The organism is Apilactobacillus nanyangensis (assembly GCF_016861915.1).
Lineage (GTDB): Bacteria > Bacillota > Bacilli > Lactobacillales > Lactobacillaceae > Apilactobacillus > Apilactobacillus nanyangensis.
Genome location: NZ_BOLX01000002.1, coordinates 57672 through 115342, shown reverse-complemented (window position 1 = coordinate 115342; position 57671 = coordinate 57672). Strand labels below are relative to the sequence as shown.

The 57671-nt window shown below is 35.4% G+C and carries 60 protein-coding genes and 1 other annotated feature (2 of these 61 cut by a window edge); of the genes, 7 read left to right on the top strand and 53 right to left on the bottom strand.

Translation table 11 applies throughout. The annotated features are described in order from the left end of the window. From JUD45_RS00910 to racE, 6 genes are all read right to left on the bottom strand, one after another. Positions 1-470, bottom strand: partial view of a YebC/PmpR family DNA-binding transcriptional regulator gene (locus tag JUD45_RS00910; RefSeq protein ID WP_034532182.1) — the 5' portion only. 265 nt of this gene lie to the left of the window's left edge; only the first 470 of its 735 coding nucleotides appear in the window; its start codon is at positions 468-470; the stop codon falls past the left edge of the window. 95 nt (positions 471-565) lie between these two features. Further along, the gene (gene ccpA / locus JUD45_RS00905; RefSeq protein WP_187155743.1) at positions 566-1567 is read right to left on the bottom strand and encodes a catabolite control protein A; all 1002 of its coding nucleotides are present in this window, start codon (positions 1565-1567) and stop codon (positions 566-568) included. Between the two features lie 155 nt (positions 1568-1722). After that, positions 1723-2145, bottom strand: a complete 423-nt coding sequence (locus tag JUD45_RS00900) for a YtxH domain-containing protein (RefSeq protein ID WP_138726924.1) — start codon at positions 2143-2145, stop codon at positions 1723-1725. 15 nt (positions 2146-2160) lie between these two features. Then, the gene (locus JUD45_RS00895) at positions 2161-2538 is read right to left on the bottom strand and encodes a DUF948 domain-containing protein (protein WP_187155742.1); all 378 of its coding nucleotides are present in this window, start codon (positions 2536-2538) and stop codon (positions 2161-2163) included. Between the two features lie 69 nt (positions 2539-2607). Then, positions 2608-3198: an XTP/dITP diphosphatase gene (locus JUD45_RS00890; protein WP_138726926.1), complete on the bottom strand. Its 591-nt coding sequence runs from the start codon at positions 3196-3198 to the stop codon at positions 2608-2610. 2 nt (positions 3199-3200) lie between these two features. Beyond that, entirely contained in the window at positions 3201-4016 is an 816-nt protein-coding gene (gene racE / locus JUD45_RS00885) for a glutamate racemase (RefSeq protein ID WP_225424292.1), read from the bottom strand. A 164-nt stretch (positions 4017-4180) separates the two neighbouring features. Between racE and JUD45_RS00880 the strand changes: the two genes are divergently transcribed. Further along, the gene (locus JUD45_RS00880; protein WP_138726928.1) at positions 4181-4672 is read left to right on the top strand and encodes a YslB family protein; all 492 of its coding nucleotides are present in this window, start codon (positions 4181-4183) and stop codon (positions 4670-4672) included. A gap of 46 nt (positions 4673-4718) precedes the next feature. On the opposite strand, the gene trxA is transcribed toward JUD45_RS00880, so the two are convergent. The 37 genes from trxA to JUD45_RS00695 form a co-directional block, all read right to left on the bottom strand. Continuing rightward, a complete protein-coding gene (trxA, locus tag JUD45_RS00875; protein WP_272946541.1) occupies positions 4719-5036 on the bottom strand; it encodes a thioredoxin in 318 nt (105 codons plus the stop codon). Positions 5037-5120: 84 nt separating this feature from the next. Continuing rightward, positions 5121-7478, bottom strand: a complete 2358-nt coding sequence (locus JUD45_RS00870) for an endonuclease MutS2 (protein WP_138726929.1) — start codon at positions 7476-7478, stop codon at positions 5121-5123. Positions 7479-7491: 13 nt separating this feature from the next. Continuing rightward, positions 7492-7977, bottom strand: coding sequence for a CvpA family protein (locus JUD45_RS00865; RefSeq protein WP_187155739.1), 486 nt, complete (start codon positions 7975-7977; stop codon positions 7492-7494). Next, positions 7977-8240, bottom strand: coding sequence for a cell division protein ZapA (gene zapA / locus JUD45_RS00860; protein WP_187155738.1), 264 nt, complete (start codon positions 8238-8240; stop codon positions 7977-7979). The genes JUD45_RS00865 and zapA overlap by 1 nt, the downstream gene beginning before the upstream one ends. Positions 8241-8349: 109 nt before the next feature. Then, on the bottom strand, positions 8350-8661 hold the full coding sequence (locus tag JUD45_RS00855; RefSeq protein WP_138726931.1) for a DUF1292 domain-containing protein: 312 nt from the start codon (positions 8659-8661) through the stop codon (positions 8350-8352). 18 nt (positions 8662-8679) lie between these two features. Continuing rightward, entirely contained in the window at positions 8680-9111 is a 432-nt protein-coding gene (gene ruvX / locus JUD45_RS00850) for a Holliday junction resolvase RuvX (RefSeq protein ID WP_203619469.1), read from the bottom strand. 3 nt (positions 9112-9114) lie between these two features. After that, the gene (locus JUD45_RS00845) at positions 9115-9387 is read right to left on the bottom strand and encodes an IreB family regulatory phosphoprotein (RefSeq protein WP_034532160.1); all 273 of its coding nucleotides are present in this window, start codon (positions 9385-9387) and stop codon (positions 9115-9117) included. Between the two features lie 79 nt (positions 9388-9466). Continuing rightward, on the bottom strand, positions 9467-12109 hold the full coding sequence (gene alaS / locus JUD45_RS00840) for an alanine--tRNA ligase (protein WP_203619468.1): 2643 nt from the start codon (positions 12107-12109) through the stop codon (positions 9467-9469). A gap of 266 nt (positions 12110-12375) precedes the next feature. After that, entirely contained in the window at positions 12376-13737 is a 1362-nt protein-coding gene (locus JUD45_RS00835) for a DEAD/DEAH box helicase (RefSeq protein WP_203619467.1), read from the bottom strand. 3 nt (positions 13738-13740) lie between these two features. Next, the gene (locus tag JUD45_RS00830) at positions 13741-14718 is read right to left on the bottom strand and encodes a DHH family phosphoesterase (RefSeq protein ID WP_438800466.1); all 978 of its coding nucleotides are present in this window, start codon (positions 14716-14718) and stop codon (positions 13741-13743) included. A 127-nt stretch (positions 14719-14845) separates the two neighbouring features. Continuing rightward, a complete protein-coding gene (gene yajC / locus JUD45_RS00825; protein ID WP_138726933.1) occupies positions 14846-15160 on the bottom strand; it encodes a preprotein translocase subunit YajC in 315 nt (104 codons plus the stop codon). 67 nt (positions 15161-15227) lie between these two features. Then, positions 15228-16238: a Holliday junction branch migration DNA helicase RuvB gene (gene ruvB / locus JUD45_RS00820; protein WP_203619466.1), complete on the bottom strand. Its 1011-nt coding sequence runs from the start codon at positions 16236-16238 to the stop codon at positions 15228-15230. Positions 16239-16251: 13 nt separating this feature from the next. Beyond that, positions 16252-16869 carry a Holliday junction branch migration protein RuvA gene (ruvA, locus tag JUD45_RS00815; RefSeq protein ID WP_203619465.1) on the bottom strand — a complete coding sequence of 206 codons (618 nt, stop codon included), beginning with the start codon at positions 16867-16869 and terminating at the stop codon, positions 16252-16254. Between the two features lie 13 nt (positions 16870-16882). After that, complete coding sequence (gene mutL / locus JUD45_RS00810; protein ID WP_203619464.1) at positions 16883-18823, bottom strand: DNA mismatch repair endonuclease MutL; 1941 nt, start codon at positions 18821-18823, stop codon at positions 16883-16885. Positions 18824-18838: 15 nt separating this feature from the next. Then, positions 18839-21460 (bottom strand): DNA mismatch repair protein MutS, encoded by a 2622-nt coding sequence (gene mutS / locus JUD45_RS00805; protein ID WP_203619463.1) that lies wholly within the window; start codon positions 21458-21460, stop codon positions 18839-18841. Positions 21461-21483: 23 nt separating this feature from the next. Then, a complete protein-coding gene (locus JUD45_RS00800; RefSeq protein WP_138726938.1) occupies positions 21484-22284 on the bottom strand; it encodes a TIGR00282 family metallophosphoesterase in 801 nt (266 codons plus the stop codon). Between the two features lie 79 nt (positions 22285-22363). After that, complete coding sequence (gene rny, locus JUD45_RS00795; RefSeq protein WP_138726939.1) at positions 22364-23929, bottom strand: ribonuclease Y; 1566 nt, start codon at positions 23927-23929, stop codon at positions 22364-22366. Between the two features lie 193 nt (positions 23930-24122). Further along, positions 24123-25169, bottom strand: a complete 1047-nt coding sequence (gene recA, locus JUD45_RS00790; protein WP_034532137.1) for a recombinase RecA — start codon at positions 25167-25169, stop codon at positions 24123-24125. Between the two features lie 90 nt (positions 25170-25259). Then, positions 25260-25727, bottom strand: coding sequence for a CinA family protein (locus JUD45_RS00785; protein WP_138726940.1), 468 nt, complete (start codon positions 25725-25727; stop codon positions 25260-25262). A 46-nt stretch (positions 25728-25773) separates the two neighbouring features. Continuing rightward, on the bottom strand, positions 25774-26361 hold the full coding sequence (gene pgsA, locus JUD45_RS00780) for a CDP-diacylglycerol--glycerol-3-phosphate 3-phosphatidyltransferase (protein WP_138726941.1): 588 nt from the start codon (positions 26359-26361) through the stop codon (positions 25774-25776). Positions 26362-26408: 47 nt separating this feature from the next. After that, positions 26409-27266 carry a helix-turn-helix domain-containing protein gene (locus JUD45_RS00775; RefSeq protein ID WP_138726942.1) on the bottom strand — a complete coding sequence of 286 codons (858 nt, stop codon included), beginning with the start codon at positions 27264-27266 and terminating at the stop codon, positions 26409-26411. 69 nt (positions 27267-27335) lie between these two features. Next, on the bottom strand, positions 27336-28601 hold the full coding sequence (yfmH, locus tag JUD45_RS00770) for an EF-P 5-aminopentanol modification-associated protein YfmH (protein ID WP_187155734.1): 1266 nt from the start codon (positions 28599-28601) through the stop codon (positions 27336-27338). Further along, positions 28591-29865 (bottom strand): EF-P 5-aminopentanol modification-associated protein YfmF, encoded by a 1275-nt coding sequence (gene yfmF / locus JUD45_RS00765; protein ID WP_187155733.1) that lies wholly within the window; start codon positions 29863-29865, stop codon positions 28591-28593. Before yfmF ends, yfmH begins: the two co-directional genes overlap by 11 nt. 20 nt (positions 29866-29885) lie before the next feature. After that, complete coding sequence (locus JUD45_RS00760; RefSeq protein WP_187155732.1) at positions 29886-30749, bottom strand: amino acid ABC transporter substrate-binding protein; 864 nt, start codon at positions 30747-30749, stop codon at positions 29886-29888. Between the two features lie 3 nt (positions 30750-30752). Beyond that, entirely contained in the window at positions 30753-31391 is a 639-nt protein-coding gene (locus tag JUD45_RS00755; RefSeq protein WP_138726946.1) for an amino acid ABC transporter ATP-binding protein, read from the bottom strand. Between the two features lie 11 nt (positions 31392-31402). After that, a complete protein-coding gene (locus JUD45_RS00750; RefSeq protein ID WP_187155731.1) occupies positions 31403-32041 on the bottom strand; it encodes an amino acid ABC transporter permease in 639 nt (212 codons plus the stop codon). 318 nt (positions 32042-32359) lie between these two features. Continuing rightward, positions 32360-33163: a septum site-determining protein MinD gene (gene minD / locus JUD45_RS00745; RefSeq protein WP_034534331.1), complete on the bottom strand. Its 804-nt coding sequence runs from the start codon at positions 33161-33163 to the stop codon at positions 32360-32362. After that, positions 33163-33834: a septum site-determining protein MinC gene (locus JUD45_RS00740; protein ID WP_138726948.1), complete on the bottom strand. Its 672-nt coding sequence runs from the start codon at positions 33832-33834 to the stop codon at positions 33163-33165. The genes minD and JUD45_RS00740 overlap by 1 nt, the downstream gene beginning before the upstream one ends. Positions 33835-33866: 32 nt before the next feature. Continuing rightward, positions 33867-34385, bottom strand: coding sequence for a rod shape-determining protein MreD (gene mreD / locus JUD45_RS00735; RefSeq protein ID WP_138726949.1), 519 nt, complete (start codon positions 34383-34385; stop codon positions 33867-33869). Positions 34386-34396: 11 nt separating this feature from the next. Next, the gene (gene mreC / locus JUD45_RS00730; protein WP_138726950.1) at positions 34397-35248 is read right to left on the bottom strand and encodes a rod shape-determining protein MreC; all 852 of its coding nucleotides are present in this window, start codon (positions 35246-35248) and stop codon (positions 34397-34399) included. A gap of 57 nt (positions 35249-35305) precedes the next feature. Next, positions 35306-36310: a rod shape-determining protein gene (locus JUD45_RS00725; protein ID WP_034532118.1), complete on the bottom strand. Its 1005-nt coding sequence runs from the start codon at positions 36308-36310 to the stop codon at positions 35306-35308. A gap of 164 nt (positions 36311-36474) precedes the next feature. Continuing rightward, complete coding sequence (locus tag JUD45_RS00720; RefSeq protein ID WP_138726974.1) at positions 36475-37785, bottom strand: bifunctional folylpolyglutamate synthase/dihydrofolate synthase; 1311 nt, start codon at positions 37783-37785, stop codon at positions 36475-36477. Positions 37786-37846: 61 nt separating this feature from the next. Continuing rightward, positions 37847-40507, bottom strand: coding sequence for a valine--tRNA ligase (locus JUD45_RS00715; protein ID WP_203619462.1), 2661 nt, complete (start codon positions 40505-40507; stop codon positions 37847-37849). A gap of 37 nt (positions 40508-40544) precedes the next feature. After that, positions 40545-40760, bottom strand: a binding site (T-box leader). Between the two features lie 45 nt (positions 40761-40805). After that, on the bottom strand, positions 40806-41303 hold the full coding sequence (locus JUD45_RS00710) for a peroxiredoxin (protein WP_203619461.1): 498 nt from the start codon (positions 41301-41303) through the stop codon (positions 40806-40808). Positions 41304-41415: 112 nt separating this feature from the next. After that, positions 41416-42633: a tRNA uracil 4-sulfurtransferase ThiI gene (gene thiI, locus JUD45_RS00705; protein WP_138741751.1), complete on the bottom strand. Its 1218-nt coding sequence runs from the start codon at positions 42631-42633 to the stop codon at positions 41416-41418. Between the two features lie 15 nt (positions 42634-42648). Next, positions 42649-43797, bottom strand: coding sequence for a cysteine desulfurase family protein (locus tag JUD45_RS00700; RefSeq protein WP_203619460.1), 1149 nt, complete (start codon positions 43795-43797; stop codon positions 42649-42651). 103 nt (positions 43798-43900) lie between these two features. Continuing rightward, a complete protein-coding gene (locus JUD45_RS00695; RefSeq protein ID WP_203619459.1) occupies positions 43901-45610 on the bottom strand; it encodes a septation ring formation regulator EzrA in 1710 nt (569 codons plus the stop codon). A 167-nt stretch (positions 45611-45777) separates the two neighbouring features. Here JUD45_RS00695 and JUD45_RS00690 point away from each other — a divergent pair, with 167 nt between their 5' ends. The 6 genes from JUD45_RS00690 to JUD45_RS00665 all read left to right on the top strand — a co-directional run bounded on the left by JUD45_RS00690 (position 45778) and on the right by JUD45_RS00665 (position 49712). Then, positions 45778-46242 carry a GAF domain-containing protein gene (locus JUD45_RS00690; RefSeq protein WP_138726956.1) on the top strand — a complete coding sequence of 155 codons (465 nt, stop codon included), beginning with the start codon at positions 45778-45780 and terminating at the stop codon, positions 46240-46242. 198 nt (positions 46243-46440) lie between these two features. Then, complete coding sequence (rpsD, locus tag JUD45_RS00685) at positions 46441-47049, top strand: 30S ribosomal protein S4 (RefSeq protein ID WP_187155729.1); 609 nt, start codon at positions 46441-46443, stop codon at positions 47047-47049. 119 nt (positions 47050-47168) lie between these two features. Beyond that, positions 47169-47648, top strand: coding sequence for a YueI family protein (locus JUD45_RS00680; RefSeq protein ID WP_053792593.1), 480 nt, complete (start codon positions 47169-47171; stop codon positions 47646-47648). 34 nt (positions 47649-47682) lie between these two features. Continuing rightward, on the top strand, positions 47683-48936 hold the full coding sequence (locus JUD45_RS00675) for a replication-associated recombination protein A (protein WP_138726975.1): 1254 nt from the start codon (positions 47683-47685) through the stop codon (positions 48934-48936). Positions 48937-48945: 9 nt separating this feature from the next. Next, on the top strand, positions 48946-49230 hold the full coding sequence (locus tag JUD45_RS00670) for a hypothetical protein (RefSeq protein ID WP_138726959.1): 285 nt from the start codon (positions 48946-48948) through the stop codon (positions 49228-49230). A 20-nt stretch (positions 49231-49250) separates the two neighbouring features. Next, positions 49251-49712 (top strand): universal stress protein, encoded by a 462-nt coding sequence (locus JUD45_RS00665; RefSeq protein WP_203619458.1) that lies wholly within the window; start codon positions 49251-49253, stop codon positions 49710-49712. Positions 49713-49746: 34 nt separating this feature from the next. Here JUD45_RS00665 and JUD45_RS00660 read toward each other — a convergent pair whose 3' ends face one another. From JUD45_RS00660 to JUD45_RS00615, 10 genes are all read right to left on the bottom strand, one after another. After that, positions 49747-50565 carry a helix-turn-helix transcriptional regulator gene (locus JUD45_RS00660; protein WP_138726960.1) on the bottom strand — a complete coding sequence of 273 codons (819 nt, stop codon included), beginning with the start codon at positions 50563-50565 and terminating at the stop codon, positions 49747-49749. A gap of 14 nt (positions 50566-50579) precedes the next feature. Continuing rightward, complete coding sequence (locus JUD45_RS00655) at positions 50580-51140, bottom strand: DNA-3-methyladenine glycosylase I (protein WP_203619457.1); 561 nt, start codon at positions 51138-51140, stop codon at positions 50580-50582. A gap of 135 nt (positions 51141-51275) precedes the next feature. Next, positions 51276-52376 carry a D-alanine--D-alanine ligase family protein gene (locus JUD45_RS00650; protein ID WP_053791639.1) on the bottom strand — a complete coding sequence of 367 codons (1101 nt, stop codon included), beginning with the start codon at positions 52374-52376 and terminating at the stop codon, positions 51276-51278. A 71-nt stretch (positions 52377-52447) separates the two neighbouring features. Then, positions 52448-53206, bottom strand: a complete 759-nt coding sequence (locus tag JUD45_RS00645; protein ID WP_203619456.1) for a hypothetical protein — start codon at positions 53204-53206, stop codon at positions 52448-52450. Then, positions 53206-54072, bottom strand: coding sequence for an ATP-binding cassette domain-containing protein (locus JUD45_RS00640; RefSeq protein WP_203619455.1), 867 nt, complete (start codon positions 54070-54072; stop codon positions 53206-53208). Before JUD45_RS00640 ends, JUD45_RS00645 begins: the two co-directional genes overlap by 1 nt. After that, a complete protein-coding gene (locus JUD45_RS00635; RefSeq protein WP_203619454.1) occupies positions 54053-54436 on the bottom strand; it encodes a GntR family transcriptional regulator in 384 nt (127 codons plus the stop codon). Before JUD45_RS00635 ends, JUD45_RS00640 begins: the two co-directional genes overlap by 20 nt. Before the next feature lie 99 nt (positions 54437-54535). Beyond that, positions 54536-55360, bottom strand: a complete 825-nt coding sequence (locus tag JUD45_RS00630) for a MetQ/NlpA family ABC transporter substrate-binding protein (RefSeq protein ID WP_187155726.1) — start codon at positions 55358-55360, stop codon at positions 54536-54538. A 13-nt stretch (positions 55361-55373) separates the two neighbouring features. Next, positions 55374-56009, bottom strand: a complete 636-nt coding sequence (locus JUD45_RS00625; protein ID WP_155368161.1) for a methionine ABC transporter permease — start codon at positions 56007-56009, stop codon at positions 55374-55376. Between the two features lie 49 nt (positions 56010-56058). Continuing rightward, positions 56059-57093: a methionine ABC transporter ATP-binding protein gene (locus JUD45_RS00620; protein ID WP_138726967.1), complete on the bottom strand. Its 1035-nt coding sequence runs from the start codon at positions 57091-57093 to the stop codon at positions 56059-56061. 337 nt (positions 57094-57430) lie between these two features. Next, positions 57431-57671, bottom strand: the 3' portion of a protein-coding gene (locus JUD45_RS00615) for an FtsW/RodA/SpoVE family cell cycle protein (protein WP_138726968.1). 962 nt of this gene lie beyond the right edge of the window; 241 of the gene's 1203 nt are visible here — the last part of the coding sequence; its start codon lies beyond the right edge, outside the window; the stop codon is at positions 57431-57433.

The window sequence follows — 57671 nt, the reverse complement described above, 5'->3', positions numbered from 1 at the left end:
ACATCCATTAACATGCTGTCTTCATCAACATCTAAACCGTCACGTAGGATAACGATGTATCCTTTACGGTCAAACATGTATGAAACAGAACCATTTGATCCTAGTGAACCACCATGGTGACTGAATGCTGAACGTACGGCAGCAGCAGTACGGTTCTTGTTATCAGTTAAGCAAGAAACCATGATAGCTGTACCAGCAGGTCCATATCCTTCGTAAGTAATTTCTTCGTAGTTTGCTCCACCTTGACCAGAAGCCTTATCGATAGCACGTTGAATGTTATCCTTAGGCATGTTGGCAGCATGAGCTTTATCAATCACAAGACGTAATTGTGGGTTACCATCTGGTTCTGGACCACCAGCTTTAGCAGCTTGGTATAAATCACGAGACAATTTTTGGAAAATCTTACCACGTTTTTTATCTTGGGCACCTTTACGTCCTTGAATGTTATGCCATTTTGAATGTCCTGACATAATCACAGCACTCCTCTCGAATTCTATTGTTTCATTAGTTTACAAACATATCAATTATATCAATCAGTATATAATTAATCAAGTTACTATATCAGCTATTTAGTTGAGTCGCGTTCAACTATTTCATAGCCTAAAACCACATAACGGTTATCAATCTCTTCTTTATTCATAATCTTGGTCAATAATCTCATTGCTACCGCACCAATATCATATAAAGGTTGAGTGATTGAAGACAATTGTGGTCTCATCATCTTAGCTAATTTTGTATTATTACTTGTGAATAATTCAAAATCTTGTGGCACTGAAACACCTCTATCGGTCATTCCATTTAAAATTCCGGCAGCCAATTCATCATTAGTTGCTACAGCCGCAGTAATCTTATCATTGATAATTTTTTCAGCTAAGTCATAACCATCTTCATATGTTCCCTTTGTTTCGAAAACCAATTTGTCATCAAACTTGATGTTATTGTTTTCTAGAGCTGAAACATATCCTTTTAGTCGGTATTCCTTATTAACATCTTGTTTCATTGAACCAGATGCAAAGGCAATTCTAGAATTACCATTTTTGATTAAACGTTCTGTCTCATTCATAACAGCATCTGCATAATCGATGTTTACACTAGGTACAGAATTGTTAATATCAACTGAACCTGCAAGCACGATTGGACAGTCAGAACGCTTAAAATCAGCTCTTAAATCATCATTAATTTCATTACCCATAAAGATAATTCCATCAACTTGTTTACTTAACAATGTATTTAGTACTGATGCTTCCTTATCAGGATTATCATCCGAATTGGCTAAAATGATATTGTACTTGTACATAGTAGCAATATCATCAATTCCACGAGCTAGTGAAGAAAAGTATCCATCGGTTACATCGGGAATGATTACCCCAACCGTTGTTGTCTTCTTACTTGCTAGTCCCCTTGCAACAGCATTAGGGCGATAGTCCAGATCATCTATGACCTTCAACACTTTTTCTTTGGTTGCTTGTCGTACGTTACTGTTTCCATTCAAAACTCTAGAAACAGTAGCCATGGAAACACCAGATTCTCTAGCAACATCGTAAATAGTTACATTTTGCTTTTCCATTCTCTCAAACTCCTCTTTAAGTCCGCCTGGTTTGTTTTCATAGCGCTTTCAATATGTTTACAAATATATCAGATAAAAGACGATTTAACAAGACTACCACCTCTTTAAGAAATAAAAGAGACCAGACAAAGTCAGGCCTCTTTTACAATTTAAAATTATTTACTTAAATTATCTTCTTGTTTTAAAGCATCTGGATCGATGACAATATCTTGACTGTCATCAGCATTTTTTCTAACTTGATTTCTCAAGTTGTCAGCTGCTTTGTGGAATTGGGTACTACCTTCGTCATAGTAGTATTGTGCTTTGTTAACTACATTATCGTTAACCTTACCTGCAGCATCTTTAATCTTTGACTTTGCATCTGAGGTCTTGTATTGTAGTTGTTCTTTTACGTCATCAACAGAATCTAAAGCGTAAAAAGCATAGTCTAATGCACGATCTTTTAGGTCGTTGGCAGTCTTTACAGTACTGTTAACGAATTCCTTTGTCTTTTCATCATCCATTTTACGGTATGCAATGTATGCAGCAGCTGCTGCACCAGTAGTTAATCCTAATAAAAATAGTCCTGTCTTTTTCATAAAAAACACTCCCTTTTATTTTTTAAACATTCTAAAGCCAGCTCCTGCGGCTTTTTCCATAAATGATTTTTTCTTTCTGTTTTGGAACTTTTTGGCTAAGTTTTGAGTTGCGTTATTTAAATCGCTAACGCTTTGTCCAACATCTGCAGCAGCTTGATAAACTGGATCCAAGGTGTTGATTTTTTCATTAACATCCTTAACTAATGAATTTGAGCTAGCTAAAATATCTTCGGCTTGTTTTGATATTACATCAATATCTTGGGAAATAGAATTAATATTCTTATTTACCTCATCAACAGTCTTAGATAACTTGATTAGTAGAACTGCAGCACAAATTGCAACAATGAAAAATGCAACTGCAGCAATCAAACCAGCTAATCCTCCAATTGTCATGCAACCCCTCCTCATACGTTTATATGATTATAATAGCATTTACTATTTAATCTTACAATTAGTTTAATCTTAAGCCTTCCACCATTCGTCAAACTTACTATATAGTTGTTTAATTGCATTTCCACGATGGCTTATCTCATTTTTTTCATGATCAGACATTTCTGCCATGGTCTTCTTCTTACTTGGTACATAAAATAATGGGTCGTATCCAAAACCATTATTACCTCTTGGTGATTTTAAAATGGTTCCCTCTACGGTTCCATAAACGACGAATTTTTCACCATGTTGATTCAATAATACTAAGCAAGTCACAAATTTAGCGTCACGCTTGTCACTATCACCTAATTTTGCTAATAGCTTTTTATTGTTCGCGTCATCATCATGGTCTCCAGCATATCTAGCTGAATGAATTCCAGGTTCATTATTTAATGCAGGCACTTCCAAACCAGAATCATCAGCTAAAACGGCTAAGTTAGTTCGCTCGAAAATGGCTTGTGCTTTAATGGTGGCATTTTCTTCAAATGACTCACCATTTTCAATAATTTTACCTAATTCTGGAAAATCTGCAAGTGTTTTAAAGTCGATATTTTTATCGGCAAACATTTCGCGAAATTCGCGGGCCTTATTTTGATTGTTAGTCGCAATTACAATTGTTTCCATAATCATAGCTCCTCTAGTTTTTTAATTGGTAAATGCTTAGCGTGTACATCATAGTTAAGCCATTCGTTTGCAACCTGATTAAAATTATTAGCATCACCAGTGGTATAGAATGAATAAGTAGTATTTTCTTCTTCATCATTTTCAAGATGATGTTGTTGTAAAATTTTCTTGATTTGCTTAACTGTCTCATATCCTGGATCAATTAATTTAACAGAATCTCCAACTGATTTTTGAATTAATTCACGCATGATTGGAAAATGAGTACATCCAAGAATTAAGGTATCAACACTATCTGCATTGATAGTCGATAAATCATTATTGATTACCCCTTGGGTTCTTGAATCTTTATATTCTTGATTTTCCACCATTGGAACAAATCTTGGACATCCTTGGCTAAATACTTCAACATTATTATTAATTTTGTTAATTTCTTTTTCATAAGCACCACTCTTAACAGTCCCATTTGTGGCAATTAATCCAACACGATTGGTCTTTGTACTATTGACCGCAGCAATGCTTCCAGGGTTAACAACACCAATTACTGGGATTGAAAGATGTTCTTGTAAATATTCTAAAGCATATGAAGTTGCTGTATTACAAGCAATCACAAGCATTTTAATATCTTCTGTTTTAATTAAGAAGTTTGCTATTTGTAGAGAATATTGTTGAATTTCTTCTTTTGATTTTTCACCGTATGGTAAACGGGCTTCATCACCCAAATATGCAATATTTTCGTTTTGTAATTCCTTCATAGCCAGCTTAGCAACAGTTAAGCCACCTACTCCGGAATCCATAAAACCAATCGCTTTTTTGCTCAAAGTAGTAACCCTCTTTTCAGTTCCATTACTATTATATTACCATTTTTAGCACCATCTGACATTTATTAAGGATAAACATTTGCTTTAATTTCTACTGAGATATATAAATTATGATAAATTTATAATATAATGTATTTGTATATAAGGAATTGAGGTTAACAAGTATGGATAATAATAATCTTTACAATAAAATAATTGATAATGATTCTACTCGTCCTCTATGGGGCCAAGAATTGTTAAGAGACGTATTATTAAACGATTTATTGGGAAACGATACCCACAGCATCATGTACTGGGCTGGTAAAAAGATTGCCAGAAAGTTCCCACTAAAAGATGCTTTGGATACTGTTCTATTTTTCAAACAATCAGGTTTAGGTGACCTATCAGTTGCTTCTGAAAACAAGCATGAAATTAAATGGACTTTGAGCGGAGATATCGTTGCTAAAAGAATCGAAGCCAACCCAGATGCAGACTTCATGTTCGAATCTGGTTTCCTAGCCCAAATTGCTCAACAACAATTTGGCGTTATTTCTGAAGCTGAAATGAATCCGAAAGAAGAAAAAGATGGAACCGTCCTTATTAGAGTACATATGGATCCAAAACATCCTGCTCCAGTAATTGAAGATTCCGTTAAAGAATTTGATTTAAAGCAATAATAAAAAAAAGAACGCTTAGCAATGCTAAGCGTTCTTTTTTATTGTCTTATAGGTATTGGTTTAAGATTTTAGCAAGTTGTTCTTTGCTGTGGTAACCCACGATGCTATCTACAACTTCGCCATCCTTCTTTACTAATAAAGTTGGAATACTCATAATACCAAACTTTTGTGGTGTTTCTGGGTTTTGGTCAACATCCATCTTGTTGAATGTTACCTTGTCACCCATTTCTTCAGATAATTGATCTACAACTGGTGATTGCATACGGCAAGGACCACACCAAGTTGCCCAAAAATCAGTTAAAGTAACACCTTCGGCAGTATCTTTTTCAAATGTCTTATCTGTTGTTTCTGAAACCATATTAATAGCCTCCTTATTTTTCTTACTGAAAGTAAGTTTAGACTGTTTAGTAATTAAATGCAAAGAATAAGTCTTATACGATTTAATTTTCTATTTCAATTTTACCACTGTGGAACCGTCGCCTCCAGCATTTGCTGGTGAATAATTAAAGGATTCAACTCTTCTATCACTGGAAAGCATATCTGTGACACCTTGTCTAAGTGCTCCAGTCCCCTTTCCGTGAATAATTGTAACGGAAGGATATCCCGCAAGAACGGCAGAATCCAAGTATTGATCAACTTCATGCATTGCTTCTTCATAGCGATGACCACGTAAATCTAACTTAGCAGATACACGTTTGGAAGCAGTTCTCTTAACCTTGGTATTAAATCTTTGTTCATCATTATCAACTTTGATTTTTTCAAGGTCGCCTTCAGCAATTCTCATCTTAAGAATTCCCAATTGAACTTCCCATTCATTGTCATCTAACTTTTTAACCAATACACCACGTTGTCCGTATGATTTCACCATAACGTCGTCACCCTTATGGAAATCGTGTTTAGCTTTTGCCTTCTTCAACACACGATTATTAACCAGGTTAACGTCATGACGTAATGAGTTCAATTGACCTTGAGCGTCAATCAATTCATTTTCCTTGATGGTAACTTGACCAACCTTACGTTGCTTTTCATGAAGATCCTTGATAATTGCGTCAGCTTTCTTCTTAGCAGCTTCAGCAATTTCATTTGCTTGTTGCTTAGCAGCAGTCACCAAGCGATCCTTTTGGTTCTTGTACTTAGCGTATTCTTCACTCAAATCTTCGTGTAGTTTGGTTGCATCATCCAATTGAACTTTTAGTTCATCGGCCTCAACACGAGCACGCTTTGTTTGTTCAGTTAATTCAACAATCATCGTGTTTAAGTCTTGACTGTCTTGGTCAACAAGTGATCTGGCTTCAGTAATGATTGACTCATCCAAACCAAGTCTAGATGCAATATTCAAACCATTACTTTGACCAGGAACACCCATCATTAAATGATAAGTTGGTTGAAGGGTTTCACTATCGAACTCCATAGATGCATTAATCGTTTGAGGACGATTGTATGCATAAACTTTTAATTCAGGATAATGAGTCGTAGCAACAACATCACAATCTTTTTCAGCAATTTTGTCTAAAATAGCGATGGCCAATGCAGAACCTTCTTTAGGGTCAGTTCCAGCACCTAATTCATCAAGAATTACCAAACTCTTCTTAGTGATTCCATCTAAAATATCAACGATATTATCCATATGTGATGAGAATGTACTTAGGTTTTGTTCAATTGACTGTTCATCACCAATGTCAGCAAAGACATTGTCAAATACAGCAACGGATGAACCTTCATTGGCTGTCACAAACAATCCAGATTGAGCCATCAATTGAAGTAGTCCTAATGTCTTGATAGTAATGGTCTTACCACCGGTATTAGGACCAGTGATAATAATTGCCTTGTTATCTTTACCAATGTATAAATCATTAGCAACGACCTTATTCATATCAATTAAAGGATGTCTAGCTTGCTTTAAGTTAACATGATTTTCGCTTGATACAACTGGTCTGGTTGCCTTCAAATCTCTCGCATATTTAGCCTTGGCATTAATTAAATCCAAGTGTCCTAATATCTTAGAGTTATTAATAATTTCACTTTGGTAAGGACGAATTAAGTCAGATAATTCGATTAAGATACGTCTTTCTTCGTGGCGTTCTTCAATTTGTTTTTGACGAAGTTCTGTATTCAAACCAACTGTTGAAGCTGGTTCAATGTACAATGTTTGGCCTGAAGAACTACGATCATGGACAATCCCACCAAACTTATTTTTATTTTCAGCTTTAACTGGTAAAACCATTCTGTCTTCTCTGATTGTGACGATTGGTTCAGTTAAATCCTTACTGTGTTTTTGAGTGAATTGATTCATAATTGAACGCACTTCACCTTTGATAACATCCATTCGACGTCTAATTGAATTTAATTCCTTTGAAGCAGTATTCAATAATCTGCCATCATCGTCAATTGAATCAGATAGTCGTTGTGAGATGTTTGGAACGGCCTGAATTTCATTAATTAGTTTATATAAACGATTTAATGATACTTCATCGTCTCTTAAGTTATTAAAAAATCTAACTAGATAGTTAGATGTCTTTAAAATCTTATTTATCTTTGATAGTTCACTACCATTCAATGAAGCATCAATCTTTAAACGTTTCATGTATGGAGTAACGTCATCAAGTTTGGGAATAGAAATTTCTTTATCTAAACGTAAAATATGTGCTCCATCATCAGTTTCATCAAGCCACATATTAATAGTGTTAGGATTGTCTACCGGTGATAGTGCAGCTAGTTCCTTTTTCCCATTTCTTGTAGTTAAGTATTGCTCGATGGAGCTCTTAACCTTTTCATATTCTAAAGTTGATAGAACTTTTTCATTCATTTATTTAATCACCTTATCTTAGCCATTTTTCATATAAATCGTGTGAAATAATTGGTGTTTTATGAACAATAAACTCAGCAACTGATGACTGATGATATTGTTTTGTTATTTGATTGCTTGGTAGAACAGAAATAACATTTAAGATAAATAAAACTGATAAATAAGCAATTATCAATCCTATAATAGTTCCACCAATTGCATTAAGTTGGTGAATTACTGGAATATGGGTAATTTTGTCTATTAAAGAAATTACAATACGTACACAAATTCCAGAAATTAAAAATATAATAAAGAAGCTAATACTATTACATAAAATTTGATCATTAATCAAACTACTATTAGCAAAAATTGCCTGACTCAAATCTCTTGAAAAATATAATGACACAAGTAGGCTAAACAAAAAACCAACAACACGTAATATTTCTTGTGCTAAACCACGGTGATATCCATCGTATCCACCATAAACAAGCAATAAAACTATAATAATATTAAATAGCATTAGTTAATGTTTCCTTCTTCTTCATTATTTTCAGTTAATTCATTTAATTTTTCTTGCAACTTAATTTGTTCTGAAAATGCATTAAATGCTAACAAAATAGCCGCATCTTCATCATTAATATCAGGTGACATTTCCTTTAATTGAACCAATTGGCGATTCATTAACTCAGTCACTGTCTTCATGTGATCTGCAGAACTCTTCCCTACAAATGTATAATTCTTTTTTCCAATACTAGCTTTAAAGCGTTGATTCGTGTCGTTCATTTTCGATAAACCTCCATTAACTTCATCACTATTTTAGCATGAAAAGGCAGACTATAACCAGTAAAGAACACAAAAAAAGACGCCATTACGGCATCTTTTATGTTGTTACTTATTCTTCTTCATCGTCACCGTCATCGGTATCTAATAAAGTGTTTAGCACTGATTCAACCATTTCCCATTCTTCATCAGTTTCGATTAATTGTAAGTCTCCACCTTGTGGGTCCATTGGATCATCGCCTTCTGGTAAGGCATATGCTTCAATGTTAACTTCTTCATCATCTGCTTTACCGGCAGGGTAAAGTAGGATGTATGATTTGCCAAAATCATCAGATTCGAAAGTGAATAAAACGTCGTATAATTCTTCGTTTCCTTTTTCGTCAACTAATGAAATTTGCTGTTGTTCTTCTTCGTTGTTGTCCATTGCTAAGCCCTCTTTTCTTTATCTTGTTAGTTTACCTTTGCCATCTAAATATGTTTGTAAAATTAATTCAGAAGCAATTTTATCGATAACTTTTTTACGTTTTTCTCTAGAAGTGTCCGCTTTTTCAATCAACATTCTTTCGGCTTCAACTGTTGTTAAACGTTCGTCAACAAAATCAACTGGTAAGTTAAATTTTTCTTTTAACATTTCACCATATCGTTTTGAAGCTTCAACTCTAGGTCCTGAGGTATTATTCATGTTCTTAGGTAACCCTAGAACAAACCCCATAATTTCATATTTTTCGACTAATTCGGCTACCCGATCTAATCCAAATTGTTCTTCATCTTCATTAATCGGAATGATTTCAACACCTTGTGCTGTCCATCCCAATAAATCACTAACAGAAATCCCAACTGTCTTAGATCCGACATCCATCCCCATTAATCTCATATATTAGTTTTCCTCACGATCATTATTCTTGTCCAAGTAAAAACGAACCAACTCTTCAATAATCTCGTCTCTTTCATAGCGGCGAATTAAATTACGAGCATCATTAAATCGAGGAATATATGCAGGATCTCCTGAAATTAAATATCCGACAATTTGATTGTATGGATCGTATCCCTTTTCCTCCAATGCCTTAAATACGATTAAAAGCGTATCGTGAACATTCTTTGGAGTATTGTTGCTTAAATCAAAATACATTGTCTTATCTGAAGCACTCATTTATAACACCTCTAAATCTATGATGTAGGTTTATTATAATTCTACTTAGAACAAAATAAAACTTAAATATTAATTATTTTTAAAAGTTTTCTAACCAAGTAACTGCTGCTTCCATTGCCTTAGGTAATCCTTCAGGCTTTGAACCACCGGCTTGAGCCATGTTTGGACGGCCACCACCGCCACCATTAATTTCCTTAGAAATTGACTTAATGATGTCACCGGCCTTCATACCATCCTTAACCTTTTCATCACTTACAGCGACAATTAGGTTAGCCTTTTCACCACTTTGAGTTCCAAGAACTAATACGTCTGATAGATTCTTACTTCTCCAAGTATCAGCTAGTTGTCTTAGTTGATCCATTCCTGAAACATTTAAAATACCAGTGATAATCTTGTTTCCGTTAACTTCTTTAACGTCATCGAAAACTGAGTTAGCTTGTTGGCTGGCAATCTTTGATTCTAACTTATCTTGTTTTTGTTGTAAGTCCTTGATTTGTTCTTGTAATTGAGCAACCTTGTTAGGAACTTCCTTAACTTGAATAGTCTTAACTTGATCAGCAACTTGTTTTAGAAGTGCTTCTTCATTGTTTAGGTAATCAAAAGCAGCCTTTGAAGTTACGGCTTCAATTCTTCTAACACCGGCACCAACACCTGATTCTGAAACAATCTTAAATAGTCCAATTTGACTAGTGTTGCTTACATGGTTACCACCACAGAATTCAACTGAGTAATCACCAGCGCTAACAACTCTAACTTTATCACCGTACTTACTATCGAATAAGGCGATGGCACCCATCTTCTTACCTGTTTCTTGGTCTGTTTCAACAGTAGTAACAGGTTCTGCCTTGAAGATTTCTTCGTTAACTAAGTCTTCAACCTTTTGTAGGTCTTCCTTAGTTACTGAACCGAAGTGAGTAAAGTCAAATCTTAGGTAGTTTGGTTCAACTAATGAACCAGCTTGTTGAGTATGATCACCTAAAACATTTCTCAATGATTGGTCCAATAAGTGGGTTGCAGTATGGTTGTGTTCAACCAATGCGTGGAACTTACGATCAACACTTAGTTTGTATTGATGGTCTTTTGAAAGACTAGTAATTACTTCAACAGTGTGTAAGTTTTGACCATTTGGTGCGTGTTGTACGTCAGTAACCTTTGCACATAGGTTACCATCTTCATCAACAATAGTACCTTGGTCAGCAACTTGACCACCCATTTCAGCGTAGAATGGAGTCTTATCGAAGATAACTTCAGCTTCTCCAGCGCCAGCTTGGTCAACTAATTTTTCATCAACAATAATATCAAGTAGTTTAGCGTCAGCAACTTCTAGTTGTGAGTAACCAACATATTCACTTGGTGTCTTAATGTCGATTAATAGATCACGTTGAACACCCATTGACTTGTCGTTTCCGCGCGCATTTCTAGCACGTTCCTTTTGTTTTTGCATTTCTGCTTTAAAACCAGTTTCATCAACTGAGAATCCAGCATCTTCTAGGTATTCCTTAGTCATTTCTAATGGGAAACCGTAAGTATCATATAGCTTGAAGGCATCTTTTCCTTCAACAGTCTTTTGGTTTGTCTTCTTCAAGTTGTCCATTAATTCACCAAGAAGTTGTAAACCATCAGATAGTGTTTCATTGAAACGTTTTTCTTCAGAATGAATTACCTTTTCTAGGTAATCTTTTTGTTCCAATACTTCTGGGTAGTATGACTTCATGATTTCACCGACAACTGGAACTAATTGATATAAGAAATCATCCTTGATACCTAAACGGTGACCAGAAACAATGGCACGTCTGATTAAACGTCTGATAACGTATCCTCTACCAACGTTAGATGGAAGAGCACCATCACCAATAGCGAAAGTAATTGCACGAGCATGGTCAGCGATAATCTTAAAGTCGATATCATCTTGAGCATTTTCACCGTACTTCTTACCGTCACTTAGTGATTGAGTCTTTTCAATGATTGGCATGAACAAGTCGGTTTCAAAGTTAGTTGGTGCGTCTTCAAAAATTGAAACAACACGTTCTAATCCCATCCCCGTATCAATGTTCTTTCTTGGAAGTGGTTCGTAGGTATCATCTGGTTTGTGGTTAAATTGTGAGAACACAATGTTCCAAACTTCAAGATATCTTTCGTTTTCCCCACCAGGGTAGTTTTCTGGATCATCTGGAGCTAAGTTATCGTATTTTTCTCCACGGTCGTAGAAGATTTCAGTATCTGGACCTGAAGGACCTTGACCAATATCCCAGAAGTTATCATCCATATCGATTAAGTGGTCAGCAGCAACCCCTGCTTCTTGCCAGAATTTCTTAGCATCAGTATCTTCAGGATATACAGTCATGTATAGCTTTTCTTTGTTCCAACCAAACCATTCTGGTGAAGTTAGTAGTTCAAAAGCCCATGTAATGGCTTCTTTCTTGAAGTAATCACCAACTGAGAAGTTACCTAACATTTCGAATAATGTGTGGTGACGAGCTGTCTTACCAACATTTTCGATATCGTTAGTTCTAATACTCTTTTGTGAACTAGTTAAACGGTGGTTCTTTGGAACAACACTACCGTCAAAGTATTTCTTCATTGTGGCAACACCAGAGTTAATCCATAGAAGTGATGGATCATCCTTTGGTACTAATGAAGCACTTGGTTCAATTGTGTGACCATGTTGTTTGAAAAATTCCAAATACATAGCACGAATTTGACTACTATCTAATTTTTTCATAGAAATTCCCTCCAATAAGCACAAAAACACCGTTGCTAGTAAAGACGCTATATGCGCGGTACCACTTTACTTGCAACGATGTTTTTTCGTATACCTCTTTAAGTCTCAATAACGCTGAGAAAGCGATCTAATTATTACTCGAGATAGCACTTGATAAACCCAATCATCTTTTTCACCAACCAAGATGTCTCTTAAAATGAAATTATACAAGCATGTTCTCTAATTTATATCTAAATTATATGGTTTATTAAAACCGGTGTCAAACGTTATCTATAACGTTGTGAACTGTTCTTCTTGGACTTTCTCTTACGACGTCCTTCTTCTCTTTGTTGGATACGACGATTCATTTCATCGTTTCGCTTAAGCTCTTGTTTAATCTTGTTCTTGTAACCTGGTTTAACGTTTCTCTTCTTCTTTTTAATCATACCAATCATGGTTGGTTCTAACTTATCATGACCACGACGGTGTGACTTTCTACGGTTACGATCATAAGTGTCTTCAACACGGCTACCACGAATAACCTTTGGCTTAAATGAAATGCCCATCTTTTCTAATGCGTCGATTTCATCTTCTTCATCAGGAGAGTAAAGAGTAACCGCAGTACCAGGCATGTTATTTCTACCAGTTCTTCCAACACGGTGAATGAAGTATTCCAAGTCTTCTGGAATATCATCGTTAATAACGTCAGAAACCCCTTCAATATCAATTCCACGAGCAGCTAAATCAGTGGCTACAACGTATTGGAATTCAAGATTTTGAATTTGTTTCATTGTTCTCTTACGTTCACGTGGTGTTAAATCACCAGAAACGATTCCCACCTTTAATCCTTGGTTACGTAAGAATTCATAAATTTCTTCAACACGTTTTCTAGTGTTAGCAAAGATTAATACAAGATAAGGTTCACCCATGGTGATTAACTTGTATATTAAGTCGTTCTTGTTTTGACCCTTAGTTGAAATTAACCAGTTATCAATGGTTGGACTGATAACAGTTCTGTTTGGAATGTTTTCAACGTATGGGTTTTCAAGATACTTCTTCAAGAATGGTTTCAATTTTTGTGGAATTGTTGCTGAGAACACCATCATTTGAACATCCTTACCAAAGCTGGCAGCGATATTATCAATGTCGTTTAAGAAACCAAGGTCTAATGTCATATCAGCTTCGTCAATTACTAGTTGAGTAGCTGTGTGAACTTGTAAATGTTGACCCTTGATCAAATCAGAAATACGACCTGGAGTTCCAATAACGATTTGTGGTTGTTCATTCTTTAGCTTTTCAATTTGTCTAACCTTGTCAGTACCACCAACGTAGTTAGCGATATGAATGGTCTTATCTGAATGCTTAGCTAGTTGCTTAGCATTGTTGTAAATTTGGTAAGCTAATTCACGACTTGGTGTGGTAATAACAGCTTGAACTTCCAAAGTATCAACGTCTAAGTTATCAAAAATTGGTAACAAGAACGCATGGGTTTTACCACTACCTGTTGCTGATTGACCAACAACACTTCTGCCCTTACGGATTTCAGGAATAATCTTTTCCTGAATGGCAGTTGGTTCTCTAAAGTTTAATTCGTCTAAAGCATCCATGATGAATGGCTTTAAGTTGTATTGCTTAAATGTACTTGGCATTTATTATTCTCCTTTGTAACTAGCGACTAATTCGTCTAATTTACTAATTACCGACTTGATTTCGTCCTCGTCTTTAGCAGCAGCACCACTTGCCAAATCATGACCGCCACCACCAAATTCCTTGGCTAATTCATTAATAGCAGGTCCTTTGGATCTCAAACTAATCTTGTATGTGCCATCTTCTTTTTGAATAAAGATAGCCCAAGCGGTTACTTGATTGATATTGCCAGGAAGTGGCACAACAGCTGAAGTTCTTTCATTACCTAAATTGAATGGTTCCAAAACTTCATCGCTTAATACGATATAAGCGGCCCCGCTATCGGTAATACTTAGATTTTCATATACGTATGCGGATAGTCTTGCCATTGGTAAGTCAATTGATGATTCAATTGTGTTAACTTCACTAATTGAGAAGTCTAACTTAGCCAATTCAGATGCTACCCTAAATGTGTTTGATGAAGTAGATGGATATTTGAAACGACCTGTATCACCAATAATACCAGCGTATAATAAGCGACCAGCATTTGCGTTAATCTTTAATTTCTTTGATGTTTCAAACAAATCATAGATTAATTCAGATGTACTTGATGCTTCTGGTTTTACCCACATAATGTCTCCAAATTGGTCATCATTTGGATGGTGATCAATCTTAATCATCATCTTTCCTTGAGTATATCTATCATCATCAACTCGAGGTTGGTTAGCGGTATCAACAACGATAACTAATGCATTTTTGTATACATCGTCATCAATTTCGTCGGTTGTTCCTAACCAATCGAAACTTTGATATTGCTTTCCAACACAGTAAACATTCTTATTTGGGAAAGATTCCTTGATGATGTTAGCTAATCCCATTTGAGAACCATATGCATCTGGATCTGGTCGTTGGTGTCTATGGATAATAATTGTATCAAAATCGCAAATGGCTTTGATAATCTTACTTTGCGTTGATAAATTGAAAAAATTAAACATTTTACTCATAATCGCTCCTAATATCCTTCTATAAATTCATAACATAATTATATCATATGGTCATTTATGTTGTTTAGGCCTTAACAGACAAAAGAGACAACCTTCAGCAGTGCTGAAAACTGTCTCTTTCAACTTATTATTTTTCTTCTTTAGCTTCTTCTGCTTTGTCGTCTGACTTAGTGTCAGCAACACGATCAGTTACCTTTGCGATTGCGTTTAGGTCAAATACTAAGTAAATGCCGTCACAGTCTAAAGTAACAGTCTTTTCTTCTTCATTGATATCATCAACGATACCATGTAATCGACCGATAGTTGTTACGTGGTCACCCTTTTGAAGTTGTCTTAAAGTTTCTGCATGTTTTTGTTGTTGTTTCTTTTGTGGTCTAATAACCAAGAAATACATAATCGCAAATAAAACGATTAAAATAATAAATCCACTGTAGTTACCCATTATAGTTCACCGTACCTCTCATAATTTAATATATATCTTATCAAAATTATCATTAATAGTCCAGTTTTTAATTATCACGATTAATCGGATAATTAAGGTGATGATAACCGTTATCAGTTACCACTCTACCTCTGGCAGTTCTTTTAATATAACCAATTTGGAGAAGATATGGTTCATACATTTCTTCAATCGTATTTACCTCTTCCCCAATATTAGCAGCAAGTGTTGATACACCGACTGGACCGCCGTTGTAAAACTCAATCATGGTCTTTAACAACTTAATATCAGTTGCATCTAATCCTTCGTTATCAACACCCAACATTTTAAGTGAAGTATCAACAATATCGACATCAACATTTCCATCGTTAGATACTTGAGCAAAGTCACGAACTCGTTTTAATAAACGGTTAGCAATTCTAGGAGTTCCTCTAGAACGTCTAGCAATTTCGTGTGCACCTTGATCGTAAATCTTAGTATGGAAAATATCAGCTGAACGTAAAACAATATCTTGTAAATCCTCGGTATTGTAGTACTTCATGTGTTCAACGATTCCGAAACGATCTCTAAACGGTGCTGATAGCAATCCAGCTCTGGTAGTAGCACCAATCAAAGTAAATGGTGGCAATGGTAAATGAACAGGATGTGCTGTTGGTCCTTGACCTACAACGATATCAACACTGAAGTCTTCCATTGCTGAATAAAGCATTTCTTCCACTGTCTTAGGAAGACGATGAATTTCATCAATGAATAAGATATCACCAGGTTGTAATTCATTTAGCAATGCTGCTAAATCACCAGTCTTTTCAATTGCCGGACCACTAGTTGTTTTGATGTTTGCTTCCATTTCATTTGCAATCACCATCGCTAAGGTGGTCTTACCTAATCCAGGAGGTCCATACAACAGAACGTGGTCTAAAGTTTCTTCACGTTGTTTGGCAGCCTTGATGTACACTGACAACTCTCTTTTTAAGTCATCTTGACCAATGTACTCTGATAAGTATTGTGGACGGAGTGATTTTTCAAATGTTTCTTCAGTTCTACCTTCACTATCGCCTGAGATAATGCGGTTGTCATCCATTTAATACTCCTCCTTAAAATTTAGTTACAGCACTTAAACCTTGTCTTAAGTAATCTTCAGTTGTTGTAACTTCAATATCTTCTAAGGCCTTTCTGGCCTTCTTAATATCACGTGCTGAATATCCTAATTCACTTAGTGCTTCTAATGCATCTTCAAGTGCTTGGTTATCTGACTTATTATCAGATGCAGGTTGGCTTTCAGCAGTAAAGTCATCGAACAGTGATGGTGCAATGTCATCTAGCTTGCCCTTCAAATCAAGAATGATTTGCTTTGCAGTCTTTTGACCCACACCTGGGAACTTAGTTAAGTAAGTAACGTTTTCAGTATTGATGGCGTTTAGTAATGATTGTGGATCGTTTCCCGCAATAATTGCTAGTGCACTCTTAGGACCAATTCCTGAAACGTTTAACAATTTTTCAAAAATTGATTTTAATTCTCGACTTGAGAATCCGTAAAGTAATTGTGATGAATCAGTCACGGCTTGGTGAATGAATACCTTCACTTCTTCATTACTATCTACTTGGTATACATATGGATTAGATGTGTATACCAGGTATCCAACCCCGTTTACATCAACTACGATGTATCCTGGTTGGACATCTTCGATGGTTCCTTTTAAATATTCAAACATAGTCTATCCTCGATTACATAAAATTGTCGTTGGTATGTGGGTCTTGAATTCGTTTGAACATCTTTTCCATATCTGTATTAGAAAAAGATACTAAAACTGGTCTGCCATGCGGGCAATTAAACGGATTGTTAACTGTCGCTAATTCATCAAGTAAATGAACCGCCTGTTTTCTATCCAAGTGATGGTTAGCCTTAATTGCTTGCTTACAGCTCATCATAATAGCTGTTTGTGCTCGAAATGAAGCTACCGAGATGTTCTTATGATTAATGACCCAATCAATCATTTCTCGAATCGTTTCTTCCTCGTTGCCTTCTTCAATCCATGTTGGATGTTGCTTTACCACGAAGCTATTCTTCCCAAACGGTTCAACATTTAGGCCAACTTCTTGTAGCATCCCCAACTTTTCCTGAATGATTAACGCATCACGATTAGGATAATCCAAAACAAGTGGCACTAACAAGCTTTGTTGGTCGTTAGATACCTCTCCAATCTCAGTTCTCAATCGTTCATAGTTAATTCTTTCTTGAGCGGCATGTTGGTCTACAATGTACATACCATCATCTGATTCAGCAATTAAATAAGTTCCATGAAGTTGACCGATATACAACAGCTTAGGAAAACGAGGTTGATCATCGTTGTTTGATACCTCATCATCAGTCACTTCAGTTTCTCCAAATGGAGTGACTGGATGTTCGTAGCGATGAGCAAAACTTTGTACATCTTCATCGTTCAATTGTGACCTATTACTGACGTAAATAGCATCAATATCAGAAGTCTTAATGTCTTCCTTTGACGTATCCTCTTTGTCATCCACTTGAGGTTGTAAATTAGGCTCAACAAAATCATCAACTAAGGGTTCACTCTTAGGTTCTTCCTTTGTTTTTGAATATTGATTAATTTGCATTTGCAACTGTTCATTAGTGTATCTTGGTTGAACAGAGCGGTCCCTAGTCATAACTTCAGGAATTAGGTTTTCTTGATAAATCGTATCATAGATTGTTTTGGCAACCAAATTGCACAACTGTTCTTCCTTACTAATTCTAACCGTTTGTTTAGTTGGATGAACGTTTACATCAGTTAAAACCGGATCTAATTCAATATTTAATACAGCAATTGGGTAACGACCAACCATTAGTTTAGATCCATACCCATTAGTGATTGCTTTGAATAATGCATAGTTCTTAACGTATCTACCATTCAAAGTAATAGTGACATAGTTTCTAGAAGCCCTTGTCAATTCAGGTAAACTCACGAAACCACTTATTTTAAAGTCATTATCAGCATTTTCAATCTTAATAATTCTTTTTAGGTTCTTAGCACCATATATATCACCAATTACCTGTTGTAGTTGACCTCTACCTGATGTTCTTAAGATTTCTCTTTGGTTATGAACCAGTGAAAATGCGATATCAGGATGACCAATTGCTAAACGATCAACGATGTCAGAAATCTTGGCCAGTTCAGTCTTAATTGTCTTCATGTATTTCAATCTGGCCGGTGTATTAAAGAATAAGTCCTCAACGCAGATGCTAGTTCCTCTTCTAGCTTCTGCTGGCTTAATTTCTTTAATTTCACCACCCTTGATATGAATCTGAGTACCTTCATCCCCAGTCGATGTTTTCAGATGAACATCTGATACTGAAGCAATTGAAGGCAAGGCTTCACCACGGAATCCTAATGATTGAACTTTAAAAAGATCTCTTTGGTTGTTAATCTTACTTGTTGCATGACGTTTAAAGGCGATTTCGACATCATCGTGATTAATTCCAATTCCATCATCGATAATTTCGACTTTCTTTAATCCTGCATCTTCAATATTGATATCAATTTGCGTGCTTTGCGCATCAATTGAATTTTCAACTAATTCCTTTACAACCGAAGCAGGCCGTTCAACAACCTCACCGGCTGCAATTTGATCAGCAAGAATTGTTGATAACTCATGTATTTTATGCAAGATTAATCACCTCATTTATTTATCAATTTCGCGTTTCCATTTATATACTTCATTCATAATATCCATTGGCGTCTTAGACATCAAGTCTAAATCCTTAAGAGCTTTTAGAATCTTATCTTCGCCACTCTTACGTTTTTTCTTTTGAGGCTCTTTGACATCCCCAAACAATGAAAGTTGTTGTTCTGGTTCATCAATTTCGTCTTCAACGACTGGATTTGACTTTTCTGCCATGACAACATTATCAGTATTAGTCTTTTCATTGTTGTTTTCCAAATCACTTAAGATGACATCTGCTCTAGATAATAATTCATTTGGTAAACCGGCTAATTTAGCAACGTGAATACCATATGACTTATCGGCAGCACCCTTTTTGACCTTGTGCAAGAAAACTAGTTCACCGTTTTTTTCAACCGCACCAACATGAACGTTTTGTAGTTCATCCAATGAATAAGCTAGTTCAGTTAATTCATGGTAATGAGTTGAAAATAGTGTCTTAGCATGGATATGGTTATGAACATATTCAATGATTGATTGAGCTAAGGCCATTCCATCGTATGTGGCTGTCCCTCTACCAATTTCATCGAATAAGATCAAACTGTTATCGGTAGCATTTTGAATCGCTTCGTTTGATTCCTTCATTTCAACCATGAAAGTACTTTGACCAGAAATCAAATCATCGGCAGCACCAATTCTAGTAAAAATTTGGTCAAAAATTGGCATTTCAGCTGACTTAGCAGGAACAAAACAACCAATTTGGGCCATAATTACTGTTAATGCCAATTGACGCATGTAAGTACTCTTACCAGACATATTAGGACCAGTGATTAACAAAACGTTAGTACCTGGATCCATAATTACATCGTTTGGTACGTAAGATTGGTGACCCATAACCTTTTCAACTACCGGATGTCTACCATCGACAATTTCTAACTTATGTTCTTCGTTTAAGGTTGGACGAACCAATCTGTATTCATCTGAAATAGATGCAAAACTTTGCATTACATCCAAACTAGATACCGCATTGGCAAGTTTTTGTAGTCTTTGAATTGCACTCTTAACAACATCGCGGACTTCACTGAATAATTCATATTCAAGTGTCTTTGATTTTTCTTGTGCTTCAATGATTAGTTTTTCTTTTTCCTTTAGTTCAGGAGTAGAGAATCTTTCAGCATTGGTAAGAGTTTGTTTTCTTTCATATCTATCTTCTGGCAACTTGCTTAAGTTGGCCTTTGATACTTCGATGTAGTAACCAAAAACATGATTATAACCAATCTTTAGGTTGTTGATACCAGTAAGCTCACGCTCCTTGCTTTCTAGTTCAGCAATCCATTGTTTCCCGTTATTCATTGCATCCCTGTATTGATCCAACATTTGGTTGTAGCCATCTTTAATAACCCCACCATCAGTGACTGAAATTGGTGGTTCTTCAGTAATTGCCTTTTCAATTAGTTCAGAAACTTCATCAACTGGATCTAAATCATTGTTAATTTCATCAAATGATTTGGTATCCATTTCATATAAGATGTATTTAATCTTTGGAATTTGTTGTAATGATGTCTTTAATTGAACTAAATCACGACCGTTAACTGAACCAAAAGATACCTTTCCGGCAAGTCTCTCTAAATCATAAACCTTCACTAACATGTCAGTGATTTCACTACGTTCATAGTAATGATTCAATAAATCATCAACTTGATTTTGACGGTTTTCAATAGATGCTTTGTCAATTAGTGGATGGTCAATCCATTCACGTAATTTTCTACCACCCATTGCTGTTTTAGTTTCATCCAAAAGCCATAGCAAACTACCTGACTTTTTATTAGTTCTAAGGTTCTTGGTTAATTCAAGGTTGTATTGTGAATTGTGGTCCATCTTCAAGAATTCAGCAGGCTTGTATGCAACAGCCGCCTTCATGTGAGAAAGACTACGTTTTTGAGTATCCACAATATAAGTAGTTAGTCGATTTACGACCTTCTTTTCTAGGTCTTGTCTTAGACCTTCTGATAGATATTGCATATCATCTAATTCTTTAATGTCGTCTTGATATGAAACCAAGATGCCAACCTTATTAATTAGTGCAACATCTTTTTCGGGGATTTCACGATTAACAATTACTTCTTTGGTTTGAAGTGTCATTAGTTCGTTTAAAACACTGTTCATATTACTCAAAACAGTGGTTTTTAATTCACCTGTAGATAGTTCAGCGTACGCAAAACCATAACCGGAATCTGAATATTCAATTGCTGTTAAGTAGTTGTTATCCTTGGCATTTTCGGCACCCATTGTAGTTCTGGTACCTGGAGTCACTAACTGAGTTACGGCTCTTTTGACCATTCCCTTTGCTAACTTAGGGTCTTCCATTTGTTCCACAATTGCGACTTTATATCCCTTATCAATTAAGGTGTCGATATATGATTCAACCGCCTTGTGTGGAACTCCACACATTGGAATTGGGTTATCGGCATTCTTACTTCTAGAAGTTAATGTTAGTTCTAGAATTTGAGCACCCTTTACCGCATCTTCATTGAACATTTCATAAAAATCACCAAGACGATAAAAAACAAAAGCATCTGGGTATTGATCTTTTACTTTCTGATATTGTTCCATCATTGGTGTTTGTTTAGTTTTACTAGCCATTAAAACAATATCCTCCTTTGCTACTAACCTTTATATGGGTGATTTGGATCAATTAATATTTTTTCAATAGATATGGCAGTGCCATCATCTCTTAAATCGATAACACATCCCGAAACGATTCCGCGTCCCTTTTCTTCAACTTCAAATCTAGTTGGACGTTGAGTAATGAAACGATGAATGATGTTTTCATACTTCATTCCTAAGACACTATCAAATGGTCCACACATTCCAACGTCAGAAATGAACGCTGTGCCGTTTTTTAGGATTTGGTCATCATTGGTCTGCACATGAGTATGAGTACCAACAATTGCAGAAATTTGCCCATCTAGATACATTGCCATTGCTTTCTTTTCACTAGTTGTTTCAGCGTGAAAATCAACAAAAATTGCATCTGCCTCTTTTTTGATTTCGCTGATAAGCTCGTCGATTTTTTGGAATGGATCATCGATTGGATCAATGAAGATTCTCCCCTGTAAATTAACAACTGCTAATTTCTTATTGTTAACGTTAATAATTGTATATCCACTACCTGGTACATCTTTTCCAGGGTAATTTAGAGGACGTACTAATTTTTTAGTATCATCGATAAAATCGAAGATTTCTTCGTTATTCCATGCATGATTACCAAGTGTAATTACGTCAGTACCTGCACTCATAATTTGCTTATATACTTTTTTATTAATTCCACGACCAAATGATGTCGAATTTTCACCATTTACAATCGTTACCTGTGGCTTGTAGTCTCTTTTTAGAATTGGTAGATATTTACTTACCATATCTACCCCCAAATTACCTACTACGTCACCTAAAAATAGTATTCTCATTTTCGTCCTCAATTCATTATTATATATATACAATTTTACACCGTTTTACATAAAATAAAAAAGGGCAAAAGCCCTTTTTTTATTTTGCATATTCGATTGATCTTACTTCTCTAATAATTGTAACCTTGATATGACCAGGATATTCCATATCCTCTTCAATCTTATTTTTAATATCTCTAGCTAAAACAACCGCTTGAGTATCAGAAACTTTTTCTGGTTTTACAATCACTCTAATTTCACGTCCGGCTTGAATTGCGTAGCTCTTATTTACTTCTTCAAAGCTATCGCTAATTGTTTCCAAACTTTCTAGACGATGAACAAAGCTTTCAAGAGATTTACTCTTTGCACCTGGTCTAGCAACCGCAATCTTGTTTGCGATGTTAACTAATTCAGAAATGATGAACTTAGGTTCACTGTCTTCATTATCGGCTGCAATTGAGTCAATAACAACTGGACTTTCTTTGAACTTCTTGGCTAAATCAACACCAAGGTCAATATGAGAACCTTCAGTCTCATTATCTGCAGAGCGACCAATTTCGTGCAACAATCCTGCGCGTTTTGCTAATACGACATCTTCACCTAATTCTGCGGCTAAGACACCTGACAACTTCGCAACTTCAATAGAATGGCTTAAAACATTGCGTCCATGATAAATCTTAAACTTCAATTTACCAATCATCATAATCATTTCAGGACTCATTGAATGAATTCCCAAATCAAATACTGTTTCTTCACCAATTTCTTGAATCTTTTCATCAAGTTCTCGACGACTCTTATCTACCATTTCTTCGATTCTTGCTGGATGAATTCTTCCATCCTTAATTAGGCTTTCAAGCGCCATCTTGGCAACTTCACGTCTAATTGGATCAAATCCACTAAGCACAACTGCTTCTGGAGTATCGTCAATAACCAAATCAATTCCTGTTAAGGTTTCAAAGGTTCTAATGTTTCTACCTTCACGTCCGATAATACGACCTTTCATATCATCGTTAGGTAGGTTTACAACTGAAACAGTTGTTTCAGATACGATATCAGCAGCACTTTGTTGAATCGCTTCAATAACTAGATTCTTGGCATTCTCAGAAGATTCTTTACGAGCTAGGTTATAACTATCTTTAACCATCTTGGCACGTTCGTCAGCTAATTCCTTCTTTGTTTCATTAATAATTAGCTCTTGTGCTTCTTCTTGAGAAAGTGAAGAGATACGTTCTAACTCATCTTGACGTTGTTTAACTAGCATATCAGCTTGCTGTTGCTTTTGTTCAAGCTTCTTTTGGTTTGAATTAAGCTTTTCTTCACGCTTATTCAATGAATCTTCACGCTTATCAAAAGCGTCATCTTTACGATCAAGTGAATCTTCACGTTGAATTAGACGATTTTCTTGTCGTTGAACTTCAATTCGTCTTTGCTTAATTTCTTTTTCGATGTTTGAACGATAATGATTACTCTTTTCTCTAGCTTCAAGAATTGCTTCCTTTGCTGAAGTTTGAGCTTGTCGTTTAGCATCTTCCAAAATATCTTGTGCACTCATGTGGGCCTTTGTTAATTTCTTATCAACAATTTTCTTGTTAGAAAACATTCCCACAGAAATACCAACTACAAAAGCAGCGATGATTGCGAGGATCATAGGTAAAAAATAAGTCATAGGCTTATTGCACCTCCACATCATCTAATTTAATTAAGTTTTTGATAATTGCGCATTGAATGATTTATTAGTCATTATGCGAACTAAATAAATAGTTCAATGTACATTACTATATTTTAAATTTTAGTTGTTGAAGTGTCAACACATGTTATTTTCTTTTGCAAAATAAAAAAGCCTTTCGGCTTCTTTATCGTTATTCTTCACCAGTATCCAAACTTGTTTGTTCAGCTTCGCCTGATTCAGAATCGTCTTCACCCATGCCATATGCAGCACGAACTTTTTTGTTAATTTCTTCCATTTTGTCCGGATTATCTTGTAAGAATTGTTTTGCGTTTTCACGACCTTGACCAATTCTTTCTTCACCGTATGAGTACCATGAACCAGACTTACCAATGATGTCTTGTTCAACGGCCATATCAACTAATTCACCAGTTTGTGAAATACCTTGACCGTACATGATGTCAACTTCGGCACGTTTAAATGGAGGAGCTACCTTATTCTTGGCAACTTTAATCTTAGTTCTGTTACCAATAATGTCAGTACCATCTTTAATTTGTTCAGCTCTTCTGATTTCTAGTCTGATAGTTGAGTAAAACTTAAGAGCACGTCCACCAGGTGTAGTTTCTGGGTTACCAAACATAACACCAACTTTTTCTCTAATTTGGTTAATAAATAGAGCAATAGTCTTAGTCTTGTTGATTGAACCAGATAACTTACGTAGTGCTTGTGACATTAAACGAGCTTGCAACCCAACGTGAGCGTCACCCATTTCACCTTCAATTTCAGCTCTAGGTACTAAAGCTGCAACTGAATCGACAACTACGATATCAATGGCACCACTAGATACAAGGGCGTCACAGATTTGTAGACCTTGTTCACCAGTATCAGGTTGTGATAGAAGTAAATCATCAATGTTTACCCCTAGATTGGTAGCATATACTGGATCCAAAGCATTTTCAGCATCAATGTATGCTGCTGTTCCACCTTGTTTTTGTACTTCCGCAACAGCTTGTAGCGCAATGGTAGTCTTACCTGAACTTTCAGGTCCATAAATTTCAACAATTCTTCCTCGTGGGAATCCTCCAACACCTAATGCATTATCAAGTGCTAAGGAACCTGTTGGTACAGTGGAAATTCTAGTATCTCCACGGTCTCCCATTCTCATGATTGAACCCTTACCGAATTCTTTTTCAATTCGTTTTAAGGCACCATCTAGAGCCGCTTTTCGTTCATCAGCCATTAATTTGACCTCCCTTTGATAACTATTCGATATTTATACTATACTAATCTCTCATTAAAAAAGCAAGTAAAAACAGAACAAAAGTTCGCATTATTTAGAATACTCATTTTCAATCATTTTTAATGCAGTTTGCACTGACTGTTCACGCACTTCTTGGCGTGATCCACTAAAATGAAATTCTTTCGCAAATTGATTTTCTTTGAAATCTAGTCCGATAAATACAGTTCCTGCTGGTTGACCTTCTAAACTATCAGGACCAGCAACACCGGTAAATGAAACTCCTACGTCAACATTCATGATTTGTTTGGATTGCTTAGCCATCCAAATTGCTACTTGTTCAGAAACAACACCATAGTCATCAATAACACTCATTGGAATAGATAATAACTTGGCCTTTGCCTCATTTGAATAAGTAACAAATCCACCATAGAAGATAGCAGAAACACCGGGAACTCCACCAATAGTTGATTGAAACATCCCTGCTGTTAAGCTTTCAGCTCCGGTTATGGTAATTTTATCGTCAATTAGCTTGTTAACAATAGATGTATCAATTTGCATACATAATCCGACCTTTCTGATATATATATACGATAATTAAATCGTTTTACTTGAAAGAATCTGCAAAAATAAAACGACTCTTCCAGAAGTATTCAACACCTGAGTAAACAGTAAAGAATAAACAGATGTAAAGTAGTAATGTACCAAAGCCAATGGTTGTAAATGGAATGAATAAGAAATCATTCATTAATAATAAGATGATTGCAAGCATTTGACTGAATGTCTTAATCTTACCAGGCCATGCGGCAGCAATGACTTGACCATCGTTTTCAACAACGATTAGTCTTAGACCAGTAACAGCTAATTCACGACATACGATTACAGCTGCAATCCATGCAGGAACAAATCCAAATGAAACTAGGATAATGAATGCTGACATAACAATCATTTTGTCTGCTAATGGATCAGCAAACTTACCGAAGTTGGTAACTAGGTGTTGTCTTCTGGCAATTTGACCGTCTAAAAAATCAGTGATACATGCTGCTGCAAATACAATTGCTGCAACGATTCTGGTAACTTGAATACTTGTTCCTAACCAGATAACTGTTCCCATGTTAATATCACATGAAAGTAAGATAATGAATAATGGAATCATTATTATTCTAATTAATGTAAGTTTGTTTGGTAAATTCATAATTTCCTCCAAAGAAATAAAAAAGAGCTTTACAAAGCCCTCTTTTTTTATTTACTAAATTCTAATGTAATTTGTGTAGTTAAAGGTGTGTTCTTGTCGTATTTCAATTCGGTACCATTTACCAAGATTTTTGCACCTTGGGTATTACCTAATGAAATGTTAACACTCTTAGTGTTAGCTGGAAGCTTAACATCCTTTTTATCACCACTGTTTTGTGAGCCTTGGAATAGAGTGTTGTTATCAGCCATAATTGATGACCATGCTCTACCAGTAGCCTTTAGAGTAACAGTGTTTTCTTTTTGACCAGTCACATTATACTTAGTAGCGCTAACTTCCTTAATGGTAGTTTTTCCTTCAGTGGACTTCTTATCATCTTTCTTCTTGTCATCGGCTTTTTTGCTTGATGAACTTGATGATTCAGAAGAACCAGTAACTGAAACGGAACTGCTACTAATGCTAGTTTGAGAAGAACTATTAGTATGTACAACAACTGCCCAAATACCGCAAACAACTACTAGAATTGCCACGATAATTCCGATGGTTGGAATAACCTTACGGAATGAATCTTTTCTTTGTTCACGACTACGACTAGCTACTCGGGTATTAACATCATCCTTTGATACTTCATCAGCATATTCTTCACTTTGAGTATCTGGTAGACTATCGTCATGTTCATTTAATAGTTCAATACCGTTAACGCCAACAGTGTCAGCGAATTGCTTAATAAACGCGCGAACGTAAAAATCACCAGGAAGTTCAGCAAAGTTCCCCTGTTCGATTGCTTCAAGGTAATGTTTTTGAATTTTGGTAATCTTTTGAATATCGTCAATGGACATTCCCTTGGCGACACGTGCTTCGTGTAGTGATTTACCAATTTCTACTTGTTTTCCATTGTTATTTTGCATAGGTATTACTCCACTTATTTATTATTTTACATCTACAGTATATCATAATTCGCCATATTATCTAAGTATCTAAACTAATTTATTTTTAGGAAAAATCTTATTTTTCACTATCATGTCAGGATTTAAGAATAATTTACCATAATGAATTAAATCATCTAATTCTAATTGTTTAATCATTTCAATTTCATCATAAATATTTTCAAAATCATGTTCTTCATTTGACATGTTATTAGCAATTGCCTCAATTGAATTCATCATTGAGACATGTTGACCAATTTCTTCTTTTTTAATTAGCTCAAATTCATCGGCTTTATCTGAGATATAGTCGGAGAAGTTAACCAATACGTCAGATATTCTATCAATGAATTCATCGACCTTTTCGGTTTCACCTGCAAGCACCGCAAAGTTAAATTGTTCTTCACAATCGAAATCGAAGCCAAATGAATCATCGATAATTCCATCATTGTACATTTTTTCATAGATTTCAGAACCTTCGGATAACAGAAGTTGTAGTAATAATGAAATGGATAGTTCATATTTGATATTACCATTGTATTTGGAATCACCCTTAATTCCAAGAGCTACCTTGGGACGATTAACATCCATGTAATGGTTTGTTTCTTTAACAATTGAAGAAGATTCAATCTTAGTTCTCTTAACTTCCTTTGGTTGATCGAATGCCTTCTTACCTTGATTGTCGGAAACACACTTAAAGATATCTTGAGGAATCACGTTTCCAACAACGGTAAGTTGCATATTTTGTGGTTGATAGAAATAATTGTAAGAATCATACAAGTCTTGCTTAGTAATCTTATAAATTGAATTTTCTGTCCCTGCGATATCAACATTTAATGGTGTATCAGGAAACATATTTTGAACAGTCTTAAAGAACAACACTGCACCCGGTTCATCATCATACATACTAATTTCTTGTCCAATGATTCCCTTTTCTTTTTCAACCTTGGCATCATCGAAGTAAGGTTCTTGAACAAAGTCCAATAACTCATTTAGATTTTCATAAACATTATCAGTTGTTGAAAATAGATAACTGGTTTTATTAAAACTAGTAAACGCATTAGAACCAGCACCGTATTTTGAAAAAACATCCATAGCATCATGATCTTTCTTATCAAACATCTTATGTTCTAGGAAATGAGCAATCCCTGCTGGATAATTTTTACCGTTAATGTTGGTATCAATAGATCCATATTTAACTGAAAGTGTGGCATACGTCTTTTGATAGCCCTTCTTTGGTACTACTACTACTGATAATCCGTTATCCATCTTATCAATGTAAACTTTTTCGTTAAACTTACGATATTCCTTAATTTGCATCATCAATCCTCCCATCTAAGAAGAAAATTGAATTTAATTCTACTTTTTTAGCAACTTCAGCGATTTGATCGATGGTAACGCCATTAACACGTTCTTTCCATTCATCAAATGACAAAGCTCGTTTTAATAGTCCATTAACAAATTGTTGTTCCATGTTTTGGCGAGGACTATCCAAAACAGATTTTTTGGCATTAATCATTTCAGCCTTAATGCTATTTAAAACATCGATATCGACATTTCCACTAGCGATATCATCAAGTTGTTCTTTCACAATTGATAACACTTTATCCTTGTTAGTGTAATTGATACCAGTGCTAACCATCACAAATCCATTAATTGAGTTATATGAACTGCTTGCACTGTAGGCTAAACTGTTCTTTTCTCTAACATTCTTGAATAGTTTTGATTGTGGCGTTCCACCAAAAATAGCATTGAATAAAACGGCTGCCATCGCTTCTTTATCGTTATAGAAAATTGGCAAACGGTATCCTAGGTTCAAACAGCTTTGTGAAGATTGAATCTTCTTATCAACCATTTCCACTTCGTCATTCATATTAAATGAGGTCAATGGTTCTAGTTCGTATTCAACGCTTCGATCTGATAAGTTGAATTCTTCAAATAAGCTTTGAATCTTTCCTTCATCAACATCTCCAATTACAGAAATCTTGATATTATCGTTCTTCAATACCGAAGAATAATATTCATATTCGTTTCGATTATCGATTGCATCGTAATCATTGGGTGTCCCAAATATAAAAGAACCACGGTTTAAGTAGTCCTTGTAAAATAATTTCTTCAATTGAATTGACGCATAATATTGTTTGTCATCAGCAACTGATTCAACATATTTTTTCATGTTATTTCTTTGTAAGGTAAATGTATCCTTATCAAATTGACTATCAGAAACCAATGGCTTGAATACTACACTATAAATAAAACTAACAGCCTGTTGTAATAAATCATCTTTTGCATCTACAAACTTTGGGTTTGGGATACTCAAGTTAATTCTTAGAACTGACAAATTACCATATCTCAAAACGTTGGTTCCAAAACTGGCTCCATACATTGATGATAAGTATCTTGCTAATTTGGATTGCGTTGGATAATCTTGATTACTAATTTCCATCAATTCTGCAAGTACTGCTCGTTTAGCAAAATTTTCTGGAATAGCCTCGCTAACTAGATCAAAAGTAAATGAAATTGTTTTGAATTTATCTTCCAAAATAACATTTAAGTCTACTCCATTAGCTAATTTCTTATGCAACAAAACCCCACCTCTAGTTCTTATTTCATATTATTTGTTAATTTCATTAATGGTGTATTGTAGTTCTTTCCAAACCACTTTTCACAAATCTTCTTTAATTCACCATTCTTTGCTAACTTCTTGAATGCAGCATTAATCTTAGCTTGCATTGTCTTATCACCCTTACGAATTCCGACACCAAATTCTTCTGGTGGGAACTTACCTCTAACCACTTTATATAAACCAGGGTTAGCTTGGTGAGCAATGTAGTAATTTGCATATGTGCTATCAATTAACAGTCCACTAATTCTACCATGATTCAAGTCAATAAATGCATTAGTAAATGAATTATATAGAATTGGTGATTGATTTTTAATATATTGTTTTAATAATTTTGGTTGGTCATTAATATCATTTAGACCTGCTGAACCATTTTGGGCACCTAGATATTTGCCCTTCATATCACTAAATTTATTAATGTGAGATGACTTCAAAGTAACTAATTCTTGATCATTTGCCAAGTATGGCTTACTGAAGTTAACAACAGCTTGCCTTTCTGGAGTAATTGTAAAACCATTCCAGATTAAGTCAATAGTCGTATTTCTTAGTTCAGTTACGTTCATTGACCAATCAATTGGTTGAAAGACTGGCTTAATGCCATATTGTTTAAATACAGCATTGGCTAAATCAACGTCGAAACCAACAATATTACCACTTTGGTTTTCATACCCCATCGGAACAAAGGTAACATCTAGACCAATGGTCACTTGCTTGTTCTTTTGAATACGGCTCCATGTATCTTGATGATCCGCTTTTTGTGTTACGGATTCACAACCAGATAACATGATAACTGCCATCAAACAGACACTAATAAGTCCAACCATTTTTAACATTTTGGTCTTCATAGACTACCCCTCCTCTTTAAAAGGTCTAACTTCCTTCACTTTATCAGCAACTTGGTTCGCAAATGCAACATCGTGGGTAACCACAAGTTGTGTGATATTTTGTTTCTTTAAATCTAAAATAATTTTTCCAACTTCTTCACTTAACTTAGGATCCAATGCAGATGTTGGTTCATCGTAACAAATAATCTTTGGGTGCATTGCTAAAGTTCTAACAATTGCCACACGTTGTTTTTGTCCACCAGATAATTGGTATGGATAAAGGTCTTCTTTACCAGTTAAATCCAATTTATCAATTAGTTCTTTTGCTTCTTTTAGTGCTTCTTCTTTTGACTTCTTTAACACTAATTGTGGTGCTAAAATAATATTTTCAATTACAGTTAGGTTTGGGAATAATCCAAAGTCTTGGAATACGACCCCAATAACTGATTTTGAGTCGTCAGTTGGATCAATTTCTTCACCATCAAAGAAGAACTTACCTGAATCGGCTTTTTCTAGACCAGTGATACATCTTAGTAGCGTTGTCTTACCAGCACCAGAAGGACCAACAATACTTAAAATTTCGTTGTCTTCAACATCTAGGTTCATATCCTTGATAATTGTCTTACCTTGAAAACTCTTATTTAAATTTTTTACTTGAAACATGTTAATCCCTCCTATCTCCAGTAATCAAAACGTTGTTCAATTTTTCTTAGTACTAATGTTAATACTGCTGTTAATACCAAGTAGAATACCGCAACTAGAATTAATGGAACCAATGTAACATCACGGGCTGTTGCGATGTTTCCGGCTTGTAATAAGTCACCAATACCAATTACGTAAACTAATGATGAGTCTTTAACTAGGTTAATTACTTCGTTTCCGATTGAAGGTAACACAATTTTGAAAACTTGTGGAATTACAATGTTGCGAAGAGTTTGCCAACGACTTAATCGAAGCATCTTGGCACTTTCGAATTGGTTCTTTGGAATTGATTGGAAACCACCTCTAAAGATTTCAGCAAAGTATGCTGCATAGTTTAGAACGAATGCAATTACAGCTGCTTCAAATCTTGGAAAAACAATTCCGATAATTGGTAAACCATAAAAGATAAAAATCAATTGTAATAATAGCGGTGTTCCTCGCATGATCCAGACATAAAATTCAAAAATTACTTTGATAATATTTTTTCCTGTTAATGCTAAGGAAAATAAAACTCCTAATGGGATTGATAATACGATTGTTAATGCGAAAATCTCTAATGTTGTTACTACCCCAGAAAATAGTGAAGGTAATATTTCTAAAATATATTGCATTAATTATTCCTCCTTTGATAAAAAAAACGCCCTTTTAGCAATATGCTAAAAGGACGTTGAAAACGTGGTGCCACCTAATTTCCTATTCTGCTCGCGCAAAATAGCTCAGTGAGTCTATTGACTCGCAGATAACGGCTGCACCGGTTTATTCCTAATTACGTTCAGAATAACAACTCACAGATGTGAACACCTGCTGTAATTACCTAGCTTTCACCTGTTACTAGGATCTCTGTGAATTACATACAAATGCATTTCTGCTCAAAGTCTTTTAATAATTAATAAAATAACTTAATTTCAATCGTAAGTCAATAACAAAGTTTAGTTACGTTTAAATAAATGCTTAAACTTATCCCAAGCACTTTCCTTTTTGACATCAATCTTCATCAATGGAACAGTTTCACCTTCAAGTCTTCTAGCTACGTTTCTGTAACCTTGAGCTGTTGGGTTATCAGGGTTCATAACAATTGATTCACCGTTATTTGAAGTACTAATAACTTTATCATCATCTAAGATAATACCTAATAAATCAATTCCTAAATGGGTGGTGATTTCATCAACATCCATGTAGTTGTCATCTTGCATTAATGACTTTCTGATACGATTAATAATTAATTTTGGTGTTTCTTGAAGTGGATGTTGTTCTAATAAACCAATTACTCGATCGGCATCACGAACTGCTGAAATTTCTGGAGTGGTAACAACAATTGCACCGTCTGCTCCGGAAACAGCGTTAATGAAACCTTGTTCGATACCGGCTGGACAGTCAATAAAGACATAGTCAAAATCTGGTTTTAATTCGTCAACAATACTCTTTACTTGTTCTTCGTTTAGAGCTGTCTTATCAGTATTTTGGGCTGCAGGTAATAGATATAATAAGTCATCAAAACGCTTATCTTTCACCATTGCTTGAACTAGCTTTACTCTACCAGTTGCAACATCTACGATATCGTACATAACACGATTATCTAGACCCATAACAACATCTAGGTTTCTTAGACCAATATCTAAGTCAATCAAACAAACTCTTTTTCCCATCATTGCTAAAGCAATTCCAATATTAGCACTTGAAGTTGTCTTTCCAACTCCACCTTTACCTGATGTAATTACAATGGCTTTTCCCATTATTCAATACCTCCAATTCGATTAAAGAACTTTGGATTAATCTCTTTTAGATTCTTTATTTTACCATAACTTAGCACGTGTAGGTCGTTTACATATACTACTGTTTTTTCAGAATCTTCGATTGGACGATCTGCAACAATATCGTATTGTTCTCCTACACGAACTTGTTGTGCTGTATGTAAATTACCGATAATTAACTTGCTTTCATCATCAGGACATCCTGCTTGAACAATTCCTTCGATAACTCCCATATTAAACACATTACCAGTGGCAATTAACTTTCCACCTTCATGAATTTTACCAAAGAATAAAACATCACCATCGACATTTACTTCTTGACCATTTCTAATCACTCTGCTCATCACTTCAACATTGTTTTGAGCCATGATTTTAGCTGATTCTTCCTTGGTAATAACGTTGGATAAAAAGCTATCAATAACTAAATTTTTGTAGTCATCAACTAACTTAATGATATCATTTTTATCTTCTTCTGACATCAATCTGTTACCCATCTGAACATTCAAATGTAATTGGTCTTTGCCTTTTTCACTTTCTTCGCCAAGGCCTTCTAATAGTTGCTTCAAATCAACTAGGATTTCTCTAACACTAGCTGTCTCTTTTAAAATTAACTCATATCCGTCTTTGGTTCCTTTAAGTACTACAGATTGCATTTATAGATACTCCCTCTTATCTCTTTTATTACTTACTCAATTCGATCAAATAATACCCCGATTGGCACGTACAAAATTAAGAATAACACTGAGTTAAACAATACAGTTGGAATCACTGCATGAATTAAAAAGTACCCAGCTGCCATATTAGTAGCATTCATTAAACGATTTAGTCCATATGCCAAAACATTAATTAGTGCAATGTTAAACGCAAATGAAAACAATCCGGTGACAATATTCATTGGTAAAAAGCGATATAGCTTTCGACCGATAATAATTGCAAGTGGGAAAATAATAACGTAAACCCCTAGTATTCCGGTATAGAACAAATCAAACAATAATCCAGCAATTGCTGCCCATATTTCAACATGTTCATTTGTTCGATTAATGAAGTACATACCAAAGAATAACCATGCAAATGTAATGCTTGGGACTAATATATATTTACCATATAGAAGGTGACTAAAAATTAATGAAATTGATCCATCCAAGAACAAAGAAATGAACAATCCAATTATGAAAACATATCTAATTGGCTGACGTTCTCTCATTCAAATCACCCCTATGATGTTTTATCTACAACTGTAACAACTTCAAGATCATTCATGTTTGCTGGTGTTTGAATATACAACTTCGCAGCAGTTCCATAGTCATCAGTTGTTACCTTTGCAACCTTACCTACATAAATACCTTTTGGTGTTATTCCACCAAGACCATTAGTAGATACTTTGTCATTTACCTTAATCTTAACCTTGGTATTTAAATGACCAACGATTAATTGTCCTGTCTTTCTGTCATAACCGTTAATAATTCCATTAACAGTTTCACCCTTTGAGTTGGTAGCTTGTACAGGGAACTTGTTATCAGAATCCACAGTATTTGAAATTAGTTCAACTTTACTGTTACTGTTATTAACTTCAATGACACGACCAATTAATCCTTTAGCGCCAAGAACGGACATGTTCTTTTTAACTCCTGCGGATGAACCTTTGTTAATAACAAATTGATCATTCCAAGCAGAAGGAGTTCTAACTAAAGCTTCAGCAACGATTGGATTGTAATCAGCTAAACCACTTTTAATTTTTAGTTCACGTTTTAGTTGATCATTTTCACTTTGAATAGCTTGGTCTCTAACCTTAGTTGCTGTAATTGTTTCTACTTGTGCTTTTAGCTTTTGATTTTCTTTATATGTGTTAATTAAATTATTTACAGTTTCACCGGCATGTCTAATTGAGTTAGCTGGTATAGCAACAGCCCAACTAGTAATTCCGACCACATCATTTCCAAATCGTTGGACAAATGGTGGCATTGATTTGTTATTTCTGGTAGAAACAGAAACAGAAATAAATCCTAAACAAATAATAAAAATCAAAATGGCAGTTAACCACTTTCGATTGGAGAAAAATTTACGCATTTTTCAATCCTCCGAACTAGTAAATAAGCGGGAAGATAACCTCCCCGCTTATTTAATCTATTTTCTCTTCATAATATCAATGCTCTTTAATGATTCACCAGTTCCGATTGCAACACAATCTAGCGGGTTCTTAGCGATTGAAACTGGAACCTTAGTAGCTTCTGAAATAACTTGTGGTAAGTTCTTCAATAAAGCACCACCACCAGTTAAGACGATACCATGATCGATAACATCAGCAGAGATTTCTGGAGATGTTTCTTCAAGGGTTTCCTTAACAGTTCCAATGATTTCTTGAATTGGTTCTGAAATAGCGTTTGCTACATCTTCAGCAGTAATTTCCACACTCTTTGGTAAACCAGTTAGTAGGTACCTACCACGAATAGTAACGTTTTCGATATCTTTAGCACCTTCAATTGAAGCTGAACCGATATCCCATTTTAGCTTTTCAGCTGTTCTTTCACCGATTAATAGGTTGTACTTCTTTCTGATGTAAGCGGCAATTGCGTCATTTAGACGGTCACCGGCTACACGAAGTGATCTACTTGATACGATACCACCTAGTGAAATAGTAGCAACATCAGTAGTACCACCACCAATATCAACAACCATACTACCAGTTGGGTCCATAATTGGTAGACCTGCACCAATAGCAGCTGCGAAAGGTTCTTCAATTACGTAAGCATCCTTTGCACCAGCAACACGAGTTGCATCAATTACGGCTCTCTTTTCAACTGCTGTAATACCACTTGGTACACAGACCATAACGTAAGGCTTACCTGAAGCGTGACCTACAGTCTTATTAATGTAGTATTTTAGCATTGTAACAGTAGTTTCGTAGTCAGCAATTACCCCATCTTTCATAGGTCTAATTGCAGAAATGCTAGCAGGAGTACGACCAATCATATCTCTTGCTTCTTGTCCAACTGCAACGATTTCTCCAGTTTTTGTATTCTTAGCAACAACTGAAGGTTCTCTTAACACAATTTCTTTACCATCAACGTAAACAATTGTGTTGGCAGTTCCTAAATCAATTCCAATATTTTTAGTTCCAAATCCAAACACAGTTTTTCATCCCTTCATAATTACATTTGGCTGGCTATTTTTAATTTCACCTTTTTTGCATACTTCTTAGTATACCATAGTTATTTTTTAATTTTTAATAACACTCTCTAGTGTATACGATTTTTCAACATTTATCATTAAAGAATTTAAAATTTAACAATTTTTTATTGTAATTTGAATAATTTTCGCACATCTGAGATGAAATATAGTGATCCAGTGATTAAAATCATATCATCTTCGGACACTTCACCAGCAGTTTGAGCAATTGCCTGTTTCCAATCATCAATAACGGAAACTGAATTTTTAGCCTCAACTTGACCACTTATTTCATCAACATTCACACTTTGACGCGAACCATAAGCTTCAAACTTAGTTAATACTAAATGAACATTATTAATACTACCTAGAATATTCAGCATATCCATGTAATCTTTATCGGCTAAGATACCGATAATGATGTAAATTTCGTTTGATGCAAAATCCTTGGTTAATAACTTTTTGATTTCGTTAACGGCATCAATATTATGTGCCCCATCCAATACAACGAGTGGTTGGTCATTAACCCTTTCGAATCGACCTGGCCACGTTGTATTGGTAATTCCCTTAATGATTGCTGAACTATTAACCTCTTTACCTTTATCTTGTTGGTGCAAAACATATGCTTTAATCGCACAAGCAGCGTTGTGTGGTTGATAAAACCCTAACAAACTGGTCTTAATGTTTCGAACTAAGTTGTCGTCATCTTCGTAGTCAAATGATTGTTGCCAATTATTGTTCATAACAGGTTTGGAAGTATTAAATTCACTACCGTAAGAATATAGCTGTGCATCTAGTGCTGACGCCTTGTTCTTAAAAACATTCATTGCATCATCATCGACCTTACCGATTACGACCGGGCGATTTTGTTTAATAATTCCTGCTTTTTGACTAGCAATCTTTGGAATCGTATCACCTAATAGTTTCATGTGATCCATCCCAATAGTAGTTATCACAGAAACCGTTGGTTCAAATACGTTTGTTGAATCCAAAATACCACCGATTCCGACTTCTACAATCACAACATCGACTGGATGCTTGGCAAAGTATAAAAACATCATGGCAGTAATAATTTCAAATTCTGTGGGCCCACCACCAGGGATTGTCTCATCCATTTCTTCGGCAATTGGCTTAATTGTTTCCACTAATTCCACCAATTCATCGTCTGCAATCGGATCGCCGTCAACACTAATACGTTCATTGAACTTAATTAAAAATGGTGATGTAAATGTTCCGACCGTTTTATGGTCTGCTTGGAAGATATTTCTAAGGTATGCAACCGTAGACCCCTTCCCATTGGTTCCAGCGACATGAATGGCATTAATGTCTTTTTGTGGGTTTCCTAAACGATTCAAAAGGTCTTTGATAATATCTAGGCTCGGATGCTTTTTAAACTTATATCTACCATGGATAAAGCTAAGTGCTGTTTCATAATCCATTTTTGTCATCCCTTCAAAAAAGAGCCGGGCCAATATCGCCCGACTCTTTAGTTAATCTAAATTACTTTTGACTCTTAATTTCTTCTAGTCGTTGCTTTGCAGCATCTAACTTTGATTGGTTATCAGCTTGCTTTTCTTTTTCAGCGTTAACAACTTGTTCTGGAGCGTTGTCAACAAACTTCTTGTTAGCAAGTTTCCTTTCGGCACGTTGTACCTCAAATGTGTAGTTTTCGATTTCCTTTTCGATTCTAGCGATTTCTTCATCTAAATCAACTAGTTCTGCTAAAGGAATACTAATTTCAGCATCAGTCATGATTCCAGTCATAGCTAATTTAGGAGCTACAACATCTGAACCAATTGATAATTCCTTTGGATGACAGAAACGATCGATGTAATGCTTATTTTCTTCGAAGATGTTCTTCAAGTCATCATTGTCAGTCTTAACTAATAAGTCGATTGATGATGACATTGGAGCATTAGCTTGTGATCTGATATTTCTAACTACCTTAATCAATTCAATTAGTGCAGCCATATCTTTTTCTGCCTTAGCATCCTTGAATTCGTCATGGTTAACTGGGTATGGAGCAACCACGATTGATTCACCTTCATGAGGCATTGTTAACCAAATCTTTTCAGTAACAAATGGCATCATTGGGTGCATTAGTTTCAAAATCTTATCTAATGTGTAAGCTAGGATGTTTCTAGTGTTATTCTTAGCCTTTTCATCGTCACCAGTTAGAGTTTCTTTACTCATTTCAATGTACCAGTCACAGAAGTCATTCCAAATGAAGTCGTATAATGCACGGCCAGCTTCACCGAAGTTGTACTTTTCAAAATGATCAGTAACTTGGTTAACTACGCTGTTTAACTTACTTAAAATCCACTTGTCTGCTAGGTTCCATTCTGATGAATCAGGTAATTCTGGTTTTTCCATATCACCTAGGTTCATGATTACGTAACGACTAGCGTTCCATAACTTGTTAATGAAGTTCCAAGCAGCTTCAATCTTTTCATAACTGAAACGAACGTCTTGTCCTGCTGTGTTACCAGTAGCTAAGAACCAACGCAAAGCGTCAACCCCGTACTTATCGATAACATCCATTGGATCAATACCATTACCAAGTGATTTACTCATCTTACGGCCTTGTGCATCACGCATTAATCCGTGAAGTAAAACATCCTTGAATGGACGACGGTCTGTAAATGTAAGACTTTGGAAAATCATTCTTGATACCCAGAAGAAGATAATATCGTAACCAGTAACTAAAGTATTAGTTGGGAAGTAACGTTTGAAGTCTTCTGAGTTTTCATCAGGCCAACCTAGAGTTGAGAATGGCCATAATGCAGATGAGAACCAAGTATCTAGAACGTCTGGATCTTGTTCCCAGTTTTCAGCATCCTTAGGAGCTTCCATTCCAACATACATTTCGCCTGTTTGTTTGTTGTACCATGCTGGAATTCTGTGACCCCACCATAGTTGTCTTGAGATAACCCAATCATGAATGTTGTCCATCCATTGAGTGAATGTGTTTTCAAAACGTTCTGGCACGAAGTTAACCTTATCATCAGTTGATTGGTTCTTAACCGCGCGGTCAGCTAGTGGTTGCATCTTAACGAACCATTGAGTTGAAAGTCTTGATTCAACTTGGACACCGGTTCTTTCAGAGTGACCAACTGAGTGAACAATTGGGTCAACCTTTAGCATGTAACCTTGGTCTTCTAGATCAGCAACCATTGCTTTTCTAGCATCAAAACGATCCATACCAACGTACTTGCCGGCGTTTTCATTCATAGTTGCGTCAACATTCATAGTGTTAATACGTTTTAAGTCATGTCTGTTACCAACCTTGAAGTCATTAGGGTCATGGGCTGGAGTAATCTTAACCATACCAGTACCGAATTCAGGGTCTACATATTGGTCAGCGATGATTGGAATTTCTCTTTGTACTAGAGGAACCATAATCTTCTTACCAACGATGTCTTTGTATCTTTCATCACTTGGGTTAACAGCTACGGCAACATCCCCAAACATAGTTTCAGGACGTGTAGTGGCAATTTCAATGTAGTCTTTACCATCAAAAGTAGTACCGTCTACAAATGGGTACTTAACATGGTAGAAAGCACCTTTATCATCTTTATGAATAACTTCAATATCTGATAAAGCAGTTTGTGCTTGTGGATCCCAGTTGATAATGTATTCACCACGGTAAATTAAACCTTGGTTGTATAAATCAACGAAAACCTTACGAACAGCTTCTGATAAACCATCGTCTAAAGTGAAACGTTCACGTGAGTAATCAAGTGAAAGTCCCATCTTAGCCCATTGTTTCTTGATAGTTGCTGCGTATTCATCTTTCCATTCCCAAACTTTGTCGACAAACTTTTCACGACCTAAATCGTAACGAGAAACACCTTGATCTCTTAGTTTTGCTTCAACCTTAGCTTGAGTAGCGATACCAGCATGGTCCATACCAGGAACCCATAGGGTATCGTATCCTAACATTCTCTTTTGTCTGATTAACATGTCTTGTAGGGTTGTATCCCATGCATGTCCTAAGTGAAGCTTACCTGTAACGTTTGGTGGTGGTAAAACGATTGAGTAAGGTTTTGCCTTTTTGTCACCACTTGGTTTGAAAACGTCTTGTTCTAGCCATTTTTCATAACGACCAGATTCAACGGCGTTATGGTCATACTTTGTAGACATTTCAGTTTCTTTTGCCATAGTCCATCCCTCCAGTAAATAAAAAGAGCACTCCATCCAATAGGACGAAGTGCTCGCGGTACCACCTAATTTAAAGCATTAAAAAAATACTTTCTCTTAATCCAATTAACGATGGCCCGTTCATATCTAAATTATCAATATCAATATGAATGCTCACAAGCTACATTCATTTTGATAACGGAAAGATGTCTCACCTAGTCATCTTTTCTCTGGTACTCATTACCAAAACTACTCTCTTGATCTTCGCATTTGTAATCTATATTGATTATATTAGACAATTTTTGGAAAATCGTCAACTCTATTTGTTTAATTTTTCAACAACAGCTTCTGCTTCGTTGAAATCTGGTTGTGAACCAATTTCTTCAACCACTTGGCGGTAAACAATTTCACCGTTAGCATCAATGGCGTAAACCACTCGAGCCAAGGCATCAATATCCTTAACATAAGTACCTGAAGCCATACCAAAGTTATTATCAGCATCTGATAGTAAGTGCATGCTTTCAACACCCTTAGCAGCACACCATTCACTTTGTTCTTCAACAGTATTCTTTGAAACTGTGTAGAATTCAACATTTTCGTACTTATCTGACTTTCTGTTGAACTTCTTAGCTTCTAGACTACATGCTCTTGAGTTAACGTCTGGAACCGTCAAAATTAATGCTGGCTTTCCAATAAAGTCCTTGTTAGTGAATTCGTTGTTGTTTGAATCTAACACCTTGAAATCTGGTAGAGCTTGGCCCTTGTCCATTGGTTCTTTGATTGTTTCTACTGGTTTTTCTAAGAATTTTAATTGCATGTTATAAATCTCCTTAAATGGTAGTTGTTAAGTATTTAAAATACAACTTACACGATTAATTTGCAAGCAAAAAGAAAAGAGACCATCAATTACGATGATCTCTTTTTATAGATTATAGTAATTCGGCGAAAACATCTTCTTGAGCATTCAAGAATTCTTCCCCTGGTTTAATGTCGATAATCTTAACTTTATCTAATGAACGTTGCATTAATCCTTCAACATCAATTAACTTTTCACATGCTCTAGTCTTTTCTAGATCAGGCTTAGTCTTGGGTGCAGGAGGAGTAAAGACTGTACAACAGTCTTCAAATGGCATAATTGATAAGTCGTAAGTATCAATTTTTTCAGCAATCTTAATGATTTCTGTCTTATCCATTGAAAGTAATGGTTTCAATACCGGAACAGTAGTTACGTCATTGATTGCCATCATGCTTTCAAGAGTTTGTGATGCCACTTGACCTAGTGATTCACCAGTAAAGACACCCTTACAGTGTCTGTCTAGTGTAAGCTTAGCAGCCAATCTTAACATCATACGACGTTGGATAGTCATTAAGTATCCTTCAGGAACCTTTTCCTTAATTTCTTCTTGAATTTCGGTAAATGGAACTTGAATGAATTGAATATTACCACCAAAACGAGTTAACTTAGCAGCTAATTCTTTGGCCTTAGCCAATGCTTGTTCACTTGTGTATGGAGGACTGTAGAAGTGAACCATATCTAACTTCACTCCACGTTTCATTCCCATGTATGCTGCAACTGGTGAATCAATTCCACCAGAAAGCATCATAGTAGCACGACCACCGGTACCAACTGGTAATCCACCGGCACCATCAATGGTTTCACTTGATAAGAAGATTCCGTTCATACGAACTTCAACTCTTAACTTAATATCCGGGTTCTTCATTTGAACCTTGATTCCATCAACATTACTCAAGATGTATCCACCTAAAGCATCGTTAATGTCGTGAGTGTCCATTGGGAAATGCTTGTCTTGTCGACGAGTGTCAATCTTAAAGGTCATACCGTCTTTGAATTGGGCTTTAACCATTTCAACAGCGGTTTCTTTAACCTTATCGATATCCTTTTCTACCTTAATTGAAGGAGAGAAGTTTTCAATTCCGAAAACATCCTTTAAACGTTCAATAACTTTATCTGAGTCATCACCATTCAAAGTAACGTGTAAACGATCTCGTTTAGCACTTACCTTTAAGTTTTCAAAATCATGCAACACTCTGTCAACGTTCTTGCCTAGTTGCTTAATAAAGTCTTTACGGTTCTTACCCTTAGTGGATAGTTCACCGTATCTGACCATTATTTCAGTATATTGCATTCACGGATTTCCTTTCTATGAGTTAATCTTTTTAAATCTTTCATAAAGTTCATCAAAGACTCCATTAAAACGATCTGATTCTTCCATTGTGTTATGTTCATCTAATGAAACACGCACAGCACTAGTTGCTTCGTCTTCATCAACCTTCATGGCAGATAAAGTACCAGAGGCAACGTGACGTTTAGAAGAACATGCACTTGTAGTTGAAATAAAGATTCCATGACTTTCAAACGCATGGACGATGGTTTCACCACGAACTCCTAAGATTGCAAAACATAAGATATGTGGTGCAAAGTGTTCGTTATCCTTTGAGAAGACCTTTACTTTATCAAATTTAGAAATATGTCCTAAAATATTTTGCTTGATTTTGCGTTGTTTTGCAACCTTTTTATCTTCATCATCTAATAATAGACGCAAAGCACGTGCCATTGCAGTGATTGCAGGCAGGTTTTCTGTACTACTTCTTAAGTTACGTTCTTGTCCCCCACCAGTAATTAATGGAGCAATCTTCTTACCACTTCGTTTGTACATAAAACCGACACCTCTTGGTGCATGGAATTTATGTCCTGAGAATGTGGCAAAATCAACACGATCATTAAAAATAAGTTCTTGAATTCCCTTACCAATTCCTTGAACTGAATCAATGTGATAACTGATGTTAGGGTAATCCTTTAAAAGTTCCCCGACTTCTTTAATGGGTTGAACTGCACCGATTTCATTATTTACAGCCATAATTGAAACCAAGATAGTACTTGGTCTGATAGCCTTCTTTAAATCATCGACGGAAATACGTCCTTCGTCATTAACTGGTAAGTAAGTAACTTCGAAGCCCAATTGTGTTAATTGTTCAACTGAGTTCTTTACTGCAGGATGTTCAACAGAACTTACGATAATGTGATTCCCATAAGCGCGCTTTTCAAAGGCAGTTCCCTTGATTGCCCAGTTGTCACCTTCTGTTCCACCACTGGTAAATAATATTTCACTTGGTAAAACACCTAGTAATTTAGCAATTTGTGCTCTAGATTGTTCCAACAAATTGAATGATTGTTCACCGAATTGATGTAAACTAGATGGGTTTCCCCAAAATTCTTTGCTTACTTTATCGTAAGTTGCGACAACAGAATCATCTGGTTTTGTTGTAGCACTATTGTCAAAGTATATCATTATTACCCTTCTTCATTTTGGATTTGTCCGACTCAACTATATTTGCCATTATAACAGAAAAAAAGAAGTAACGTTTGAATGACATCAAAGTTACTTCTTTATTTTATTTAGTTGTTTTCTTTTCGTTATAATATTCAGTTTCCATTTGCTTGTATGCACCTGGGTTAATCTTTTCGATTGCAGCAGCCATAGTAGCAAGACTCTTTTCGTATTGGTAACGATTATCAAAATAGTCTTTTGCTTGTGCACAGGCAGCATTTAAATCTTCATTGTTGTTCTTATAACGGTTAGCGAATTGCATTAAACGTTCTGATAGCATTGCACTATCAACAATGTTTTCTGTATCTGATAGCAATTGATCCATAGTATCAGAGATATTAGCCAATTTTTGGTTAATTTCATCCATACTAATCTTAACTTGGTTAATTGATGCAGATAAATTAGAAACTTCATTGTATACGTAATCATAACGTTCTAAGAAGTCTTCAGTTAAACCAGGAAGATTTAAGTTATCAATTCTTCTTCTAATGTTTAATAGTTGTAAATCAAACTTTTGAAGGCTATCTCTTGCAACTCTTTCTTCTTGGCTCAATTCAGCAACAGAATCATTGATGTCTTTTTGTTGTTTTTCAATTGCGCTTAGTTCTTGTTTAGCATCTTGTTGATGTTTTTGAATAACAGAATATACTGCTTTGTTACCATTAACTGCATCATAATCATTGTTGTAAATTGTTTCAATTTTACTGATTTTGTCAGCAAGTTCAGCAGTTTTTTCGATTTCATCATGTTCTAAGTTGTAGTTCTTGCTCAAACCATCTAATTCATCACTTAAGATACGATTTTGGTTCTTTGCATGGAAAATAAAGTCATATACCAAGCTAATATTCTTCTTAACCTTACGCTTAGCAACAATTTCTTTTTCCATAATGGCGTACATTGAATCAATTGTTTCTTCAATATATGTGCATGTCTTCTTAGTTTCAGGAATATCAAGATCCGCAAGTGACTTTAATCCTTCTTGACATGATTCCTTTAGAGCATTGATAGTGTCATCAATATCATCTTCAACAAAGTTGTAATCAGTTTGAATCATAGTACGATGACCACGTTCAATCTCATCTAATTGTCTTGGGAATTCTTTTGATAATGAAACATATGTATCAGGAATAATCTTCATTAATTCATTCATTTCATTAATCAAGTCATTGATTTTACCAAGTAACTCATCAGCTTTGTTTTGATCACCATTTTCAGTTTCAGCGACGAATTCTTCGTAGACACCCTTAACGGTACTTAACTTATCTTCCAGCTTTTCACTACTTGGACCAAAAGAATAGTTTTGTGATAGAAGTTGTTGATTAATTTCTCTGATAGTATTATCAACATCTTCAACAGCTTTACGATGTAAGCTATCTACCTCTTGTAGTTGACTTAAGCCATCATGAATATCATTTAACTTACCATCAATAACTTCAATTGCATCCCCTAAGTCACCGATAGTAACACTAGCTGATAGTAGTCTGTAACTATTAAGGAAGTCTTCTGCATCGCTCATATCATTTCTGATACTTGTTAAATCTGAATTGGTAATTTTTTCATATTGTTCTTTGTATGCATTAAATTTATCAAAAGATTCACCATTTAATTTAATTTTAGCAGTTGCTTCTAGCTCATCTCCGACCATTACGTCCTTAAGATTAGCCTTTTGTTTTTCAAGACTGTCAAGTCGTTTAAATAGATTCTTTCGATAAAAGAATGTCGCTAATAGTAGTACCACTAGCACTATTATTATGAAAATAACCAAATCAATCATTTTGACATCTGTCTCCTTACAACTTTTTATTTTAATCTAATTTTTTAGCATTAAACATTTGTATTTTTAATATTTTAATAATAAACTAATTAACTATATTCAATTATATCATACGAGATAATTATTAAAATACCTAATTATCAATATATACAAGGGAGTTTTCAATTATGAAAATTAATTCAATGTTAGCACAACAGTTAGATGCATTGTTAACCGACGAACACAACAACGTTGCCAATATGGCAAATGCTTCTGCACTACTAATGCAAGAACTTCCAGATGTTAGTTGGACCGGTTTCTACACTTATGTAGATGACAAGAATGAATTAATTCTTGGTCCCTTCCAAGGTAAAGTTGCTTGTGTCCACATTAAAAACGGTAGCGGTGTCTGTGGTACTGCATTTGATAAGAATGAAACTATCCGTGTAGAAAATGTAAATGATTTTCCTGGTCACATTGCATGTGATTCAAACAGTAAATCAGAAATCGTAATCCCAATTGAAAAAGATGGGATTCAATTTGGTGTCTTAGATATTGACGCCCCTATCTTCGATCGTTTTTCAAAGGAAGATCAAGAAATGCTAGAAGAATTTGTAAAAGTCTTCCAAAGCCACATTACCATTGACAATTAATGGTAATAATCATACAATAACTTTTGTGTAAAATAATGCAGCAGTACACGGTAAGCTCGTCAACATATTGATGCCTTAATGGTTCAATTAGTACCCCCCACGGCTGCTGGGGTGAACATTGCAGAGCAATATGCACGAATACTAAGTGTACAGTGATTATTTTACTCCAAATAATAATTTTTATTGGAGGATATTTTTATGTCTAGATATACAGGTCCAAGTTGGAGAATTTCTCGTCGTCTTGGTATTTCACTTTCAGGTACTGGTAAAGAATTAGCTCGTCGCCCATACGCACCAGGTGACCACGGTCAAGGTCGTCGCGGTAAGCTATCAGAATACGGTACTCAATTGAAGGAAAAGCAAAAGCTACGTTTCATGTACGGTTTAACTGAACGTCAATTCTCAAAACTATTCGTTCGTGCGGGTAAGATTAGAGAAGGTCGTCACGGTGATAACTTCATGGTATTACTAGAACGTAGACTAGACAACGTTGTTTACCGTTTAGGTTTAGCAACTACTCGTCGTCAAGCTCGTCAATTAGTTAACCACGGTCACATCACTGTTGATGGCAAACGTGTTGACATTCCTTCATACGAAGTAAAAGTTGGTCAAGTCGTTTCAGTTCGTGAAAAGTCAAAAGACCTACAAATCATCAAGGAATCTGTTGAAGCTGTTGTTGGTCGTCCACAATACGTTTCATTCGATGCTGACAAGCTAGAAGGTTCTCTAACTAGATTACCTCAACGTGACGAAATGAATGCTGATATCGATGCATCACTAATCGTTGAATACTACAACAAGCTATAATTTATGGTTATACTTGTTACTCCAAAAAAGCGCTTTGCATTTGCAAAACGCTTTTTTTCTACCCTCTTTTAATTAATGATAAAATAGTACTAAGACATAAATAAAAAGGAGCAATTAATATGAGTGAAGATGATGTAAGTAGTCGTTTAGAACAATCATCCATGGGTGGAACTCCAAAGGTTAACCCCGATGAACAACGTAGATACCTAGGAACTTTTAGAGAACGAGTTTCTCTAGCAATCCAAATCAAGGATCTATCAAATCCAAACGCGGTCAATGCACTTCAAAAAGAATTTGATAATAATAATAGTTACCAATTAATCATCAATGGTAACTTGGATCACGATGTTGTCTCCCCTTTTATCAGACTAGCATCACAAAATAACATCAAGTTCGTTATTAAAACTGACTCATTCTACCGTACTGCACCTGATAACTATGGTGTAGTCTACGCTAACAGTCAATCCATTAACGTTAACCCCGTTGATTTCGAAGAAAAATACAATCAACAAGATACAACTACAGATTCATCAGATAATTCCGATGACAAACAAACCAATCAATCATTTTTTGGTAAGTTAAAAAATATATTCAAATAAAGGTGATGATAAATTGCATCCATTAGCATACCGTATGCGTCCAAAGAAAATCGAAGACGTTGTCGGTCAACAAGACTTAGTCGGTCCTGATAAAATCATCGATCGAATGGTAAAAGCCAAGATTTTATCATCAATGATTTTATATGGACCTCCTGGAACAGGTAAAACCAGTATTGCCAGTGCGATTGCTGGTTCAACTAAGTATGCATTTCGTCAATTAAATGCAGCAACAGATACCAAGAAAGACCTACAGATTGTCGCTGAAGAAGCCAAGATGTCTGGAACGGTCGTCTTACTACTAGATGAAATTCATCGTTTAGATAAAACCAAGCAAGACTTCTTATTACCATTACTAGAAAGTGGTAATATCATCCTAATCGGTGCAACTACCGAAAACCCATATATTAATATCAATCCTGCCATTAGAAGTAGAACCCAAATTTTTGAGGTGCACCCTCTTAATGAAGATGATATTAAATCAGCTATAAAACGTGCTTTAAATGATAAGGATAACGGATTGGGTAATATGAATATCGATTTAGCTGAGAATGCATTACACTTCCTATCCACCAGCACCAATGGTGACTTGAGAAGTGCTTTAAATGCGTTAGAACTAGCAGCCAAGTCTACTACTGAAGATAATGATGGTATCATTCACATTTCATTAGAAGATGTGGAATCATGTCTGCAAAGAAAAGCTCTAACGCAAGATAAAAATGGTGATGCTCACTATGACGTTGTTTCTGCTTTTCAAAAATCAATTCGTGGATCGGATGTTAATGCCGCCCTTCACTATGCTGGCCGTTTGATAGAATCCGGTGACTTAAATTCAATTAGTCGTCGTTTGATGGTTATCGCGTACGAAGATGTGGGACTAGCTAATCCAGCTGCTTGTGCTAGAACAGTTTCTGCTATTGAGGCTGCCAACAAAGTTGGTTTTCCAGAAGCAAGAATTCCCCTAGCCAACGCGATTATCGAATTATGTCTATCGCCTAAATCAAATACTGCAATGCGTGCGATTGATGCAGCAATTGCTAAGATTCGTACTGGTAACTATGGTGATATTCCAGATCATCTAAAGGATAGCCACTACTCAGGTGCTAAGAAGCTTGGTCATGGTGTTAATTACAAGTATGCTCATGATTATCCAAATGATTGGGTTAAACAACAGTACTTACCAACCAAGATTAAAAACGATACTTACTATGAACCAAAAACAAATGGTAAAATCGAAAGTACGTTTAAACAACAATATGAAAAACTACTTCACGCTCAACGTGATAAATAGGAGTCTGCAATGTTAATTAGAATTCTAGTATTATTAGCGACAATTGTACTATTCACAATCGGTCGTTTCCTTTTAACCCATACAGATAAACCATTCATGATGCTACATCCTGAAAATAATCAAACATTGGGTAAAATCGTAAAGTTCTTTGGAATTGTCTTTTGTGTTCTATCTGTCTTTTCAGCCATCGCAATTTTCATTCCAAATATCTTTTTCGTTACAACTATCATGGTAATAAGTTGTATAATGTTATTGGTGATGGAGTTAATATTACTTACATTCCTTACCAAGTAAATAGTTTGAGGTGAAAGAATATGTTACAAGATTACAGTCAAATTATGATTCCAATCGATGGTTCAAAAAACTCAAAGTTAGCATTCAATAAGTCAATTGAAGTTGCCAAACACAATGATGCTGACCTACACATCGTGCACGTAATCGATACGCGATCATTCACTAACCTAGCTAATTTCGACTCATCAATGTTAGATGACGTTACTAGCCGTGTTAAAAGCTCACTAGAAAAATACTTAAAGAAAGCCCAAGATGATGGAATTAAGAATGTTGATTACACAATCGAATACGGTGCTCCTAAATCAATTATATCAAGAGATTTAGTTGATCGTTTCGATACTGATTTAATCATCATCGGTGCCAACGGACAAAGTGCTGCTGAACGTTTATTAATTGGTTCAGTTGCTTCATACGTAACTCGTGTAGCAGAATGTGATGTCTTAATCGTAAAATCAGACTTAGACAACAAAGTAGAAAAATAATTAAAAAGACCTGGATTAATATCCAGGTCTTTTTTTATTCAAATGTCCAATTATCATTAGTGGATAACGGATTATTTTCACTTAAGAATTGTTTCCAATATTCAAATACACCATTAGGTTGCTTCAATTTATCAAAGTCGATATCAATCCCCTTGTTTTCTATCCCAACGACACTTCTATAAAAAGCACAGCATGATATCATTTTTAAATAACTTGAATCTTCCATTAAGTTCAATGTTGTACAAATTCCATCTAATTCGCGGTATAAAACTAAGAACTGCATGTCTTCAACATCAGATTTACTCATTTGTTTAGTCATTTCAATTGTTTCCACCACATATTGATAGGCAATTGAAAATTTACTCATCGCAAAGTAATTAATCGCAAGCATCCCCATAATAACCATCTTTTGTTTGCTAATCTCATTTTTATCATAGAAATCATAGTTCAGCCTTTGCAACTCATCAACAGATGCGCTGAAATTTCTCTTGCTTAACTGAACTGCAGCATGAATAATTTGGAAGTACTTGATATCTTCTTTATCCTCTAAGTCCTTTTCATACTTGTCTAGTCTTTCCTTTATGTCATCTGGAAGGCATAGTGCTGCACAAAATGGAATACTATTAATTTCGTAACTTGCAATTTTCTTTTCGTTTTCAATTACCTTATCAATGTCTAATAGCAATATCTTACATATGTTTTTAATCACATACAGACTAATTTGATGATCATAGCTACCATTTTCTATCTGACAAATGACCGGTTGAGTACAAGCCACTTTTTTAGCTAACTGACATTGAGTTATATTCAAACTTTTACGTCGCTTCTTAATCAAAGTTCCGTTAATATTCATTTTAAAATCCTTTCCTATAGTAAATCTCCGACAGCATTGTTTATTTCGTCATGTCTGAAACAATCTAGTTCATGATCATTAATCACCCCTACTGATTGAAAATATGAATATAGTGTTGTTGGCCCGACACGTTTAAATCCAGCATCTTTAAAACTTTTTACATATGGGTTGATGAATTTCTTAATGTCGTTTTTATTATTATCATTTAGCCCATCCATTTGCATGAAATTAAATGGTTGCCATGTTAAACGTACTAAGTCGTTATTCATACAAGCTTTGGCATTTTCGATTGTGGCAATTATCTTGGCACGATTACGAATAATGGCTTCATCGTTCATTAATCTTTCAATGTCGTCATCGTTGAATTGACTGATTTTTGCTACATCAAAATGAACGAAGTCTTTTCTAAATGCATCCCTTTTACGTAACACCGTTGACCAGGATAATCCTGCCTGAAATATTTCTAACGTTAAGCATTCAAAAAGTTCAGATACTTTCTTTTTGGGAATTCCCCATTCTTTATCATGATAAACCAACATTTCCGCGCTATCGCTAGCCCATGTACATCTTTTCATATTTCATAATTCCTTTCGGTGATTTTTACTCTATTACATACGTATAAAAACTCAAACTTTTTTAGTCAATTTAATACTTTCTTAAACAATTTTCCAATAAAAAAAGAGATAACCCAAAGATTATCTCTTTTTTTATTATGATAAAGGTTTAAAATCGTGAATAATGTTGTTTCGACGATCAAATTCTTTGTAAGCTAGGTCTATTAATCTATCGATTAGTTCAGTGTAGCTAATACCTGAAGCTTCCCATAGTTGTGGGTATAGACTAATGTTAGTGAAACCAGGTAATGTGTTAACTTCTCCTAGGTAAGGAACACCTTCCTTAGATACTAAGAAGTCAATACGAGCTAGTCCCTTTAGACCTAAAGCTTTGTATCCGCGTAATGCTAAGTCAGTAATTTCATCTGATAGTGATTCTGGAATATCAACCGGAATATCAAACTTAACTTGACTAGCATCAACGAACTTGTTGTCGTAAGTGTAGAACTTGTCTTCCTTAGGAACACGAATTGCACCAACTTGAGAAGCAATTGGCTTTTCGTTACCTAAGATTGAGATTTCTAGTTCTTCTGGACCGTTGATTGCTTGTTCAGCTAGGATCTTGTAGTCATATCTGAATGCATCCTTTAGTCCGTCTTCAAATTCTTGTTCGTTTGTTACCTTGTGAATACCAACTGATGAACCTTGGTTGGCTGGCTTCAAGAAGATTACGTCACCGAATTCAGCTTGTAGTTTAGCGTATGTGAATTGGTCTTTATTGTCAGGAGTAATCAAGTGGTAGTTAGTGTTTCTTACTCCTGCTAGGTTTAACATCTTCTTAGTAATGTCTTTATCAAAGCCCATTGCTGATTCCAAGATACCACTACCAACGTATGGCTTATGTAGTAATCTTAGAAGACCTTGGATAGTACCATCCTCACCTAAGTTACCATGAACGATTGGGAAGAATACGTCAATATCCTTAGTCTTTGATAAGTTTTTAATTGGGGCCAATGGATCTGAGAAGTCTAAGTTCTTAACCGCTTCTTCAACCACAGCATCTTCAGGTTCACCATCAAACACACGGTGTGATGATTCATTATCTAAGATAATACCTGTCTTAGTAATTAAAAATAAGCTAATATCGTACTTATCTTTATCCATCGCATCATAAATGTTATGAGCTGAACGTTTTGAAACATCATGTTCTGATGAATCTCCACCGAAAAGTAATGCTAAATGAGTCTTTTTCATCATTTTATACCGTCCTATCAATAATTCTTTGAAACTATATTATAACATGGTTTCATAGATTAAAGAATTCTTTTTTATCTTTTTACTTGTTCTAATTTGGTGAATAACAAATTAAATAATGCTGCAATAATAGTCAAAATAATCATGAATCCGATTAATGGATATGGTCTTGGAACCTTGGCGTCAATAGAAAAAATAAAGTTAAAAATTGCATCGCCATTGATGTGAGCATAAAATCTGCTGATTAGCCTTTGTGAGCTGTATTGAGTTAATAAGTTAGTAAAGAACATATAGCAAACTACCCCAATGGAGTAAAAGATTGATTTACCAATCTTATTCATTAAAGATGTCATAGTTCCAAAAGTGTTCATCGCAACGAATATGAATAGCAATACCACATAGTCTGTAATAAACATTGAAATGGATTGAACAAACACATTACTAAACGCTTTTCCATATGCTTGGTAGTACAAGTAAGTTTCACTAGGTCCTAGCTTCATGTTTATGAAGCCAATAATCACGTTAACTACATTAACGATAAGAGTTGCTTTAGCGATAAACAGCATCTTAGCTTTCCAAAATGTCTTACGTGAAACTCCACTTTGCATTGCCAACTTAAATCGTCTGTAGTTGAAACTAATTCCAATCATTGTGACAACAGTAATGATATAAGGTGCCATGAAAAAGCTGGCTTTTAATTGATATTCAATGGATGGTGCCCCATCTGCTGATAAAAGACCGAATAGGATATAAACAACAGAAACGACTAATCCATACCAAATGTATGGAATAAAATCATGACAGTATTGCTTTGCAAGTGCTTTTGTCTTCACTATAGTCTCCCCCTATCCATAATATATACTAGCAGTTTTTGTAGTTTCATTTTTTCAATATCAACGGATGCTGGAACTTCTCTATCAGGAAGTTGATCCATAAAATGAACTGTCTTGTAACGCCCCAATTGTTCTTCATCCAATACCTTAACACCATCGATGTAGCTATTAACATCTTCAGCAGGTCCAGAAATACTATATGATTTTGATGATACATCATCGATGCTTCCATTCATCTTAATTACTCCGTCTTGAAGTAATAGTACGTGACTGATAATACGGTCAATTTCATCAATAATGTGGGTAGAAATGACGAATGTTCTTGGATTTTCACTGTAAGTTTCAATTAAGTTGCGTTGAAATACTTCACGATTTCTAGCATCCAAACCTAATGTTGGTTCATCTAATAGGACAAACTTACAAGGTACACATAGTGAAATGATGATTTTAACGATTGATTGGTACCCAGTAGATAAACTGTTAAGTTTTTGGTTAACATCTAACTTAAATTCCTTAACTAGCTTTGCTTGTAGGGCAACGTCATAACCCTGATACATTGATTCAACAAAAGAAAAGATTTGAGAAACCTTATCCTTTTTAGTGTACATATCATCTTGGTTCATGAAGTAAATTTCACTCAGTGCTTCATCATTTTCGTGGACTTCTTCGCCGTCAAAAAGGATTTCACCTGCTGATCGTCGATTGTAATCGGCAATTATGCTCATTAGTGTGGACTTACCAGCTCCGTTTTCCCCAAACAATCCGTAAATCTCATTTTCATCTAGAGTGAAATTAACTTCACTTAATAGAGGTTGCTTTGAAAACTTGAAACGTTTAGCTAAATGTCTAACTTCGATCTTGCTCATTGTCATACCCTCTCTTTACTAGTGTCAAAATATCGTCTTCAGATAGATGCAATTTCTTTGATTCATTGATTAAGTTCAAAATGTAATCGTTATAGAAATGTTCCTGTCTTCTTTTAATAATTATCTCTTGAGCCCCTTGCTTAACGAAGGTTCCGCGTCCACGACGCTTTTCTAACAATTCATTATTAACCAACATGTTCATCCCCTTAAGAACTGTTGCTGGATTAATCTTAAATTGCTTTGAAATTTCAGTCGTAGATGGAACTTGTGCACCTTCTTGAAAAGCACCAGTAAAGATTGCATCCTCTAATTGAGTCGCAACCTGTATAAAAATTGGCTCTTGACTATTAAAGTCAAATTGCATCCTATTCACCGCCTATCTTTGGTTAATTACTTATGTAACTAACTATAAAGTTAAAACTTAAAAAAGTCAATAAAAAAAAGCGTGTTAAACGCTTTTTTATTAGTAGTTCTTAGCTGGTAGCACAGAACCTTTATAGTGTTTTTTAATCCATTCTTGAGTTGATTTAGATTGTAATATCTTAACCAATTCCTTGATGTCTTTTCTGTTTTGATCACCATTTCTAACGGCAACAATATTGAAGTATGGTGAGTTCTTTTCTGGTTTTTGTAAAGCAATTGCTTGCTTATCAGGTTGTAAACCACCTTGAACTGCGTAATTAGAGTTAATTGCCACAGCATCACCCTCACCATTATTGTAAATCAATGGCATAATCTTTGGTTCGTATCCTGTTTGGAATACTAGGTGCTTTGGATTAGAAGCGATATCACTGAAGTTAGCTTGAGTGATATCTACACCCTTCTTAACCGTAATTAATCCGTTTTGTTGGAATAATTGAAGAATACGACCGTAGTCAGGTGCATTACTACTTACTAAGATATGAGCACCATTTTTAAGGTCTGAGAGCTTTTTGTACTTTTTGGAGTAAATACCAATTGGTTCCAAATGAACTGCTCCTACGTTAACTAAATGGCCATCATATTCCTTATTCCATTGATCTAAGAACGCTGGAGTTTGAAAATAGTTGGCATCTAGTTGCTTTCCGGCTAATGCACGGTTAGGTAATACGTAGTCTTGGAAAGTAACAATATCTAACTTAATGCCTTTTTTTCTAAGTTCTGGTTCGATATGACGAAGAATTTGTGCATGAGGAATGTTAGATGCCCCAATACGAATGGTGTTCTTCGCCTTGTAGTTACCAGGACCTAGTAATAATAAAACAACGAATAAAACAACGATTCCACCAAAGGATATAAGCTTTTTCATTTTAATATCCCCCTTATAGTGTACGTTTGTCGATTTTCTTAACTAGTAAATCTCCAACCGTTTGAACGATTAAAACAATAATTAAAATAATAACGGTTGCCACTAAAGTAACAGTGTTGTTATTTGATTGGAAACCATCCAAGTAAGCTAGGTAACCTAGACCACCAGAACCAATAGCACCGGCCATTGCAGTGTATGAAATCAATGAAATAGCTGTAACAGTTGCTCCGGCAATCAATGCTGGTGTGCTTTCTGGAAGTAACACCTTGAAGATAACGTCCCAGTTAGTACCACCCATTGATTTAACTGCTTCAATTACACCATCGTCAACTTCTCTAAAGTTAGCTTCAACCATTCTTGCATAGAATGGTGCAGCGGAAATAACTAGTGAAGGAATAGCGGCCTTAGGTCCGATAATGGTACCTACTAGATCCTTAGTGAATGGTAATAGTAATACGATTAAGATAATAAATGGAATTGATCTGAATACGTTAACTAGGAAAGATACTACCCAGTTAATAATCTTCCAGCCAAAACCAGACTTGTTACGACTTTCAAATAGTAATAGTCCTAAAATAATTCCTAATACAGCAACAATAATCATTGATAAAGCAGTCATCCAAACTGTTTCCCATGTTGCTTGTCTCATTGCACTCCAATTAACGTTATTGAATTGAAAGTATGATTGAATTCCTTGATTAGCCACGGTTAATCACCTCTGCTTCCACGTTTACTGATTTTAAGTATTCAACAGCCTTGTTTTGGTCTTCAGGAGTTCCTAATAGTTGTAGAACTAAAGAACCGATTGAACCACCTTGAGTTTGGTGAATACTTCCTTCAACGATGTTTAATTCTAATGAATCAAATTCGCGAATCATTTGAGATACAACTGGTTGTTGTGATTGAGTACCCTTGAAAGTTAGCTTAATCACCATACCATTTGGATAGTTCTTAATGATTTCGTCTACGGTCATGCTCAAGTCCTTAGCATTTGGATTGTCATCTTCATTAACGAAACGCGTAGTAATTTCTTGTTGAGGGTTTTGGAAAATATCGTAAACGTTACCAGATTCAACGACTTGTCCATCTTGCATAACAGCAACTTTTGAAGCTGTCTTTCTAATGGCATGCATTTCGTGAGTAATCAAAAGAATAGTTAAGTTTAACTTCTTGTTGATTTCTAGTAATAAGTCCAAAATTTCATCAGTTGTTTGTGGATCTAGCGCACTAGTTGCTTCATCAGAAATAAGGATTTCTGGATCGTTAGCTAATGCTCTGGCAATCCCAACACGTTGTTTTTGTCCACCAGATAGTTCTGAGGGATAGTCGTTTTCACGACCCTTTAGACCAACTAATTCAATTAGCTTTTCAGCCTTTTGATGACGTTGTTCTTTATCAACACCAGCAATTTCTAGTGGCAATTCAATGTTTTGTTGGATAGTTCTAGACCATAGTAAGTTAAAGTGTTGGAAAATCATACCAACCTTCTTACGTTGTGATCTTAATTCCTTGCTACTTAATTTAGCAATATCCTTACCATTAATTTCGATAGAACCAGAAGTTGGGGCTTCTAGACCATCTAACATTCTAACAAGTGTTGATTTACCGGCACCAGAGTAACCAATGATACCAAAGATTTCACCATCGTTAATTTCTAGGTTAACGTCTTTAACAGCTGTTAGGATGCTTTTATCAAGTTTATATTTCTTGTTAACATTCTTAAATCTAATCAAACTGCTTCTCCTCACTTTCAAATAAAAAAAGCCTTCCGCACCTACTGCTTTCACAGTAAAGGACGAAAGACTCGTGTTACCACCTTTTATTCGCCATTGCCTCACGACAATAGCCTCATAAGTATCTTTAATACTTCAGCAATATAACGTTTGCCAGACGATGTTAGTTTATCCCAATTTTAGCTAACTGATTATTTTATCAAGACCATATTCGGTAATTACCAATAACTCTTTTTCACCAACCGAGCTCTCTTTGATATTAATTAATTACTTACTCATCTTATAATCAAATTTTAATAAAGTATACAATTATTTAATGTACTTGTCAATTCATTAGCTATGAGAAGTCACGGCTAGAACTGAACATGTATCCATAATTATGATACTGCATTGACATGACTAATCCAATCCCTATCATGTTTCCAATCAAAGCTGAACCACCTTGACTAACAAATGGTAATGGGATACCAGTCAATGGTAATAGTCCAATACTCATACCAATATTTTCAAATACGTGGAATAGAATCATCATGATAATTCCAGTTGAAATGTATGCGTAGTAGACGTTCTTAGTTTCA

Bases quoted from the DNA above. Each gene is read 5' to 3' on its own strand.
- ccpA (WP_187155743.1), bottom strand. From the start codon at position 1,567: ATGGAAAAGCAAAATGTAACTATTTACGATGTTGCTAGAGAATCTGGT.
- JUD45_RS00900 (WP_138726924.1), bottom strand. From the start codon at position 2,145: ATGAAAAAGACAGGACTATTTTTATTAGGATTAACTACTGGTGCAGCA.
- JUD45_RS00895 (WP_187155742.1), bottom strand. From the start codon at position 2,538: ATGACAATTGGAGGATTAGCTGGTTTGATTGCTGCAGTTGCATTTTTC.
- JUD45_RS00890 (WP_138726926.1), bottom strand. From the start codon at position 3,198: ATGGAAACAATTGTAATTGCGACTAACAATCAAAATAAGGCCCGCGAA.
- JUD45_RS00880 (WP_138726928.1), top strand. From the start codon at position 4,181: ATGGATAATAATAATCTTTACAATAAAATAATTGATAATGATTCTACT.
- JUD45_RS00870 (WP_138726929.1), bottom strand. From the start codon at position 7,478: ATGAATGAAAAAGTTCTATCAACTTTAGAATATGAAAAGGTTAAGAGC.
- JUD45_RS00865 (WP_187155739.1), bottom strand. From the start codon at position 7,977: ATGCTATTTAATATTATTATAGTTTTATTGCTTGTTTATGGTGGATAC.
- zapA (WP_187155738.1), bottom strand. From the start codon at position 8,240: ATGAACGACACGAATCAACGCTTTAAAGCTAGTATTGGAAAAAAGAAT.
- JUD45_RS00855 (WP_138726931.1), bottom strand. From the start codon at position 8,661: ATGGACAACAACGAAGAAGAACAACAGCAAATTTCATTAGTTGACGAA.
- ruvX (WP_203619469.1), bottom strand. From the start codon at position 9,111: ATGAGATTAATGGGGATGGATGTCGGATCTAAGACAGTTGGGATTTCT.
- JUD45_RS00845 (WP_034532160.1), bottom strand. From the start codon at position 9,387: ATGAGTGCTTCAGATAAGACAATGTATTTTGATTTAAGCAACAATACT.
- alaS (WP_203619468.1), bottom strand. From the start codon at position 12,109: ATGAAAAAATTAGATAGTAGTCAAATTCGTGCTATGTATTTGGAATTT.
- JUD45_RS00835 (WP_203619467.1), bottom strand. From the start codon at position 13,737: ATGCCAAGTACATTTAAGCAATACAACTTAAAGCCATTCATCATGGAT.
- JUD45_RS00830 (WP_438800466.1), bottom strand. From the start codon at position 14,718: ATGAGTAAAATGTTTAATTTTTTCAATTTATCAACGCAAAGTAAGATT.
- yajC (WP_138726933.1), bottom strand. From the start codon at position 15,160: ATGGGTAACTACAGTGGATTTATTATTTTAATCGTTTTATTTGCGATT.
- ruvB (WP_203619466.1), bottom strand. From the start codon at position 16,238: ATGGATGACAACCGCATTATCTCAGGCGATAGTGAAGGTAGAACTGAA.
- ruvA (WP_203619465.1), bottom strand. From the start codon at position 16,869: ATGTTTGAATATTTAAAAGGAACCATCGAAGATGTCCAACCAGGATAC.
- mutS (WP_203619463.1), bottom strand. From the start codon at position 21,460: ATGGCTAGTAAAACTAAACAAACACCAATGATGGAACAATATCAGAAA.
- JUD45_RS00800 (WP_138726938.1), bottom strand. From the start codon at position 22,284: ATGAGAATACTATTTTTAGGTGACGTAGTAGGTAATTTGGGGGTAGAT.
- rny (WP_138726939.1), bottom strand. From the start codon at position 23,929: ATGACTTATTTTTTACCTATGATCCTCGCAATCATCGCTGCTTTTGTA.
- recA (WP_034532137.1), bottom strand. From the start codon at position 25,169: ATGGCTGATGAACGAAAAGCGGCTCTAGATGGTGCCTTAAAACGAATT.
- JUD45_RS00785 (WP_138726940.1), bottom strand. From the start codon at position 25,727: ATGCAAATTGATACATCTATTGTTAACAAGCTAATTGACGATAAAATT.
- pgsA (WP_138726941.1), bottom strand. From the start codon at position 26,361: ATGAATTTACCAAACAAACTTACATTAATTAGAATAATAATGATTCCA.
- JUD45_RS00775 (WP_138726942.1), bottom strand. From the start codon at position 27,266: ATGCAAAATAACAATGGAAAACAAGTAGAAATTGGTAAATCACTACAC.
- yfmH (WP_187155734.1), bottom strand. From the start codon at position 28,601: ATGCAAATTAAGGAATATCGTAAGTTTAACGAAAAAGTTTACATTGAT.
- JUD45_RS00760 (WP_187155732.1), bottom strand. From the start codon at position 30,749: ATGAAGACCAAAATGTTAAAAATGGTTGGACTTATTAGTGTCTGTTTG.
- JUD45_RS00755 (WP_138726946.1), bottom strand. From the start codon at position 31,391: ATGTTTCAAGTAAAAAATTTAAATAAGAGTTTTCAAGGTAAGACAATT.
- JUD45_RS00750 (WP_187155731.1), bottom strand. From the start codon at position 32,041: ATGCAATATATTTTAGAAATATTACCTTCACTATTTTCTGGGGTAGTA.
- minD (WP_034534331.1), bottom strand. From the start codon at position 33,163: ATGGGAAAAGCCATTGTAATTACATCAGGTAAAGGTGGAGTTGGAAAG.
- JUD45_RS00740 (WP_138726948.1), bottom strand. From the start codon at position 33,834: ATGCAATCTGTAGTACTTAAAGGAACCAAAGACGGATATGAGTTAATT.
- mreD (WP_138726949.1), bottom strand. From the start codon at position 34,385: ATGAGAGAACGTCAGCCAATTAGATATGTTTTCATAATTGGATTGTTC.
- mreC (WP_138726950.1), bottom strand. From the start codon at position 35,248: ATGCGTAAATTTTTCTCCAATCGAAAGTGGTTAACTGCCATTTTGATT.
- JUD45_RS00720 (WP_138726974.1), bottom strand. From the start codon at position 37,785: ATGGATTATGAAACAGCACTTAGCTTTATCCATGGTAGATATAAGTTT.
- JUD45_RS00715 (WP_203619462.1), bottom strand. From the start codon at position 40,507: ATGGCAAAAGAAACTGAAATGTCTACAAAGTATGACCATAACGCCGTT.
- JUD45_RS00710 (WP_203619461.1), bottom strand. From the start codon at position 41,303: ATGCAATTAAAATTCTTAGAAAAACCAGTAGAAACAATCAAAGAACCA.
- thiI (WP_138741751.1), bottom strand. From the start codon at position 42,633: ATGCAATATACTGAAATAATGGTCAGATACGGTGAACTATCCACTAAG.
- JUD45_RS00700 (WP_203619460.1), bottom strand. From the start codon at position 43,797: ATGATATACTTTGACAATAGTGCTACAACAAAACCAGATGATTCTGTT.
- JUD45_RS00695 (WP_203619459.1), bottom strand. From the start codon at position 45,610: ATGATTGATTTGGTTATTTTCATAATAATAGTGCTAGTGGTACTACTA.
- JUD45_RS00690 (WP_138726956.1), top strand. From the start codon at position 45,778: ATGAAAATTAATTCAATGTTAGCACAACAGTTAGATGCATTGTTAACC.
- rpsD (WP_187155729.1), top strand. From the start codon at position 46,441: ATGTCTAGATATACAGGTCCAAGTTGGAGAATTTCTCGTCGTCTTGGT.
- JUD45_RS00680 (WP_053792593.1), top strand. From the start codon at position 47,169: ATGAGTGAAGATGATGTAAGTAGTCGTTTAGAACAATCATCCATGGGT.
- JUD45_RS00675 (WP_138726975.1), top strand. From the start codon at position 47,683: ATGCGTCCAAAGAAAATCGAAGACGTTGTCGGTCAACAAGACTTAGTC.
- JUD45_RS00670 (WP_138726959.1), top strand. From the start codon at position 48,946: ATGTTAATTAGAATTCTAGTATTATTAGCGACAATTGTACTATTCACA.
- JUD45_RS00665 (WP_203619458.1), top strand. From the start codon at position 49,251: ATGTTACAAGATTACAGTCAAATTATGATTCCAATCGATGGTTCAAAA.
- JUD45_RS00660 (WP_138726960.1), bottom strand. From the start codon at position 50,565: ATGAATATTAACGGAACTTTGATTAAGAAGCGACGTAAAAGTTTGAAT.
- JUD45_RS00655 (WP_203619457.1), bottom strand. From the start codon at position 51,140: ATGAAAAGATGTACATGGGCTAGCGATAGCGCGGAAATGTTGGTTTAT.
- JUD45_RS00650 (WP_053791639.1), bottom strand. From the start codon at position 52,376: ATGATGAAAAAGACTCATTTAGCATTACTTTTCGGTGGAGATTCATCA.
- JUD45_RS00640 (WP_203619455.1), bottom strand. From the start codon at position 54,072: ATGAGCAAGATCGAAGTTAGACATTTAGCTAAACGTTTCAAGTTTTCA.
- JUD45_RS00635 (WP_203619454.1), bottom strand. From the start codon at position 54,436: ATGCAATTTGACTTTAATAGTCAAGAGCCAATTTTTATACAGGTTGCG.
- JUD45_RS00630 (WP_187155726.1), bottom strand. From the start codon at position 55,360: ATGAAAAAGCTTATATCCTTTGGTGGAATCGTTGTTTTATTCGTTGTT.
- JUD45_RS00625 (WP_155368161.1), bottom strand. From the start codon at position 56,009: ATGAGACAAGCAACATGGGAAACAGTTTGGATGACTGCTTTATCAATG.